At 66.4% G+C, this 55,207-nt stretch carries 55 protein-coding genes and 2 pseudogenes (1 of these 57 cut by a window edge); 28 read left to right on the top strand and 29 right to left on the bottom strand.

The genetic code is table 11. From position 1 onward, the window contains the following. Both ndhM and KQ310_RS05855 read left to right on the top strand, forming a co-directional pair. Positions 1-271 carry the 3' portion of an NAD(P)H-quinone oxidoreductase subunit M gene (ndhM, locus tag KQ310_RS05860; protein WP_259720829.1) on the top strand. Its footprint begins 77 nt before the window's first position, so the window shows 271 of its 348 coding nt (coding positions 78-348); its start codon lies off the left edge, out of view; it ends in the stop codon at positions 269-271. 80 nt (positions 272-351) lie between these two features. Continuing rightward, on the top strand, positions 352-996 hold the full coding sequence (locus tag KQ310_RS05855; RefSeq protein ID WP_399237764.1) for a DUF3172 domain-containing protein: 645 nt from the start codon (positions 352-354) through the stop codon (positions 994-996). Here the strand turns inward: KQ310_RS05855 and KQ310_RS05850 are convergent. Then, positions 987-1,958, bottom strand: a complete 972-nt coding sequence (locus KQ310_RS05850) for a LysR family transcriptional regulator (protein ID WP_259720827.1) — start codon at positions 1,956-1,958, stop codon at positions 987-989. The two genes, KQ310_RS05855 and KQ310_RS05850, sit on opposite strands and share 10 nt — an antisense overlap. A gap of 193 nt (positions 1,959-2,151) precedes the next feature. On the opposite strand from KQ310_RS05850, the gene KQ310_RS05845 reads away from it, so the two are divergent. From KQ310_RS05845 to KQ310_RS05820, 6 genes are all read left to right on the top strand, one after another. Further along, complete coding sequence (locus KQ310_RS05845; protein ID WP_259720867.1) at positions 2,152-2,853, top strand: NnrU family protein; 702 nt, start codon at positions 2,152-2,154, stop codon at positions 2,851-2,853. A gap of 99 nt (positions 2,854-2,952) precedes the next feature. After that, a complete protein-coding gene (locus KQ310_RS05840; protein WP_259720826.1) occupies positions 2,953-4,965 on the top strand; it encodes an NAD(P)H-quinone oxidoreductase subunit 5 in 2,013 nt (670 codons plus the stop codon). Between the two features lie 100 nt (positions 4,966-5,065). Beyond that, positions 5,066-6,676, top strand: coding sequence for an NAD(P)H-quinone oxidoreductase subunit 4 (locus tag KQ310_RS05835; protein ID WP_259720825.1), 1,611 nt, complete (start codon positions 5,066-5,068; stop codon positions 6,674-6,676). Between the two features lie 138 nt (positions 6,677-6,814). Then, positions 6,815-7,174: a LapA family protein gene (locus KQ310_RS05830; RefSeq protein ID WP_259720824.1), complete on the top strand. Its 360-nt coding sequence runs from the start codon at positions 6,815-6,817 to the stop codon at positions 7,172-7,174. 82 nt (positions 7,175-7,256) lie between these two features. Next, complete coding sequence (locus KQ310_RS05825) at positions 7,257-8,120, top strand: segregation/condensation protein A (protein ID WP_259720866.1); 864 nt, start codon at positions 7,257-7,259, stop codon at positions 8,118-8,120. A 46-nt stretch (positions 8,121-8,166) separates the two neighbouring features. Beyond that, positions 8,167-9,348 (top strand): NDP-sugar synthase, encoded by a 1,182-nt coding sequence (locus KQ310_RS05820; protein WP_259720823.1) that lies wholly within the window; start codon positions 8,167-8,169, stop codon positions 9,346-9,348. On the opposite strand, the gene KQ310_RS05815 is transcribed toward KQ310_RS05820, so the two are convergent. Beyond that, positions 9,283-10,218: a methylenetetrahydrofolate reductase gene (locus KQ310_RS05815; protein ID WP_259720822.1), complete on the bottom strand. Its 936-nt coding sequence runs from the start codon at positions 10,216-10,218 to the stop codon at positions 9,283-9,285. The genes KQ310_RS05820 and KQ310_RS05815 overlap by 66 nt on opposite strands. A gap of 115 nt (positions 10,219-10,333) precedes the next feature. Here KQ310_RS05815 and KQ310_RS05810 point away from each other — a divergent pair, with 115 nt between their 5' ends. Then, positions 10,334-10,600: a response regulator transcription factor gene (locus KQ310_RS05810; RefSeq protein ID WP_259720821.1), complete on the top strand. Its 267-nt coding sequence runs from the start codon at positions 10,334-10,336 to the stop codon at positions 10,598-10,600. Between the two features lie 245 nt (positions 10,601-10,845). Here the strand turns inward: KQ310_RS05810 and KQ310_RS05805 are convergent, their stop codons facing one another. The 9 genes from KQ310_RS05805 to KQ310_RS05765 form a co-directional block, all read right to left on the bottom strand. Next, positions 10,846-11,469, bottom strand: coding sequence for a CYTH domain-containing protein (locus tag KQ310_RS05805; protein WP_259720820.1), 624 nt, complete (start codon positions 11,467-11,469; stop codon positions 10,846-10,848). A gap of 53 nt (positions 11,470-11,522) precedes the next feature. Then, positions 11,523-12,473 (bottom strand): NAD(+) kinase, encoded by a 951-nt coding sequence (locus KQ310_RS05800; RefSeq protein WP_259720819.1) that lies wholly within the window; start codon positions 12,471-12,473, stop codon positions 11,523-11,525. A 15-nt stretch (positions 12,474-12,488) separates the two neighbouring features. Then, positions 12,489-12,818 (bottom strand): NADH-quinone oxidoreductase subunit NuoK, encoded by a 330-nt coding sequence (gene nuoK, locus KQ310_RS05795; protein ID WP_259720818.1) that lies wholly within the window; start codon positions 12,816-12,818, stop codon positions 12,489-12,491. Then, complete coding sequence (locus tag KQ310_RS05790) at positions 12,815-13,444, bottom strand: NADH-quinone oxidoreductase subunit J (protein ID WP_259720817.1); 630 nt, start codon at positions 13,442-13,444, stop codon at positions 12,815-12,817. Before KQ310_RS05790 ends, nuoK begins: the two co-directional genes overlap by 4 nt. Beyond that, the gene (gene ndhI / locus KQ310_RS05785; RefSeq protein WP_259720816.1) at positions 13,444-14,073 is read right to left on the bottom strand and encodes an NAD(P)H-quinone oxidoreductase subunit I; all 630 of its coding nucleotides are present in this window, start codon (positions 14,071-14,073) and stop codon (positions 13,444-13,446) included. Before ndhI ends, KQ310_RS05790 begins: the two co-directional genes overlap by 1 nt. Before the next feature lie 95 nt (positions 14,074-14,168). Then, positions 14,169-15,338 carry an NADH-quinone oxidoreductase subunit NuoH gene (gene nuoH, locus KQ310_RS05780; RefSeq protein ID WP_259720815.1) on the bottom strand — a complete coding sequence of 390 codons (1,170 nt, stop codon included), beginning with the start codon at positions 15,336-15,338 and terminating at the stop codon, positions 14,169-14,171. Between the two features lie 85 nt (positions 15,339-15,423). Then, positions 15,424-16,590 carry a citrate synthase gene (locus KQ310_RS05775; protein WP_259720814.1) on the bottom strand — a complete coding sequence of 389 codons (1,167 nt, stop codon included), beginning with the start codon at positions 16,588-16,590 and terminating at the stop codon, positions 15,424-15,426. A 60-nt stretch (positions 16,591-16,650) separates the two neighbouring features. Beyond that, complete coding sequence (locus KQ310_RS05770) at positions 16,651-17,163, bottom strand: histidine phosphatase family protein (RefSeq protein ID WP_259720813.1); 513 nt, start codon at positions 17,161-17,163, stop codon at positions 16,651-16,653. Continuing rightward, the gene (locus tag KQ310_RS05765; RefSeq protein WP_259720812.1) at positions 17,160-18,734 is read right to left on the bottom strand and encodes a DUF3352 domain-containing protein; all 1,575 of its coding nucleotides are present in this window, start codon (positions 18,732-18,734) and stop codon (positions 17,160-17,162) included. The genes KQ310_RS05770 and KQ310_RS05765 overlap by 4 nt, the downstream gene beginning before the upstream one ends. Positions 18,735-18,762: 28 nt before the next feature. Here KQ310_RS05765 and KQ310_RS05760 point away from each other — a divergent pair, with 28 nt between their 5' ends. The 3 genes from KQ310_RS05760 (at position 18,763) to KQ310_RS05750 (ending at position 21,342) form a co-directional block, all read left to right on the top strand. After that, entirely contained in the window at positions 18,763-19,164 is a 402-nt protein-coding gene (locus tag KQ310_RS05760) for a rhodanese-like domain-containing protein (protein ID WP_399237741.1), read from the top strand. A 75-nt stretch (positions 19,165-19,239) separates the two neighbouring features. Further along, on the top strand, positions 19,240-20,229 hold the full coding sequence (locus tag KQ310_RS05755; RefSeq protein WP_259720811.1) for a heat-inducible transcriptional repressor HrcA: 990 nt from the start codon (positions 19,240-19,242) through the stop codon (positions 20,227-20,229). Positions 20,230-20,283: 54 nt separating this feature from the next. After that, the gene (locus KQ310_RS05750) at positions 20,284-21,342 is read left to right on the top strand and encodes a hypothetical protein (RefSeq protein WP_259720810.1); all 1,059 of its coding nucleotides are present in this window, start codon (positions 20,284-20,286) and stop codon (positions 21,340-21,342) included. A gap of 1 nt (position 21,343) precedes the next feature. On the opposite strand, the gene trpB is transcribed toward KQ310_RS05750, so the two are convergent. Both trpB and KQ310_RS05740 read right to left on the bottom strand, forming a co-directional pair. Next, positions 21,344-22,621, bottom strand: coding sequence for a tryptophan synthase subunit beta (gene trpB, locus KQ310_RS05745; protein WP_399237738.1), 1,278 nt, complete (start codon positions 22,619-22,621; stop codon positions 21,344-21,346). Positions 22,622-22,661: 40 nt separating this feature from the next. After that, a complete protein-coding gene (locus tag KQ310_RS05740; protein ID WP_259720809.1) occupies positions 22,662-22,931 on the bottom strand; it encodes a hypothetical protein in 270 nt (89 codons plus the stop codon). Between KQ310_RS05740 and KQ310_RS05735 the strand changes: the two genes are divergently transcribed. From KQ310_RS05735 to KQ310_RS05725, 3 genes are all read left to right on the top strand, one after another. Next, a complete protein-coding gene (locus tag KQ310_RS05735; protein WP_259720808.1) occupies positions 22,930-23,268 on the top strand; it encodes a translation initiation factor in 339 nt (112 codons plus the stop codon). The two genes, KQ310_RS05740 and KQ310_RS05735, sit on opposite strands and share 2 nt — an antisense overlap. A gap of 55 nt (positions 23,269-23,323) precedes the next feature. Beyond that, on the top strand, positions 23,324-23,833 hold the full coding sequence (locus KQ310_RS05730; RefSeq protein WP_259720807.1) for a DUF1993 family protein: 510 nt from the start codon (positions 23,324-23,326) through the stop codon (positions 23,831-23,833). Between the two features lie 82 nt (positions 23,834-23,915). Beyond that, positions 23,916-25,472 carry a class I adenylate-forming enzyme family protein gene (locus KQ310_RS05725; protein WP_259720806.1) on the top strand — a complete coding sequence of 519 codons (1,557 nt, stop codon included), beginning with the start codon at positions 23,916-23,918 and terminating at the stop codon, positions 25,470-25,472. Between the two features lie 16 nt (positions 25,473-25,488). Here KQ310_RS05725 and KQ310_RS15990 read toward each other — a convergent pair whose 3' ends face one another. Together KQ310_RS15990 and KQ310_RS15985 are read right to left on the bottom strand one after the other, a co-directional pair. Then, positions 25,489-25,806, bottom strand: a complete 318-nt coding sequence (locus KQ310_RS15990; RefSeq protein ID WP_399237761.1) for a DAK2 domain-containing protein — start codon at positions 25,804-25,806, stop codon at positions 25,489-25,491. A 359-nt stretch (positions 25,807-26,165) separates the two neighbouring features. After that, positions 26,166-26,723, bottom strand: a pseudogene (locus KQ310_RS15985) (dihydroxyacetone kinase subunit DhaK); the annotation flags it as partial. A 612-nt stretch (positions 26,724-27,335) separates the two neighbouring features. Between KQ310_RS15985 and cynS the strand changes: the two are divergent. Next, the gene (cynS, locus tag KQ310_RS05715; RefSeq protein ID WP_259720804.1) at positions 27,336-27,785 is read left to right on the top strand and encodes a cyanase; all 450 of its coding nucleotides are present in this window, start codon (positions 27,336-27,338) and stop codon (positions 27,783-27,785) included. A 467-nt stretch (positions 27,786-28,252) separates the two neighbouring features. On the opposite strand, the gene KQ310_RS05710 is transcribed toward cynS, so the two are convergent. The 3 genes from KQ310_RS05710 to KQ310_RS05700 all read right to left on the bottom strand — a co-directional run bounded on the left by KQ310_RS05710 (position 28,253) and on the right by KQ310_RS05700 (position 34,284). Beyond that, positions 28,253-30,793 (bottom strand): Mur ligase family protein, encoded by a 2,541-nt coding sequence (locus tag KQ310_RS05710; RefSeq protein ID WP_259720803.1) that lies wholly within the window; start codon positions 30,791-30,793, stop codon positions 28,253-28,255. A gap of 196 nt (positions 30,794-30,989) precedes the next feature. Continuing rightward, entirely contained in the window at positions 30,990-32,723 is a 1,734-nt protein-coding gene (locus KQ310_RS05705) for a DUF2079 domain-containing protein (RefSeq protein WP_259720802.1), read from the bottom strand. 4 nt (positions 32,724-32,727) lie between these two features. Continuing rightward, the gene (locus tag KQ310_RS05700; protein WP_259720801.1) at positions 32,728-34,284 is read right to left on the bottom strand and encodes a glycosyltransferase family 39 protein; all 1,557 of its coding nucleotides are present in this window, start codon (positions 34,282-34,284) and stop codon (positions 32,728-32,730) included. A gap of 146 nt (positions 34,285-34,430) precedes the next feature. On the opposite strand from KQ310_RS05700, the gene KQ310_RS05695 reads away from it, so the two are divergent. The 3 genes from KQ310_RS05695 to KQ310_RS05685 all read left to right on the top strand — a co-directional run bounded on the left by KQ310_RS05695 (position 34,431) and on the right by KQ310_RS05685 (position 38,907). Continuing rightward, positions 34,431-36,017, top strand: a complete 1,587-nt coding sequence (locus tag KQ310_RS05695) for an iron uptake porin (protein WP_259720800.1) — start codon at positions 34,431-34,433, stop codon at positions 36,015-36,017. 382 nt (positions 36,018-36,399) lie between these two features. Next, on the top strand, positions 36,400-38,028 hold the full coding sequence (locus KQ310_RS05690; RefSeq protein ID WP_259720799.1) for an iron uptake porin: 1,629 nt from the start codon (positions 36,400-36,402) through the stop codon (positions 38,026-38,028). Positions 38,029-38,163: 135 nt separating this feature from the next. Next, the gene (locus tag KQ310_RS05685) at positions 38,164-38,907 is read left to right on the top strand and encodes a J domain-containing protein (protein WP_259720798.1); all 744 of its coding nucleotides are present in this window, start codon (positions 38,164-38,166) and stop codon (positions 38,905-38,907) included. A gap of 39 nt (positions 38,908-38,946) precedes the next feature. Here the strand turns inward: KQ310_RS05685 and ndhO are convergent, their stop codons facing one another. After that, on the bottom strand, positions 38,947-39,186 hold the full coding sequence (gene ndhO / locus KQ310_RS05680; protein ID WP_259720797.1) for an NAD(P)H-quinone oxidoreductase subunit O: 240 nt from the start codon (positions 39,184-39,186) through the stop codon (positions 38,947-38,949). 65 nt (positions 39,187-39,251) lie between these two features. Here ndhO and KQ310_RS05675 point away from each other — a divergent pair, with 65 nt between their 5' ends. Beyond that, on the top strand, positions 39,252-40,505 hold the full coding sequence (locus KQ310_RS05675; RefSeq protein ID WP_259720796.1) for a cation:proton antiporter: 1,254 nt from the start codon (positions 39,252-39,254) through the stop codon (positions 40,503-40,505). A 33-nt stretch (positions 40,506-40,538) separates the two neighbouring features. Further along, positions 40,539-41,474 (top strand): TIGR01777 family oxidoreductase, encoded by a 936-nt coding sequence (locus tag KQ310_RS05670; RefSeq protein WP_259720795.1) that lies wholly within the window; start codon positions 40,539-40,541, stop codon positions 41,472-41,474. Here the strand turns inward: KQ310_RS05670 and KQ310_RS05665 are convergent. Genes KQ310_RS05665 through KQ310_RS05650 form a run of 4 tightly spaced genes read right to left on the bottom strand, consistent with a single transcriptional unit; the run spans position 41,431 to position 43,876 of the window. Further along, positions 41,431-41,688 carry a hypothetical protein gene (locus KQ310_RS05665; protein ID WP_259720794.1) on the bottom strand — a complete coding sequence of 86 codons (258 nt, stop codon included), beginning with the start codon at positions 41,686-41,688 and terminating at the stop codon, positions 41,431-41,433. The two genes, KQ310_RS05670 and KQ310_RS05665, sit on opposite strands and share 44 nt — an antisense overlap. Further along, positions 41,681-42,985 carry a lipid-A-disaccharide synthase-related protein gene (locus tag KQ310_RS05660; RefSeq protein ID WP_259720793.1) on the bottom strand — a complete coding sequence of 435 codons (1,305 nt, stop codon included), beginning with the start codon at positions 42,983-42,985 and terminating at the stop codon, positions 41,681-41,683. Before KQ310_RS05660 ends, KQ310_RS05665 begins: the two co-directional genes overlap by 8 nt. Next, positions 42,982-43,401 carry a tetratricopeptide repeat protein gene (locus KQ310_RS05655; RefSeq protein ID WP_259720792.1) on the bottom strand — a complete coding sequence of 140 codons (420 nt, stop codon included), beginning with the start codon at positions 43,399-43,401 and terminating at the stop codon, positions 42,982-42,984. Before KQ310_RS05655 ends, KQ310_RS05660 begins: the two co-directional genes overlap by 4 nt. A gap of 58 nt (positions 43,402-43,459) precedes the next feature. Further along, positions 43,460-43,876, bottom strand: a complete 417-nt coding sequence (locus KQ310_RS05650) for an iron-sulfur cluster assembly accessory protein (protein ID WP_259720863.1) — start codon at positions 43,874-43,876, stop codon at positions 43,460-43,462. 311 nt (positions 43,877-44,187) lie between these two features. Between KQ310_RS05650 and zds the strand changes: the two genes are divergently transcribed. The 3 genes from zds to KQ310_RS05635 are packed head-to-tail and all read left to right on the top strand — an operon-like array spanning position 44,188 to position 46,681. Continuing rightward, positions 44,188-45,690: a 9,9'-di-cis-zeta-carotene desaturase gene (gene zds, locus KQ310_RS05645; RefSeq protein ID WP_259720791.1), complete on the top strand. Its 1,503-nt coding sequence runs from the start codon at positions 44,188-44,190 to the stop codon at positions 45,688-45,690. A gap of 18 nt (positions 45,691-45,708) precedes the next feature. Then, complete coding sequence (locus tag KQ310_RS05640) at positions 45,709-46,188, top strand: SRPBCC family protein (protein WP_259720790.1); 480 nt, start codon at positions 45,709-45,711, stop codon at positions 46,186-46,188. After that, positions 46,160-46,681, top strand: coding sequence for a hypothetical protein (locus tag KQ310_RS05635; RefSeq protein WP_259720789.1), 522 nt, complete (start codon positions 46,160-46,162; stop codon positions 46,679-46,681). Before KQ310_RS05640 ends, KQ310_RS05635 begins: the two co-directional genes overlap by 29 nt. A 9-nt stretch (positions 46,682-46,690) precedes the next feature. Here the strand turns inward: KQ310_RS05635 and KQ310_RS05630 are convergent, their stop codons facing one another. The 5 genes and pseudogenes from KQ310_RS05630 to KQ310_RS05610 all read right to left on the bottom strand — a co-directional run bounded on the left by KQ310_RS05630 (position 46,691) and on the right by KQ310_RS05610 (position 51,267). After that, positions 46,691-47,461 carry a uroporphyrinogen-III synthase gene (locus KQ310_RS05630; RefSeq protein WP_399237760.1) on the bottom strand — a complete coding sequence of 257 codons (771 nt, stop codon included), beginning with the start codon at positions 47,459-47,461 and terminating at the stop codon, positions 46,691-46,693. An 807-nt stretch (positions 47,462-48,268) separates the two neighbouring features. After that, positions 48,269-48,691 (bottom strand): annotated as a pseudogene (locus tag KQ310_RS15840) (glycosyltransferase family 2 protein); the annotation flags it as partial. 274 nt (positions 48,692-48,965) lie between these two features. Beyond that, positions 48,966-50,642 (bottom strand): glycoside hydrolase family 3 N-terminal domain-containing protein, encoded by a 1,677-nt coding sequence (locus KQ310_RS05620; RefSeq protein ID WP_259720788.1) that lies wholly within the window; start codon positions 50,640-50,642, stop codon positions 48,966-48,968. Beyond that, positions 50,639-51,058, bottom strand: coding sequence for a 30S ribosome-binding factor RbfA (gene rbfA / locus KQ310_RS05615; RefSeq protein ID WP_259720787.1), 420 nt, complete (start codon positions 51,056-51,058; stop codon positions 50,639-50,641). Before rbfA ends, KQ310_RS05620 begins: the two co-directional genes overlap by 4 nt. Positions 51,059-51,060: 2 nt before the next feature. Beyond that, positions 51,061-51,267, bottom strand: a complete 207-nt coding sequence (locus tag KQ310_RS05610) for a DUF751 family protein (protein ID WP_197158619.1) — start codon at positions 51,265-51,267, stop codon at positions 51,061-51,063. Positions 51,268-51,393: 126 nt separating this feature from the next. Between KQ310_RS05610 and KQ310_RS05605 the strand changes: the two genes are divergently transcribed. Both KQ310_RS05605 and KQ310_RS05600 read left to right on the top strand, forming a co-directional pair. Continuing rightward, positions 51,394-52,113, top strand: a complete 720-nt coding sequence (locus KQ310_RS05605; RefSeq protein ID WP_259720861.1) for a glutathione S-transferase family protein — start codon at positions 51,394-51,396, stop codon at positions 52,111-52,113. Between the two features lie 62 nt (positions 52,114-52,175). Then, positions 52,176-52,442 carry a chlororespiratory reduction protein 7 gene (locus KQ310_RS05600; protein ID WP_259720786.1) on the top strand — a complete coding sequence of 89 codons (267 nt, stop codon included), beginning with the start codon at positions 52,176-52,178 and terminating at the stop codon, positions 52,440-52,442. A gap of 37 nt (positions 52,443-52,479) precedes the next feature. Here KQ310_RS05600 and KQ310_RS05595 read toward each other — a convergent pair whose 3' ends face one another. Next, complete coding sequence (locus KQ310_RS05595) at positions 52,480-53,238, bottom strand: shikimate kinase (protein WP_399237728.1); 759 nt, start codon at positions 53,236-53,238, stop codon at positions 52,480-52,482. A 212-nt stretch (positions 53,239-53,450) separates the two neighbouring features. On the opposite strand from KQ310_RS05595, the gene KQ310_RS05590 reads away from it, so the two are divergent. Beyond that, a complete protein-coding gene (locus KQ310_RS05590) occupies positions 53,451-54,323 on the top strand; it encodes a 6-carboxytetrahydropterin synthase (RefSeq protein WP_259720785.1) in 873 nt (290 codons plus the stop codon). A gap of 11 nt (positions 54,324-54,334) precedes the next feature. Continuing rightward, a complete protein-coding gene (locus KQ310_RS05585; RefSeq protein WP_259720784.1) occupies positions 54,335-55,069 on the top strand; it encodes a dihydrofolate reductase family protein in 735 nt (244 codons plus the stop codon). Positions 55,070-55,207: the final 138 nt, after the last annotated feature.

Genomic DNA, 55,207 nt, shown 5'->3' with positions numbered 1-55,207 from the left:
GTCCGACTCCGGGCATCTGACGCTGGATGTGGACCCCGATAACGAGTTTCTCTGGGACGACGCCAGCCTCACCCGGGTGCAGGACCAGTTCCGTGCCCTGGTGGAGCGTCATGCCGGTGACGACCTGACCGACTACACCCTGCGCCGCATCGGATCCGAGCTGGAAGGGTTGATCCAGCAGATGCTGCAGGCCGGAGCCATCCGCTACAACCCCCAGGCCCGCGTGCTCAATTACTCCATGGGCCTGCCCCGCAGTCCCGAAGCCCTGTGACCCGCTCCCGCGGCCGAGCTGCCTCCGACGATGGCTACAGCCGCCACGACGGCCGGCCCAGCGGCCGCGGCGACAGGGAGATGGCCTACGAAACCGGTCGCTATGACCGAGGCAGCAGCCGTTATGAGCGGGACGCCGGCAGACGGCCGACAACCGCTGGCTCCGGGGGGGGTGGTGGCAATCCGGGCGGGCGAGGCCCCGGCGGCGGTGGTTCGGGAGGGACTCCTGCCATCTCCCTGAACGTGCGCACGGTCGCCATCCTGGCGGGCGTGCTGGTGGTGGGCATCGGCATTGGCAGCGCCGTGACCAGCACCACCCAGGGCAACCAGGGGAACATCGCCAGCAGCCAGCAGCTCGACATGGCCGTACCCGACCCGGAATTCTGCAAGCAGTGGGGTGCCAGCGCCTTCGTGATGGACATCGAGCTGTACACCACGATGAACCCGAGCAGCAGCTTCGTGACCCAGCCGACGCTGCAGCCCGGTTGCGTGATCCGGCGGGAGAACTGGGCCGTTCTGCAGAAGGAGGGCGCCGTGACCGCCGAGCAGATGCGCCAGTGCAAGCAGCGCATGAACACCTTCGCCTACATCGGCTCCGTGCGTGACAAGCCAGTCGTGCGCTGCGTCTACCAGACCGACATCAGCGGCAACAAATTCCAGACCCGTGGGATTGCCGGTGCCGCAGACGATGCCGTCGGCGTGACCCCGGAAGCTGATCAGTTCTGAACCGGCTGCGTCTGGGCCAGGGGCTGGCGCAGGGGGCTGTCGGGGCTGGCGAACACCGGCAGCACTTCCTTGCGGAAGGCATCCGAAGCCCTTGAGCAATACCGGGCCGGGTGAGTGATCAGCTTCAGCTGGCGTCGCACCAGCAGATCGACCACCTGGGGCCGGTGCAGGCTGCCGGCCGCGAGTTCCCTCTCGATCGACACCACCGGCAGGAACGCGGCCCCCAGGCCGCTCTGCACGGCGTTCTTGATCGCCTCGAAGGAGTTGAGCTCCATCTCGATCTTGAGCCGGCCCACATCCAGGCCGGAACGGGCCAGCAGCTGGTCCACCATCTTGCGGGTGGTGGACTGGGCATCGAGGCAGACGAAACCGAGTCGGTAGAGGTCGTCCTTGGTGAGTTCCGGCAGGCGCGACAGCGGATGCTTCACCGGTAGCACCAGCGCCAGTTCATCGCTGGCGTAGGGAAGAACCTGCAGTAACTCGTTCAGTTCAGGCGGCAGCTCGCCGCCGATGATCGCCAGATCCACCTGGCCGTTGGCCACACTCCAACCGGTGCGGCGGGTGCTGTGCACCTGCAGCTGCACGGCCACGTCCGGGTATTTCTGCCGGAACAGGCCGATCATGCGCGGCATCAGGTAGGTGCCGGTCGTCTGGCTGGCGCCGACGATCAGGGATCCGCCCCGCAGGTTGTGGAGATCGTCGAGGGCGCGACAGGCCTCCTGGCACTGGCTGAGGATGCGGTCGCAGTAGCTCAGCAGCAGATGGCCCGCCTCGGTGAGCTGGGCCTTGCGTCCGCCCCGATCGAACAGCGACACATCCAGCTGCTTCTCCAGATTCTGGATCTGCAGGCTCACGGCAGGCTGGGTCACATAGAGGCTGTCGGCCGCTTTCTTGAAACTTCCCTCGCTGGCGATGGCCCGCAGGATGCGCAGCTGATCGAGGGTGAAGGGCAGATCAGCCATGGACGCGGCAGGCGTTTGGAGACAAGGCGGGAGCGCAATGAAAACGTTGGCGGGAGCGGCTTGCTGGGCGATTCAGCCTCGGTTGATCAAACTCTAGGTGGGCCGGCGGATGGCCAGAATCGTGCCCTTCGCAGTCGTCCTGCCCTTGCCTTCCCTGCTTGCCCCAGCCAGCCCCCACCACAGCAGCGTGGTGATGCTGGCCCTGCTCGTGGTGTTCGCCGTGCTGCACAGCGGTGGTGCCTCCCTGCGGGTGTGGGGGGTGGAGCGGATCGGCGAGCGGGCCTGGCGCCTGCTGTTCGCCGGCGTCAGTATCCCGGCGGCGGTGGTGGTGATCGGCTACTTCCTGGCCCACCGCTATGACGGCCTCCGCCTCTGGAATCTGCAGGAGCAGCCCTGGATCGTGCCGCTGGTCTGGGGCGGCACCGCCATCAGCTTCCTGTTCCTCTACCCGGCCACCTACAACCTGCTGGAGATCCCGGCGGTGCTGAAGCCCCAGGTGCGGCTTTACGCCACCGGCATCATCCGGGTCAGCCGCCATCCCCAGGCGGTGGGGCAGGTGCTCTGGTGTGCCACCCACCTGCTCTGGATCGGCAGCAGCTTCATGGTGGTGACCTGTACCGGCCTTATCGCCCATCACCTGTTCGCGATCTGGAATGGCGATCGGCGGCTGGCCCGCCGCTTCGGCGCCGCCTTTGAAGAGCTGCGGGACAGCACGTCGGTGTTGCCGTTCCGGGCGGTGCTGGACGGCCGCCAGCAGCTCGTCTGGGCCGAATTCCTTCGCCCGGCCCAACTGGGCATCGCCATTGCCATCGGCCTGTTCTGGTGGGCCCACCGCTTCATCGGCCTGGGCGCCATCACCTTCTCGCGCTCCGCCCTGGCCCATTGGCTGGGATGAGGCAAAGCGCCGGTGCGGCCACGATGGTGGGCGCTCAGGCACATGAGCCGGTGGGAGCCAGGCAGGCTGCCTACACTCGCGAGCACCAGCCCGAGCAGGATGCCGTCAGCCGCTGAACTCGCCTGGTTGATTCCGGTGCTTCCCCTGTTGGGGGCCTGCGTCACCGGCCTCGGCCTGATCAGTTTCAATCGCACGGTTAACCGATTGCGAAAACCGGTGGCGGTGCTGCTGATCAGTTGCGTCGGCGCCGCTGCGGTGCTCAGCTACGCCGTGCTGGCCGAGCAGCTCGCCGGCGCCGGCCCGATCGAAGTGTTGTTCAACTGGGCCAGCGCCGGCACCTTCAATCTGCAGATGGGCTTCCGCGTCGATGCCCTCGGGGCGGTGATGCTGGCCTTGGTCACCACCATCGCCCTGCTGGTGATGGTCTACTCCGATGGCTACATGGCCCACGACAAGGGCTATGTGCGCTTCTTCACCTATCTGGCCCTGTTCAGCAGCTCGATGCTGGGCCTGGTGATCAGCCCGAACCTGCTTGAGATCTACGTGTTCTGGGAGCTGGTGGGGATGTGTTCCTACCTGCTGGTGGGCTTCTGGTACGACCGCGACGCCGCCGCCAACGCCGCCCAGAAGGCCTTCGTGGTCAACCGGGTCGGCGACTTCGGCCTGCTGCTTGGGATCCTGGGCCTGTTCTGGGCCACCGGCAGCTTCGGGTTTGAGGAGATCGGAGCCCGGCTCAGCGAGGCCGTGGCTGGCGGCAGCCTCAGCACCGGTGTGGCCGTGATCCTCTGCCTGCTGGTGTTCATGGGGCCGATGGCCAAGTCGGCCCAGTTCCCTCTGCATGTCTGGCTGCCCGATGCCATGGAGGGCCCCACGCCGATTTCGGCCCTGATTCATGCCGCCACCATGGTGGCGGCGGGCGTGTTCCTCGTGGCCCGGCTTCAGCCGGTGTACGAGCCCTTCGCGGCGGTGCAGCTCACGATCGCGGTGATCGGCACGATCACCCTCGTGCTGGGGGCCTCGATTGCCCTCACCCAGATGGACCTGAAGAAGGGTCTGGCCTACAGCACCGTCAGTCAGCTGGGCTACATGATGCTGGCGATGGGCTGCGGCGCTCCCGTGGCTGGCATGTTCCACCTGGTGACCCACGCCTTCTTCAAGGCGATGCTGTTCCTTGGCTCCGGATCGGTGATCCATGCCATGGAAGAGGTGGTGGGCCATGAGCCGGTGCTGGCCCAGGACATGCGTCTGATGGGCGGCCTGCGCAAGTTCATGCCGATCACCAGCGCCACCTTCCTGATCGGCTGCGTGGCGATCAGCGGCATTCCGCCTCTGGCCGGCTTCTGGAGCAAGGACGAGATCCTCGGCCAGGCGTTCGGCAGCTTCCCGGTGCTCTGGGTGGCCGGCTTCGTGACCGCCGGCATGACCGCCTTCTACATGTTCCGGCTCTACTTCCTCACCTTCGAGGGCGACTTCCGCGGCACCGACCAGGCGATCCAGGCCCAGCTGCTCGCCGCCGCCGGTAAGGCCAGCGCAGCGGATGACAGCCACGACCACGGCCACCACGCCAGCCACCCGCATGAATCCGGCTGGCAGATGGCCATGCCGCTGGCGGTCCTCGCCGTTCCCTCGGTGTTGATCGGCCTGCTCGGCACCCCCTGGAACAGCCGCTTCGCCGGCCTGCTCGATCCCCATGAAGCCGCTGAGATGGCGGAGCACTTCTCCTGGGCCGAGTTCCTGCCCCTGGCGGGAGCATCGGTGGCGATCTCGGTGGCAGGCATCTCCGTGGCGGTGCTCGCCTATGCGCTCCACAGGATCGATCTGGGCACGGCGGTGGCCGCACGCTTCCCCGCCCTCAATGCCTTCCTGGCCAACAAGTGGTATCTCGACGACCTCAACGACAAGCTGTTCGTGCAGGGCAGCCGCAAACTGGCCCGCCAGGTGCTCGAGGTGGACGCCAAGGTGGTGGACGGTGTGGTGAACCTCACCGGCTTGCTGACCCTGGGCTCGGGAGAGGGTCTCAAATACTTCGAGACCGGTCGTGCCCAGTTCTATGCGCTGATTGTGTTCGGCGGTGTGATCGCCCTTGTGGTGCTGTTCGGCGCCCTGGGCTGATCCTGCTGACGGGCTCACGCTCTGTGTGACATCCCCCACCGCAGCTCTGGCGGGCGGTGGGCATTTCTACACTCCGGCCTGACCTGACCTGCCCAGGACCGTGGCCTTTCCCTGGCTGAGCGCGTCGATCCTTTTCCCGATCGGCGCTGCACTGCTTATCCCGTTCGTTCCCGATGAGGGCGATGGCCGCAAGGTGCGTTGGTACGCCCTGGGCATCGCTCTGATCACCTTCCTGCTCACGGTCGGTGGGTACCTGAATGGCTACGACCCCTCCGTGGCTGGCCTGCAGCTGGTGGAGCGGGTGGAGTGGCTGCCCGATCTCGGTCTGGCCTGGTCGGTGGGGGCCGATGGTCTGTCGATGCCCCTGATCCTGCTCACCAGCTTCATAACCGCCCTGGCGGTGCTGGCGGCCTGGCCCGTGACCTTCAAACCGCGGCTGTTCTTCTTCCTGCTGCTGGCCATGGATGGCGGCCAGATCGCCGTGTTCGCGGTGCAGGACATGCTGCTCTTCTTCCTCGCCTGGGAGCTGGAGCTGCTGCCGGTGTACCTGCTGCTGGCCATCTGGGGCGGCAAGAAGCGCCAGTACGCCGCCACCAAGTTCATCCTTTACACCGCCGGCAGCTCCCTGTTCATCCTCCTGGCGGGCCTGGGCATGGCCTTCTACGGCGGCGGCATCCCCACCTTCGAATACACGAGCCTGGCGGCGAAGGAATTCAGCACCGGCTTCCAGGTGCTTTGTTACGCCGGCCTGCTGATCGCGTTCGGCGTCAAGCTACCGATCGTGCCGCTGCACACCTGGCTGCCGGACGCCCACGGTGAGGCCACTGCGCCGGTCCACATGCTGCTGGCCGGGATTCTGCTGAAGATGGGTGGCTACGCCCTGCTGCGCTTCAACTGCCAGCTCCTGCCCGACGCCCACGTCCGCTTCGCCCCATTGCTTGTGGTGCTGGGGGTGGTGAACATCATCTATGCCGCGCTCACCTCGTTCGCCCAGCGCAACCTCAAGCGCAAGATCGCCTACAGCTCGATCAGCCACATGGGCTTCGTGCTGATCGGCATCGGCAGCGTCAGTGCCCTGGGCACGAGCGGGGCCATGCTGCAGATGGTCAGCCATGGCCTGATCGGCGCCAGTCTCTTCTTCCTGGTGGGAGCCACCTACGACCGCACCCACACCCTCCAGCTCGACGACATGGGTGGGGTGGGCCAGAAGATGCGCAAGATGTTCGCCCTCTGGACCGTCTGCTCGCTGGCCTCGCTGGCCCTGCCCGGCATGAGTGGCTTCGTGGCCGAACTGATGGTGTTCGTTGGCTTCGCCACCAGCGAGGTCTACTCCCTCAGCTTCCGCATCGTGATGGCGGTGCTGGCCGCCGTGGGGGTGATCCTCACGCCGATCTACCTGCTCTCGATGCTGCGGGAGATCTTCTTCGGCAAGGAGAACGCCGAGCTGGCCTCCCACTCCAACCTGGTGGATGCCGAGCCTCGGGAGATCTATGTGATCAGCTGCCTGCTGGTGCCGATCATCGGCATCGGTCTCTACCCGCGCCTGATGACCGACACCTACCGCGCCTCGATGGAGCGGCTCGTGGGCCAGGAGGACAAGGCGATGGCGCACCTGCGAGAGGCCACCGGCCTGCCGGGAGGCACTCCCCTGGCTCCGTTCCTGGCGAGTGGAGGAGCGCAAGCCCTGCTGCGCGCACCTGCTGTGGGCTGATTCAGTCCGCTCCGCCCAGGCGTTCTTCCCAGGACCGCCTGAGTAAACAAACCCTGCGCTGGCCCAGTCTCTTCAGCCCGCCCGGCGAGCTTTTCTTACGCTCCATCCATTCTTGGTCCCACTCCCCGGCTTGATCCGATGCGACAGCTGAACTTCCTGCTGATCTTCAGCTTCGGCCTGGCCACGGTGATGTTCACCCTCGAGAACACGGCCCCCACGACCGTGCACTTCCTCCCCGGCATCACCACCACCCTGCCCCTGGCCGCCATGCTCCTGGTGGTCGGTGGCATCGGCGCCACCGCGGCCTGGGTGTTTGCCGTCTGGACCGGCGTGGTCAAACAGGTGGAGCGCCTGCAGGAGCAGACTGAACGGGAGGCCCAGCAGGTGCGAATCCAGGAACTCGAAGATGATCTGCAGCGCTACCGCGCCGCCGTGGACGCCCAGCTCGGCCTGCTGCCGGCCGCCGGCGAGAGCTCCGCGACGTCCAGCGACAACTGACTTGAGCTGGGAACACACCCCTGGTGCACTGGCTTCGCGACCGTTAGCGTGCGCTTGATTCCGCTTGGGGACCCGAGAGCGCGTGGCTGAAGCAGGCGCCAGGTTGGCCATCCGACTGCTCCAGGATGCAGCGATCCGCGGTGATCTCGACCCGTGGGATGTCGATGTGATTGCCGTGGTAGATGGTTTTCTCGACCAGCTGCGCCAGCGCATCGGTGCTCCTCGTCTGGTGGTGGCCCGGTCGGATGGGCGCCAGGGGGGCAGTTACGAGCGCGATCTGGCCGAAACCAGCGAGGCGTTTCTGGCGGCCTCCGTGCTGGTGAGCCTCAAGGCTGAAGTGCTGGAAGCCCGCACCTTCCCGCCTGAACCGATCGACGAGCTGCTCGAAGCCCCGTGCGATGAGAACGAGGATTCCGGCTGGGGCGCCATGATCGCCCTGCCGCGGCGGCCTGAGCGCCACCTGCGCCGCCGACCCGTGGCACCGCCTCCGTTGCAGAGACCCGTGACCCTTGGCGAACTGATTCGCCAGCTCGAGACGATCGCGGAACGGCTCGAACAGGAGGGGGAGGGGCGTCAGCGCCAGCGAACGCGGAACCGCCGGTTCAGCGATCGCGCCGCAATCGAACAGGTGGCCAACCTCGCCCACCGCGAGAAACTGCCGGAGACCACCACCGGGCTGCAGCGGTTCCTCAGCCACTGGCAGGCGGCGGCGGACTGGCTCGATTTTGAGGTGCTGGTGGGCGCCTGGGCACGGGCGGTTCAGCAGGATCCGGCCGGCGAGGATCTCGATTTTGATCGTGTGGGCGTGTTCTGGGCCCTGCTCTTCCTCTCCGCCCAGGGATCGGTGGAGCTGGAGCAGCAGGGCGGACTGTTCGGCCCGCTGCAGCTGCGCCGCCTCGAACAGGTGCCAGCTCCCCTGCCGACCCGGGACATGCTGGCCGCCTGACGCCTTTGACTATGGTGTGCCTATCAATGGATGGGGACAGGCGCCAATGAAGGCGATGATCCTGGCGGCAGGAAAGGGGACGCGTATTCGGCCGATCACCCACATCCTGCCGAAGCCGATGATCCCGATCCTGCAGAAGCCGGTGATGGAATTTCTGCTGGAGCTGTTGCGCGAGCATGGTTTCAACGAAATCATGGTGAACGTCTCCCACCTGGCAGAGGAGATCGAGAACTACTTTCGTGATGGACAGCGTTTCGGGGTTCAGATTGCCTACAGCTTCGAAGGCAAGATTGAAGATGGAGAGCTGATCGGTGATGCCCTCGGCTCGGCCGGAGGTCTCAAGAAGATCCAGAACTTCCAGCCCTTCTTTGATGACACCTTCGTTGTGCTCTGCGGCGATGCCTTGATCGACCTCGATCTCACCGAGGCGGTGCGTCGCCACCGTGAGAAGGGTGCCATGGCCAGCCTTGTCACCAAACGGGTGCCCAAGGATCAGGTGAGCAGTTATGGCGTGGTGGTGACCGATCCTGAGGGTCGTGTGCTGTCCTTCCAGGAGAAGCCGAGTCTGGAGGAAGCCGCCAGTGACATGATCAACACCGGTATCTATATCTTTGAACCAGAAGTTTTTGACTTCATTCCCGATACGACCCCTTTCGATATCGGCTCCGATCTCTTTCCAAGATTGGTTCAGGCCGGGGCTCCGTTTTACGCCCTGCCAATGGACTTTGAATGGGTGGATATCGGCAAGGTTCCTGATTACTGGCAGGCGATCCGCAGCGTCCTTGAAGGTGAGGTCAGGCAGGTGCAGATCCCTGGCAAGGAAGTGCGGCCCGGCATCTATGCAGGTCTGAACGTGGCGGCCAACTGGGACAAGATCAATGTGAAGGGGCCGATCTATGTGGGTGGCATGAGCCGGATTGAGGATGGTGTCACCATCATTGGCCCCGCGATGATCGGTCCCAGTTGCCACATCTGTGCCGGTGCCACGATCGACAACTCCATCATCTTCGATTACTCACGCATCGGTGCTGGTGTTCGCCTGGTCGACAAGCTCGTGTTCGGCCGCTACTGCGTCGATCGCAATGGTGACCACTTCGATCTGCAGGAAGCTGCCCTTGACTGGCTGATCACCGATGTCAGGCGTCAGGACCACAGCTCCCCTTCACCCCAGCAGAAGGCCATGGCCGATCTTCTCGGCACCGACCTGACCCTGTCCCAGAGGTCCTAAACCTGCCTGGCGGATGATCGCCGGAATGCGTTCCTCCGCCTTCACCGCCATCAGATGGACGCCCTGGGCGATCGTGCTGTAGGCCCGCACCTGCTCCGCCGCGATGGCAATGCCTTCGGCTGCAGGATCGGCCGAATCGGCCAGGCGGTCGATCAGCTGCTGGGGAATCCGAGCCCCCGGCACGACCCGATTCACGAAGGCGGCGTTGCGCGCCGACTTGAGCAGGAACACACCCGCCAGCACCGGCAACCCCAAGGGGGCGGCCAGTTCATCCACGAACCGCTGCAAGGTTTCCGCCTCCATCACCATCTGGGTCTGCACGAAGCGGGCCCCGGCCTCCTGCTTGCGCTGCAGCCGGTTGTGCAGGCCGCTCCAGCTGGGTGACTGGGGGTCAGCGGCGGCGCCTGCAAACAGCTGGATCGGACCATCGGGCAGGCTGCCCTTGACAGGATCCTCGCCACGGTTGAGACGACTGACCAACTGCAGCAGCCGCACCGATTCGAGTTCATTCACCGGCCTGGCCCCAGGCTGATCGCCGGCTCGCACCGGATCCCCGGTGAGGCAGAGCACGTTGCGGATTCCAAGGGCATGCGCACCGAGCAGATCCGCCTGCAGGGCGATGCGATTGCGATCGCGGCAGGCCACCTGCCAGACGGGCTCAATCCCGGCATCCAGAAGTAGCCGACACACCGCCAGGCTGCACATGCGCATCACGGCGCGGCTGCCATCGGTGACGTTGACCGCATGCACCAGTCCCCGCAGGGAACACGCCGCCTCCAGGGTGCGCGTGCAATCACCTCCCCGTGGTGGTGTCACCTCGGCGGTGACAGCGAACTGGCCCTGGGTCAGTGCCTGGTGGAGCTGCTGCAAGCCTTCGGAGGATCTCAGGCTCCCATCATGCGGCAAAGACCTGCTTACAGTGAGGTCTGAGCCTGGCAAGCACCGGAGCGGTCGGATGGAGTGGAGTCACAGCCCGGGTCCGCCGATGGCCGCGCTTTCAGAGCGCGAACTGGAGATTATTGAGCTGGTGGCGCAAGGTCTGACCAACCAGGAAATCGCCGATCGGCTGATGATCAGCAAGCGCACCGTTGATAATCATGTCAGCAACATCTTCACCAAGACCGGTGTGAAGAACCGGGTGGCCCTGCTGAACTGGGCCATGGACAACGGCAAGATCTGCCGCGATGGCTTCAATTGCTGTTCCCTGGATGGGAACGGCCTTGCACCTCGCCCACCAGGGGAACGAGGCTGAAGCTCTCCTGATCAAAGCCGAACAGCTCGGCGTATGCCAGGCAATCCTCCAGGTCGCCAGAGACCCGCAACACACCTTGGTGGTCGTAGAGGCCGGTCACCGGCAGTCCCCCTGAATGTGCTGAATTTCTTTCGACTTGGAGATTACGGCGCCGCTGGCCCTGATTGGGCCGTTTGCGCCGCCGCGACTGATTGGGAAACCGTATCTATTGCTGCTGTTCGGACAACGACGGCTTGAGCCTGGGGCTAATCCAGGCATCCCAGCAGCGCGGCACGCTCCGCGGTGGGCCAGGAGGCGAGGGGATGCCTGGCCAGGGCGGCGTTGCTGAGGTCGTGGCGGCCGCTGATTTCGGTTCCGCACCAGGGGGGCACCACCACCGCTGCCGTTGCGTCGGGCAGCTCCACTTCGGCCACCATCAGTGGAGCATTGGCCCCCTCAAACACATCCAGCACCCAGTCGCCCCCGGGCAGATCCAGGCCATAGCGCCGCTTGATCAGCTGGTTTGGCGCCTGGGCCAGCAGGGCCTCGCCATCCGCCCTCGGAATCGTGTATTCGAATTCCTGGCGGATCAAGGGAACGGTGGCAGCGTCTTCCGATGGAGTCCGCACGGCCTCCGATAACGCTGCCTCAGATAACGCTGCCTCCGACAACGGTGCCTCAGATGACATGGCACCGGATGACACCGCGCCAGATGGCACCGCTGCCTTGAGGGTGAGCCAGGCGCGATCCTGATCGGCGAGGCGCACGCGCAGGGTGAAGCCATCCTCCCGGCTCACCAGGTACCCCTGGGCCAGCTGTTCACTCCAGCGCACCCGCGACCGCCACTGATTGCCCCGCACGAGAAAGCGGCGCTCGATTTCCAGGGCCATGGCTGCAGGGCGCTGGCGTGGCGCCGGATCGCTGCCGCCATTGTGGGCCGGCCTCAGTTGGGCCCGGCTTCGGCTCCATTGAGGCTGCCGGCCCAGTGGAGTTTGCGGGTGAGGGTGCGGTAATAGGAGGGGCTCTGCTCGAGGATCACGAACAGGGCCGGGTGCGGACTGCGCTGCACGATGCAGCGATCGCCCGGCTCCAGTTCGGTGGCGTGGGCGCCATCTTTCCAGAGCTTGACGCGGCGGCTGCTCTCCCCCAGGGGCCAGACGATCAGTCGCGCTCGCGGTGGCACAACCACCGCCCGGCTGGAGAGGCTCATGGGGCAGATCGGCGTGATCACGATCGCCTCGATGCCCGGATGGAGGATCGGTCCACCCGCCGCCATGGCGTATCCCGTGGAGCCGGTGGGGGTGGCGATGATCAGGCCATCGCCGCGGTACTGGTCCACCACCTCGCCGTCGATTTCCATTTCGAGCACACAGGTGGGCGACAGCTCATCGAGGCAGGGTCGCAGGTAGAAATCGTTCAGGGCGCAGTGGGCGCCATCGCTGTCGTCGCCGAGAAGCACCCCATCGCCGCGATCGACCTGGGCCTCCAGCATCAGGCGACGCTCCAGGGCGAAACGGTCGTCGTGCAGGCGCTGCCACAGGCTGTCCGCCGGATCGGATGGCTGGGCGCCACTGGCGCTGAGCCGCATCAGCCGCGGATCATGGGTGAGGAAGCCCAGGTGCCCGCCCACGTTGAAACTGAGGATCGGCACGTTGTGACGGGCCAGATGGCGGGCTGCACCGAGCACGGTGCCATCACCGCCAAGCACCAGGGCGAGATCCGGCAGGCGTGGTTCCGTCGCCAGCAGGCCGGGGAAGGGATTGGAGCTGAGGCCGCTCACGGCGACGATCACGTCCACCCCGAGCGCCTTGAGATCGGCGACGCAGCGGCGAGCCTGCCGCTGGGACGCCTGGCTGCCGGAGCGCACGATCAGCCAGACCCGTTCGATCAGCATGGCCGGGGGACCGACCTACCAGCGCAGCAGGTTGAAACGCTCCATGTCCACGGTTTCGCGGTTGCGATAGAGGGACAGGAGGATGGCCAGACCCACGGCAGCCTCGGCGGCGGCCACGGTGATCACGAAAATGGTGAACACCTGGCCTCGGATCAACTGGCCATCCAGGTAGGTCGAGAAGGCCATCAGATTGATGTTCACGGCATTGAGCATCAGCTCGATGCTCATCAGCACGCGCACAGCGTTGCGGCTGTTGATCAACCCCCACACCCCGGTGCAGAACAGGATGGCTGCCAGCACCAGATAGGCCTGCAGGGGGATGGGGCTGGGCAGATCAGGGCTCATGGTGTGTTCTCCAGCATGGGACGCTTCTGGTCATTGGTGTCCAGCAGCAGGGGGGTGCGGGACTTTTCGATCAGGCCCTGATCGACGGGCTCGCCGGTGATCACATCACTGCTGAACACGTCGCGGCGGGCCAGCACAATCGCTCCGATCATGGCCATCAGCAGCAGCACCGAGGCCAGCTCAAAGGGGAGCAGATAATCGCTGAACAGGTGCTCACCAATCCGGATGGTGGCCTCATCGCCGATCGGGGTGGGGCCTGGCAGGGCCCAGTCGGTGGTGAAGGCCACCCGCACCAGGAGCAGGAACAGTCCAGCGCAGACGGCACCGGAGAGGATGCGACGGAGCAGCAGACCGGGAATGGCGGCGAGGGTCTCCTGCTTGTTGACCAGCATGATCGCGAACAGGATCAGCACATTGACGGCACCCACGTAGACCAGCACCTGGGCAGCGGCCACGAAGCTGGCATTGAGCATGAGATACAGCCCAGCCACCGACAGGAACACGCCGCCGAGCAGAAAGGCCGAATAGACAATGTTGGGCAGCAGCACCACGCCGAGCGAGCCGAACACCAGGGTGGCCGACAGCACCAGGAAGCAGATCTGCTGGGTGGTGGAAGCGATCGTCATCAGGAAGCGGCTCCGGGATCGGCCTGGGTCTCGCCTGCAGGGGCGGCCTTGGGCAGGGTCTGCAGCACCTGCTCGGGAAGTTTGCCTGCCCGAGGGGCAGTCGCGGGCACATCGTGGGGATCCATCACCCCCTGAGGCAAGTAGGCCAGTTCGCGCAGGGCGAACACGGCCGGATCACTGGTGACGCTGGTGGGCAGCCGTCCGAGGGCAATGTTGTCGTAGTTGAGACTGTGACGATCGAAGGTGGACAGCTCGTACTCCTCGGTCATCGACAGGCAATTGGTGGGGCAATACTCGACGCAGTTGCCGCAGAAAATGCACACCCCGAAATCGATCGAATAGTTGCGCAGTTCCTTCTTCTTGGTGGCTTTGTTCATCACCCAGTCCACCACCGGCAGGTTGATCGGGCAGACGCGCACGCACACCTCGCATGAGATGCACTTGTCGAACTCGTAGTGGATACGGCCCCGGTAGCGCTCCGACGGGATCAGCTTCTCGTAGGGGTACTGAACCGTGATCGGGCGCCGGCGCAGGTGGTCAAAGGTGACCGCCAGGCCCTGGGTCATGTACTGGGCGGCGCCCACTGCATCGCGCGTGTAGTCAGTGACCTTCTTGAGGAAGCCGAACATGAACCGGAGAGCGAGGGAGCTGGAAAGGGAAACAGGCTGCGCACCATGATGGCCGCCTCAGCAAAAAACCGTCGACCAAGTCGAACCCGGCAGGTTCAGCCGCCGAAGGCCATCGGGAAGGCCAGCTTCAGGGCAGCGGTGACCAGCAGGTTCACCAGGGCGATCGGCAGCAGGAACTTCCAGCCGAGATCCAGCAGCTGGTCGATCCGCACCCGCGGGGTGGTCCAGCGCAACAGGATCGCCAGGAAGACCAGAAGGTAGGCCTTGAGCACGGTCATCACGATGCCGGTGGCGCCGGTGATCACCTGCACCACCGGGGCATCGACAGACTGGCCGATGGCGCCGGCCAACCACTCGACCGGGACTGGAAAGCCCCATCCACCCAGATACAGCACCGAGACCAGCAGGGCCGAGAGCACGAGGTTGATGTAGCTGCCCAGATAGAAGAGGGCGAACTTCATGCCGGAGTATTCGGTCTGGTAGCCGGCCACCAGCTCCTCTTCGGCCTCCGGCAGGTCAAAGGGCAAGCGCTCGCATTCGGCCAGGGCACAGATCCAGAAGATCAGAAAACCCACCGGCTGGCGCCAGATGTTCCAGCTGAGAATGCCGGCGCCGGTCTGCTGGTCGACGATGTCGACGGTGCTGAGCGAGTTGCTCATCATCACCACCGCCAGCACCGCCAGGGCCAGGGGAATCTCGTAGCTGATCGACTGGGCCGCCGCTCGCAGGCCGCCGAGCAGGGAATACTTGTTGTTGCTGGCATAGCCGCTCATCAGCAGGCCGATCGGCTGGATGCTGCTGAGGGAGATCCACAGGAAGATGCCGATCCCGACGTTGCTGATCACCAGGTGCTGGCCGAAGGGCACCACCAGCCAGCTGAGGATCACGGGAATCACCACCAGCACAGGCCCGATGGTGAAGAGCAGGCCATCGGCCCGGGCCGGAATGATGTCCTCCTTGAACACGAGCTTGAGGCCGTCGGCGATCGGCTGCAGCACCCCGAGGGCGCCGGCATATTCCGGGCCGATGCGCTGCTGCACGGCGGCGGAGATCTTGCGCTCGAGCCAGACGCTCACCAGTACTCCCACCACGGCGGCCACCAGCACCAGCAGCATCGGCAGGGGCAGCCAGAGCAGACGGGCCGCACCAGCACTGAGGCCGAGGCCCTGCATCACGTCGGTGAAGCTGGCCTCCAGATCGAGGCCGGGACTGACGGTCGCCGCCGTGGCGACCGCTGCGAAGGAGGAGATGGTGGAGGTCACCATGCGGAGGGCGGCAAGGGGCGCGGCGGCAGTGGGGGCAACTTAGGCGGACGATCAGGCAGACGGTGCAATCGCTGCAAAAGCGCGATCAGCGGCCCTCCAGGGGCGCCCAGCTGCGACCGCTGGTGCCTGTGTAGATCTGGGTGGGACGGTAAATGCGATTGGCACCCAGTTGTTCCTTCCAGTGGGCCAGCCAGCCGGCGGTGCGGGCGATCGCGAAGATCGGGGTGAACAGATCGCGGGGGATGCCGAGCTTGCGGTACACCAGGCCGGAATAGAAGTCCACATTCGGATAGATGCCCTTCGGACCCAGCCGCACGGCGGCGGCGTCCTCCAGCTGGCGGGCCAGGTCGTAGAGGGGGTCGTGGCCGAACCGATCGAACAGATCTTCGGCCAGTCTCTGCAGGATCACCGCACGCGGGTCCTTCACCTTGTATTCGCGGTGGCCGAAGCCCATGATCTTCTGCTTCTCGGCAATTGCCCGATCCAGCCAGGGCTCCACCTGGTCGGCGCTGCCGATCGCCTCCAGCATGGCCAGCACGTCCTCGTTGGCACCGCCATGCAGGGGGCCGGCCAGGGTGCCAACGGCCGAGGCCACCACGGCGTAGGGATCAGTGAGGGTGCTGGCGGTGACGCGGGCACTGAAGGTGCTGGCGTTGAGGCTGTGCTCGGCGTGCAGGATCAGGCAGGCATCGAAGATGCGGGCCGCCAGGGGATCGGGCTCCCGCTCGGTGAGCATGTAGAGGAAGTTGGCGGCGTAGGAGAGATCGTCGCGGGGCTGGATCGGATCCTGCCCTTTGCGGATCAGCTGGAACGCCGCCACCATCGTGGGGATCTTGGCGATCAGCCGGACCACCGCCTCGAAGATGTACTCGGGGTTGTCGAGGGCACGGCGGGAATAGAAGAGCCCCAGCGAGGCTGCGCTCGACTGCAGCGCGTCCATCGGATGGCCGGTGGCCGGGAAGCACTTCATCATGTCCCGGATGCGGAAGCTCACCCGGCGGTGCATCTGCACCTCATGCTCAAACGAGTTGAGCTGGGAGGCCGTGGGCAGGTCTCCCCAGATCAGCAGGTAGGCCGTCTCGAGGAAACTGCTGCGATCCGCCAGCTCATCCACGTCGTAGCCGCGGTAGGTGAGCAGGCCCCGCTGTCCGTCGATATCGCAGATCGCCGACTGGGTGGCCGGTACGCCCTCCAGACCCGGACGGAAGGGAGGAGAAGAGGAAGACGGATCCACCGTGCCAAGGCATTCCATTGCTGCAGACCCTACGGCCAGCGGCTGGGGTGCGCCGTAGTGCATCCCACCAGGGGAAGCTCAGGACGCCAGCAGGCAGCGGGGCGAGAGCAGCAGCCTCAGACCGCTGCGGCCCCAGGGCAGTCCCCGGGACGGCAGGGCCAGCAGGATCACGCCGGCCTTGCGCAGCTCCAGTGCTTCCAGGGGTGCGCCGATCAGCCGGGACACCAGGGCGCTGAGGTCGGGCTCATGGCCCACCAGACCCAGCCGGCGCCAGGCGGGCAGTTTGCCATCGCCAGCCAGGCAGCGCTCCAGCAGGGGTGCGGCATCGGCCTCCGGGGCCAGTTCGGGCGCCTCCAGCGGCTGCGGCGCCAGGCCCAGACCGGCGGCGATGGCGGCGGTCTGACGGGCGCGCAGCAGCGGGCTGGTGATCAGCAGCTCGCAGCCCAGATCCAGGGCGCAGAGGCGCTCCACCACGGCGCGGGTGCGGCGATCGCCCCGGGGGGTGAGGCCGCGCCCCGCGTCTGGTCGGTCCGGCGCACGGTCCTCGGCGATGCCGTGGCGAAGCAGCAGCAGTTCTCGCCCTTTACTCATCCGGCCAGCTCCAGGCGGGCGCGCAGGTGCAGCGCTTCACCGTCGGGCTGGGCCGCGAACGAGGCCCCCTGCACCGGTTCGCTCAGGCGGCTGCCGGCCAGACCGGAGAGGAGTCGCCAGGGCTGCCAGCCCTCGATCCAGTCGCGGGCCGGAGCGGCGGCCATGGCCCGCTGCAATGGGGCCGAGGGCATCGCCAGGGCAGCCAACTGCTCGAGGCGAGCATGGGGCAGCCCCCGAGCCGACTGCTGCCGGTCGAGCACTGCCAGGTTCTGCCCCCACCAGGCCCACGCACCGGACTGGCTGCGGGCGCCGGCCAGGGAGGCCTGCAGCTGCCGATCGCCACGACCGTCCGCCAGGCTCAGCCGCGTCCACACCTGCACCGGGTCGGCACCACGGGAGGCGAGTGTCAGAGGCGCCATCACCAGACCCTGCCGCTCCAGATCGGCCGCCAGGTCGGCGGGAGCGGGTCGGTCGGCCGCTGTGCCCAGCACCCAGCCATCGGCGGTCTCGTTCCAGAGCAGGGGGCCGGCATCACGGGCCGCCACCAGGGCCGGCAACGACTCCACTCCCGGCGACCCTGCCAGGGGTGCCAGCGCCGGTGCCAGCGGTGAGGCCAGCAGGCTGGCTGGGTTCTGCAGAAGCATCAGCTGGCGCGAGGAGCCCCGCAGCTGGCTCAGGGGCCCCTCCGGTTCGGCCGGATCGAGCTGCAGGCCAGGCTCCTTCCAGCCCAACAGGGCATCCACCACCAGATCGGTGCCCTCGGGCCGCAGGGCGGCCACCAGATCCGTCACCTGGCTGTCATCGGCGAGGGAGGCCGGCAGGCCCAGCCAGCGCTGCAGAGCGTCGGGTCGGGCCTGCACCACAACCACGCCCCGTTCAAGCTGTTGCAGCTGCTGCTGAAAGCGGGAACTGGCGGCCTGGTTGAGTTCGTCGATCTGGGAGACGTCGAGCGCCTGCTCCAGCACGCCGCGGCCCGATCCGATCAGCACCAGGTCATCGTCGATCAGGGCCGTGGCCAGGGGGGCGGGCTCCTGACCCAGCAGGGCTCCTCGGCCGCTGATCAGGCCCATGCCGCGGTAGCGGCTGATCTGCAGGTCGGTGCCCGCCAGGCTGCGGGTCTGCCAGAAGCGCTGCAGGAAACGGCGGGCGCCCTGGTCATCACGGCTGCGCAGGGCCAGCAGCCAGCCGGTGTCGCCGCGATCGGCGCCGGTCTCCAGCAGGGCGAGGCTGATCTCGGGGCCGATCCACTCGGCCAGTTCCCCGCTGTAGTCGATTCCGGCAGCCGCGAAGGCGCCATCCCGCAGGCGCGCCACAGCTTCGACTGATGGTCGGCGCTGGCGGGTGGGGGCGACGGCGCGGGCGTAGTCCACCGGTTGGTTGCCATCCGCCAGCAGGTAAAGGGCCAGGGGGGCGGTGCGGGGCACAAAGCGGGCCGAGAGCGGCACCACCAGGGGCTGACGCTGGAGCTGGAGGGGGCTGCGCTGCCAGACGAGCCACCAGCCCGCCAGGCCGAGGCTCAGCAGCAACACCGCCACCAACAGCACGACCGCCAGGAAGGGGCGGGCCTTCATGCGCCCTACGCAAGGTGGCCCCATCTTGATGCCCAGCCCTTACCTTGACCGCCCACTCCCCAGCGCCACCCCCCACGCCATGGCCTCCGCCAGCCCGAGCTCCCTCAGCGCCAGTGAGCTGCAGCAATGGCTGCAGGCGGAACGCCCCCTGCAGCTGGTGGACGTGCGGGAGGAGCAGGAACTGGCGCTGGCCCAGTTGTCCCATCCCACGCTGCATCTGCCGCTCAGCCGCTCCCAGGAGTGGCTGGCCGAGCTGCCGCAGCGGCTCGATCCGGGGGCTGACATCGTTGTGCTCTGTCATGCCGGCGTGCGGAGCTGGCAGTTCGGCTGTTGGTTGATGGAAACCCAGGGCTATGAGCGGGTCTGGAATCTGCGGGGCGGCATCGACGCCTGGAGCGTGCTGGTGGATCCCGGCGTGCCCCGCTACTGACCTCCGCCTGGCGCAGAACCTGGAGGCTCTCTAAGCTCAATGCCAGTCTGACCGGGTCCGTGCCGGCCCCTTCCCGTGGACAGCCTGCCCCGCCGCCAACAGCAGGTGCTTCAAGCCACGGTGAGGCACTACGTCGACACGATGGAGCCGGTGGGAAGCAGCACCCTGGTGCGTCGCTTCGGCCTGCCCGCCAGCCCGGCCACGGTGCGATCGGCAATGGGCGCCCTGGAACAGCGGGGCTTGCTCACCCAGCCCCACACCTCCGCCGGCCGGATCCCCAGCGAGCGGGGCTACCGCACCTATGTGGATCAGCTGCTGCCCGCCCCCGGTGCGGCTGCCCTGCAACTGGAGCGTGAACTCACCGGCCTCAGCCTTCAGTGGGCCAGCCTGGACGATCTGCTACGCCATCTCGGCCGGCGGCTGGCCGATCTCACCGGGCTGCTCAGCCTGATCACCCGGCCGCAACGGGCCGAGCCGCAGCTTCAGGCGATCCGCCTGATGGGCAGCCGCGATCGCCTGCTGGTGTTTCTGGTGCAGGCCCCTGCGGTGGCCACCAGCCTCAACGTGCGCCTGCCGGGCGAAACGGAGCTGGAGTTGCCGGTGCTGGAGCGCTGGGCCAACCAGCAACTGCGCCGGCCGGGGGAGCCGGGCATCTCCTGGGAACAGTTGCCGCGCGAGCTGCAGCGCAGCGGCCGGGTGCTGCGCCAGGCCCTGGCCAGCCGTGCCAGCAGCGATGCCGATGATTCCGATAACGCCCTGGCGATCGGGCTGGGGGGCCTGCTTGGACAGCCGGAATTCAGCCGTACCGCCAGCCTGCGGCCACTTGTGCAACTGGTTGAAGAGCGGCCGCGGCAGGTGCTGGGCCCCGAAGGCGACGCGATCTGGATCGGCCGCGAACATCCCCACGTCGCTCTGCATGACTGCGCCGTGGTGCAGGCCAGTTATCGCAGCGGCGATGGTGGCCTGGGCCATGTTGCCCTGATCGGACCGATGCGGATGGCGTACGCCACGGCTCGGGCGACGGTCCGATCGGTAGCCTCAATCCTGCAACGCCTGCTCAGCTGAGGGCTGCGGCTTCCGGATTGCCCCTGCCCGCCCCTCTTCCCTCCCGACCCCGGAATGACCTATTGCGTCGGCTTTCTTCTCGATTCGGGGCTGGTCTTCGCATCTGATTCCCGGACCAACGCCGGGGTGGATTACATCTCCACCTACAGCAAGATGCACGTGTTTCAGCCGTCCGAAGACCGGCTGTTCGTGCTTCTGGCCGCCGGCAACCTCGCCACCACCCAGGCGGTGCTGAACCGGATCCATCGTGACCTGCTGGCCAAGGGTGTGAGCAGTCCCCCTGGCGTGGGCAGTGGCCCTGCGGTGGGCACTGGCATCAGCCTGATGCAACAGCCCAGCGAACCACCACAGGAAACCAAGGTGTTCGCCGATTCCTGCATCATCAGTCCTGAAGCCATGGCAGGCTCCTCGGCACCGGCTGCCGGGCCGCTCGCCGCCCGGGCCGCTGATTTCGCTGCGGTGACCAGCTCCGTCAAAGCCGGGAGCTCTTCCGCCCGGGCGGCAGCGGACCGGGAGGCACTGGACCGGGAGGCACTGGATCGTGAGGGAGTGGACCGGCAGGCCGTGGGTCTGCGGGACCAGTCCCTGCCGGACCTGCTCAGCGCCCGCTTTTTGTTTGAAGCGGCCGACTACGTGGGCCGCGTCAGCGTCGCGGTCCAGCAGGAGTACGGCCATACCCTGCGGCAGTCGGGAGCCAGTGCTGAAGCCAGCTTCATCCTGGGCGGCCAGATCCGCGGTGATCGCCATGGCCTGTATCTGATCTACCCCCAGGGCAACGCGGTGATGGCCACCCGCGAAACCCCCTTCCTGCAGATCGGTGAAAGCAAGTACGGCAAGCCTCCGCTTGATTTCGTGGGGCATTGCGGCCTGTCCCTGGAGGATGCGGCGCGCCTGTGCCTGATTTCCCAGATCATCACGCGACGCTCCAACCTCACGGTGGGCCCACCGTTTGAGGTGGCCCTGATGCCCCGCGATCAGCTGCGGATCTCGCGCCGGATCAAGCTGTCCAAGGGGGCCCCGGAGATCGGCCGCTCGATGGAGATCTGGGCCCGCAGCATGCAGGACGGCCTGCGCCGCCTGCCGCGTTTCGCCTGGGAAGAAGATCCCCTCTGACTCAGCCCTCCAGCCGGCCGCCCAGTTTCTCGGCCACGGTGTTGACGTCCTTGTCGCCGCGGCCGGAGAGGTTGAGCACCACCTCGGTGCCCGGGGCGAGGGTGGGGCAGAGGGTCTCGAGCCAGGCGAAGGCATGGGCGGTTTCGAGGGCTGGAATGATCCCCTCGAGTTCGCAGACCAACTGCAGCGCCTGCAGGGCCTCGGTGTCCGTCACGGCACCGTATTCGGCCCGGCCGATCTCCTTGAGGTAGCTGTGTTCGGGGCCCACGCCGGGGTAGTCGAGGCCGGCGCTGATCGAATGGGCTTCCTGCACCTGGCCTTCGCTGTCCTGCAGCAGCAGGCTCATGGCGCCATGCAGCACCCCGACGCGCCCCTCGGTGATCGTGGCCGCGTGGCGGCCCGTGGCCACACCGTCGCCGGCGGCCTCCACCCCGATCAGGCGCACGGACGTGTCCTCCACGAAGGGGTGGAACAGGCCCATGGCATTGGAGCCGCCGCCCACGCAGGCGATCAGCACATCCGGCAGGCGACCGAAGGCCTCCTGGCACTGCGCCTTCGCCTCCCGGCCGATGCAGGCATGGAAGTCGCGCACCAGCATCGGGTAGGGATGCGGGCCCGCCACCGAGCCCAGGATGTAGTGGGTGGTCTCCACGTTGGTGACCCAGTCGCGGATGGCCTCGCTGGTGGCGTCCTTGAGGGTGGCGGTGCCCGCGGTGACGGGCTGCACCGTGGCCCCCAGCAACCGCATGCGGAAGACGTTCAAAGCCTGGCGGCGCATGTCCTCGGCGCCCATGTAGATCACACACTCCAGGCCGAAGCGGGCACAGACGGTGGCGGTGGCCACGCCGTGCTGGCCGGCGCCGGTCTCGGCGATGATCCGTTGCTTGCCCATGCGCAGGGCCAGCAGCGCCTGACCGAGGGCGTTGTTGATCTTGTGGGCGCCGGTGTGGTTGAGGTCTTCCCGCTTTAGCCAGAGGCGCGGACCGCCTTCGGGGCGGGCGTAGTGGGCCGTGAGTCGCTCAGCCTCGTAGAGGGGCGTGGGCCGGCCCACGTAGGTGCGCAGCAGGTGATGGAGTCGATCGGTGAAGGCTGGATCAGCCCAGGCTTCCGCTGCAGCCTGCTCCAGTTCCGCCAGGGCGGGCATCAGGGTTTCGGGCACGTACTGGCCGCCGTAGCGACCGAAACGACCGGCCGGGGTGGGCCGCGCCGCCACATCGAGGAGAGCCGTGGCATCGGGTTGCCCCGGGGCGGGGGTCTGAGCAGACAGGGTGCTGGTCACCGGCGGCTGGACGGGGTGGAACCAGCGTAGGAAGCCGTGCTCAGGGCGGCGGCGGCGGCGCCACCGGCCAGCCGGCAGGGTTATCGATACGAAGCCAGCCCGGCTCGAGGGTGCAATCGGTCGATCCGGACACGGAGCTGCGCAAGCTGTCGGGCCGCAGCGGCGCGTTGCGGCAGAGGGCCGCGGCAGGTTCGCCCTGCAGGCCGATCCGCACCATTTCCAGCTGCAGGGGGGGAAGATCCACGGTGGGGGCGTTGGCGCAGTGGAACGGCGGTGCGCTGGAGTGGGTGGTAGCGAACAGCGGAGCCATGGCCAAGGGGGGCTGGACCGAATTCAGCAGTGGCGTCAGCCGGCCGGAAAGCCTGCAGCGCGCTGGTGCCGGGGACGCCGCCGCCCTGCCGCGCGCCCAGCAGCGGGTGCGGGTGCAACGCACCAAGGCGGGCAAGGGCGGCAAGCTGGTGACCGCCATCACCGGGCTGGAGATCGGCGAGGCTGCAACCCGGTCCCTGCTGAAGCAGCTCAAGGCCGCCGCCGGCACCGGCGGCACCCTCAAAGATGGCGTGATCGAACTGCAGGGCGATCAGGTGGCTGCAGCCCTGAGCGCCCTGGAGCAGGCTGGCTTTCGGCCGAAGCAGGCGGGGGGATGATTCGGTCAGGCCCCCTAGGGTTGTGGGCCCTCAAAGCCGCCAGCGCGTCCTCCCGATGCAACTCACGATGGTCGACGCGTCGATCCTGCCGCTGACGCGGACGCTGACCAATCTCGCCGCCGTGCTTGCCAAGGGCCAGGCCCATGCGGAAGCCCACCGGATCGATCCGGCGGTGCTGCTGCAGAGCCGCCTCTATCCCGACATGTTCCCGCTGGTGCGCCAGGTGCAGATCGCCTCGGACATCGCCCGGCGTGGGGTCGCCCGGCTGGCCGGATCCGAAGCGCCGGCGGTGGAGGACAACGAAACCAGCTTCGCCGAACTGATCGGGCGGCTGCAGCACACGATCGCCTTTCTGGAAAGCGCGCCGGTGGAGCAGTTGAACGGCTCGGAAGAACGGGAGATCACGGTGCCGATCGGCCGCGATCAGACGATCACGATGCTGGGGTGGCCCTTTCTGAGCAGCTTTGTGTTGCCGAATGTTTATTTCCACGTCACCACGACTTACAACATCCTGCGCCACAACGGCGTCGTTCTCGGCAAGCGCGACTTTCTGGGCGAACCCTGACCCCTTCTCCTGAACACAACCCCTGAACACAGCCGGGCGGATCGGGCAGGCTGCAGGGAGCCCTTCGAGCCAGGCCCTGCCGATGCCGTTCCATGGCCCCGCCCTGCTCCAGCCGATCGCCATCGATACGCTCCTGGCCCTGGGGCTGGAGCACAATCCTGAAGCGCCGGCGCTTCAGGATCTGGAGCGGTCGCTGAGCTGGGCGCAACTGGAGCGCGACTGCGAGGCCCTGGCGCGGGCCTACCGGCAGCTGGGGCTGAAGCGGGGCGATCGGCTGGCTTCGCTGATCCCGAACCGGGTGGATCTGATCGTGCATTACCTGGCCGGTCTGCGCAGTGGGCTGGTGCTGACCCCGCTCAATTACCGCTACATGCCACCGGAGATGGACCATGCCCTGGCGGTCAGCGGGGCGGCCGCGCTGGTGTATCACGACGAACGCCAGGCCGACGTGGCGGCCAGTCGTGTGGCGGCCCAACTGCCCCTGGGCCTGATCCGGATCGATGACCACACCGGCTTCGCTGATCTGCTGCAGGCCACGCCAGGCACCAACCCGTGCACCCCAGAGCCCTGGCCTGCGCTGGAAGCCACTGACCCGTGCGTGATCTATTTCACCTCCGGCAGCACCGGCAAACCGAAGGGCGTGACCCACAGCCGCGCCAGCTTCGGCGCCCTGCTGGCCTCGCTGGTGCAGGCCCTGGAGCTGAAGGCCACCGAGGAGGTGCTGGCCGGCAGTTCCCTGGCCCACATTGCCTCCTCCGGCCTGGTCCTGGCGGCGCTGAGCGCGGGTGCGTTGGCGGTGGTCGCCAGCACCATCGACAGCCCCTCTTTGGAGTTGTTGCTGCGGCGTCACCGGCCGGCGGTGCTGCTGATTCTGCCGGCGGTGCTGTTCGGCCTGGTGCGGGATGAGCGGCTGCGATCGACAGACCTGCAATCGATCCGGCTGTGCATCAGCGGCGGCGACAAGGTGCCCCATCAGTTGCAGCAGGAATTTCGCGCTGCTGCCGGCTTCAGCATCGATGAGTGCTACGGCATGAGTGAAATCGGCTTCGCCACCCTGGCGCCGCCGAACGGCGAGATCCGGATCGGCTCAGTGGGCAGCTTGTGTCCAGGCTTCAGCGGGTCACTGCGGGACGAGAGCGGCCGCGAGGTTGCCGACGGAGAAGAGGGTCGGCTCTGGATCCAGGCCCCCTCCATCATGGTGGAGTACTGGGAGAACCCGGACGCCACCGCCGAAACGATCCAGGCCGGCTGGGTCGACACCGGCGATGAGATGCGGCTCGATGGCGATGGCTATCTCTGGTTCTGCGGCCGCCGCAAGCAGATCATCCTGCACGACAGCTCGAACATCTGCCCCCAGGATGTGGAGGAGGCCCTGGAGGAGCATCCGGCGGTGGACCTGGCGGGAGTGATCGGCATCCAGGATCCGGTGCATGGCGAAAACGTGCGCGCCTATGTGACGCTGAGGCCGGGAGTCGCGGCGCCACCGGACGAGGAGCTGATCGCCTTTGCCCGGGCGCGGGTGGGCTATAAGGCTCCCGAGGAGATCCGCCGCCTTGAGGCGATGCCCCTCAATGTGGTGGGCAAGACCGACCGGCTGGCCTTGCGGCAGCTGGCGGCCGCCAGCCTGCACACCCCCTGAGGAGCCCAGTCGAGCCTCAGCCCTGAACGGCGACCAACACCTGCGCCAGGGAGACGGCGCCCGGATCCGGGTGGCCGACGCTCCTGCTGCCATGGGATCGGGCCCGGCCGAGTCGGGGCAGCAGGGCGGCTGTGGCCTGGGCTGCCGGCTCCCCTTGCGCGATTCCGCTGCCCAACCGTTCCGAGAAGGGGATCAGGGCATCGACCAGGGTCTTGTCGCCGGCCTGGGCCTTGCCGAGAGTCTGGATGGCGCCAAGGGCGGTGGCGACGGCCCCAGCCAGGGCTTCCGAATCCAATGGATCTGCTGCGGCGAGCGCATTGCCGGCTGCCGCCAGACCAAGGCCCCAGAGGGCACCGGAGCTGCCGCCGCGCTGCCCTGGTCGTCCACCACCCGCTGGGCAGCGGCCACCGCACCACCGACACCCCGCACCTTGCCCAGGCCATGGTCGCCATCGCCGGCGACGGCATCGAGCTGACCCAGCTCCAGCTGGCTGGCCACCAGCGCTGCCTGGGCCTGGTGGAGGCCCTCCAGCACCCGGCGGGCCCAGATCAGCTGATCGCCCCGGGCCGGTGGCATGGCCCCACGGTGAGGTGCTGGCGCCAGCGGGGTCTGCGCGGCAGCGCCGGTCTCCGGTTCTGGAGTGTTCGTGGGGTTGGGAGTCGGCTCGCCGCGATGGAAGGCGGCGCTATCAGCTGGGGCTTGCCAGAACGGCTCGAGCTCATCGTCGAGCCAGAACAGGCTGAGGGACACCCCGGCCATCTCCAGGCTGGTAACCAGTTCGCCGCATTCCGCATCGACGATCCGGACGCCCCTGGCCTGAAGATTGGTCGCCACCGCATCCAGGCCCAAGCCGGCTTCGGCCGCCGCACCGGCCACCTTGTACACCGCCAGCCCGCCGGCGATGCCACGGCGCTGATCGATGGCGGCTAAGGGCGCGCTGGCGATGTCATCACTCACCGCCCCGATGCGCACGTCGTGGCCCTCGGCCCGCAGGCGTTCCGCCGCCAGGCCGAACTGGAGCATGTCGCCGGTGTAGTTGCCGAAGGCGAGCAGGACGCCGGCGCCCCGCTCCACCTCCCGGCTCACACTGACAACCTGACCCGACGACGGCGACGCGAAGATGTTGCCGCAGGCGGCAGCGGCGGTCATGCCCATCCCGACCAGACCCATGAATGCGGGGTAGTGGCCGGATCCGACGGTGGTTCGCCGCCACGAAACCGGCCTTGGCCTAGGCCGCAAAGCGGCTGGCATCGGTGATCAGGTGCGTCATGTTCTGAGATCCTGAATGGGGCCGTCCAGATCGTCAGCCTCAGCATGGTCCGTGCTGCTGTGGCACCCCAGGAGTTGCATGGCAGCTTCACGCTGTGCCATCCATTTCTCTCCCCATCCATTTCTCTCGCCAGCCGCGAAGGACTCGTGACGCGAGCATCGGTCAGTCGCAGGCCTTGATGCCTTCGTCGTGGCGGTGGCAAGGGTGAGCGAGTGATTTCGGCTGTCGGCGGCGTCGAGCTGCCGGAAGATCAGGGAGGAGGCTGGTTGAAATGCAAATGGCCGGCGAAGGTAGGAGATGCAATGTAGGGGGTGAGGGTATGAACCAGTGGCGGCCCACACAGGTCGATCGCATGCCATTCACACCACCGGGAGATGTCTGGATGAAACGTCTCGGGAGATGTCTGGATGAAACACATCCAACTGGCCTGGTGAGACCCTGGTCTGTAGTGATTGATGCCAGCAATGTGCGCCGATCAATCGATAGTCTGATCTTCGCAACTGACGCCAGGTCCTGATCCGATCGCACGACCTGATGCGACGGGCTGATCCAGTGGCCTGATGCGGTGGCGGACATCACGACAACCCCTGTTCATGACTGCAAACCAAGACACCATGATCCCTGCATTGCTGGCTGCCAAAAAAGCCAAGGACATGAGCTTTGCCGACCTGGGCGCAAAACTCGGTCGCGACGAAGTCTGGGTGGCGTCCCTGTTCTATCGCCAGGCCACCGCTTCGGCGGACGAGGCGATCCAACTGGGGGAGCTGCTGGATCTGGATGCAGCAACCATCGCTGCCTTGCAGGAGTTCCCCACCAAGGGATCGCTGGATCCGGTCATTCCCACGGATCCCTTGATCTATCGTTTTTACGAGATCATGCAGGTGTACGGCATGCCGCTCAAGGATGTGATCCAGGAGAAGTTTGGCGATGGCATCATGAGCGCAATCGACTTCACTCTGCAGGTGGACAAAGAAGAAAATCCCGCTGGCGATCGGGTGAAGATCACCATGTGTGGCAAGTTCCTGGCCTATAAAAAGTGGTGATCAGTCGCTGCTGGTAGGCCCAGCGGCCAGAGTCGCCCCTGGTCATGGGTGTTGAACTGAGGCGGCATCGGCAGGATTCTCCGTGCTCCAATGGATTGATGTAGGCTAGTTTCGCGCTCCTGCTAGGGATGCTCTGGAAACCCCCTGTTGAGAAACTGCCGTCAAGACAGGGGCACGAGCCTCAGGCCTTGGTTCGAGCATTTTCGTGGGTTGTCCAGATTCTCCCTAGCGGTATTGAGCAGTTTTATATTGGTCTTCAACCTTTTGGCGCACTCGGTTGAAAGCGACTGGTCTGCAATGCTGAGAGGCTGCAATGCTGAGAGGCAGTATGGCTGGTTGGCTCTGCCGCCGGCTTTGGTTCAGCTGTTCATGATTTAGTGGTCCCTCTACTCTGCTGGGCGTAGTTGTGGGTAAGGATTGCGATGGCATGGCCAGAGCGATTGGTGCGACTTCTGGTATGGCAGCATTCAGTACAGACATTCATAGCCGTCGCTCTGCTGAAGTAGTTGACTGCTCACTTTGTCCAGCTCTGCCATCCAAACCCCCTGCATGAAGAGGAAGTCGCCATCTTGCAGGATCTGGTTGAGGGTATCCGTAAGCTGCTCCAAGCTCTCGATGTGCTGATGGAGTGCCGTGCCAGGCAGGGTCTGGGAGTGGCAGGGAAAGCGATGGGTTGTGATGATCATGTCGAATTCGGCGGCCTTCAGCAGTTTTCCGGCCGTGGCAATGTCGTAGCGATAATCTTTATTGTCCTCCAGGTTGTAGAATTCAGTGATCACGGCAATTTTCCGACGAGCTCTGTCTTCGTGGTCATTGATCCTTGCGGCAAGGCGAAACATCGAAAGAAAGCCTTCAAAGTAGCCTCGCCTGGTTTGGTCGTAGAGATACGTGGAGCCTTGTTTTCGGCTTAGTCTGTAAAGTTTGCCACTGGTTTCATAATTTCTGGCCGACCCGTATCGATCGGCGCACTCCATGAGAGGCTGGCCCAAGATCTTTGCGGCTAACAAGACTCCTGCGGACATTGATGGTGCATAGTCTTCTAGCATTGGGATTGCGTACTCAATCATTTCTCCCATGACGTCGACCTTGACCTTCTGATGAGTTCTTGTGACGTCGATCTGAAGCACGCGGGCATCGGCAGCGTCGTTGCTTCCAAAGGTCAGGATCCTTCCCCTTGTTCGTCTTGCCACCTCTTCTTTCAGCCTTGAACCATGGGGGCCATCTGAGCAGAGGATCGCGGTTCCGTGGCTGCGCATGTGGCTCACGGCAGCGGCTTTGTTCCGAATCAGGTTGCGTAGGCTTTGATGGCGCCGCATATGCTCAGCGCTGATTCCCGTGATCACGACCATGTCTGGCCTGAGAAGCTGGGATCTCAGCTCGGCGTATCCTGGGCCAGGAATAGCAACTTCGACAAGGTTGATTTGTGTCTGGCCAGTGGTGGAACACAGCGCTCGCAGCACTGATCGTTCTTGATTCAGGCTGTTTTCCAGGCAGAAACGTCCTGATTCTGCTCCGAGGATGTGATGAAGCTGAAGCTTGTAGCCTGTTTTGCCGTGTGATCCTGTGATCAGAACGGTCCATCCTTCGTAGGCAAGTCTGCTGTGTATGGCAAGATCTTGTAGCGCCTTCTCGGCGTGATTGACTTCCAGTACAGGTCCCAGGTCAGGATCTGTTGCTGATAGCCTTGTCAGGATGGCTGAGGCACCGCGTTGGTGTGCATCGGCGAGAAAATCATCCTGTCGATGGTCTGTGCTGCTGCGATCGTTGACAAGGTCAATGAAAAGGTCGCCGGCCACGATATGAGGGCGATAAAAGCTGACGCTGCGCAGGTTTGGGGTATTGATCAGGCAGTGGCGCCACTGGCCGCCTGTGGCACGGCTGAGTTCCGGTCCACTGAGCAGGATTCTTTGTTTCTGATCCAGGCTTTGTCTGCGCAGCGTTGTGAGTCGTTCCTTGATCGTTTTGCGCTGTGATGGCTTGCCGATCACAAGGATGTCCAGCTGCTCGCTCATCATTTTCCCCCATCCGAGCAGAATGACTCCATAATCACGCTCTGGTCTGAGTTCGAGTTCGTGCAAGTGTTCCAACTGGAAGGATGCGCCCCGCCAGTCTTGAATGCTGATGCTCCACTGGGAGCTCCCAACCCGTTGAGCGATACTGGCGGCATAGGCTGATCGGGAATAGCCTGCAATGCAATCCAGAACCACGCAGGCAAGGTTCTCGCCGTCTTCCATGATCGCCAGATCAATCCCGATCATGCCCTGGTAGCCGAGTTCGCCCGCTACTTGCAGGAGCGGTGTAAGCGTCGATGTGAGGTCATAGCCTGATTTCGAAACTGATCTTGCGGTGTTCTTATTCTTCTTGTCGATCGCGATGACGCTGTGCAGCTCCACGGAGCCTCTGGCGTCCATGTGATAATGAGCCCGGAGTAATTGCTGCGCCTTGATCTCTTCTTGGAGTTGAAAACCGTTTGCTTGCCCCAGGCGCTGCCTGAGCCTGAACACCTCATCAGGAGAGACGCAGGGGCGCGCTGCTGTGTCCTCTGTCGATCCTGCGGATCTGAACAGGCAAGGCATCGCGAATGCTCGGATGCTGTGCTCTGGTATCTCTTCTCCTTGATCGACGCAGAGTGTCTTCGGCACCGGCAGGCCGAGCTCACGTGCGATCTGAAGAAAAGTGTTTCGATTGCCTAGTCTCTTCGTTGCCTCATGGCGGCGTTGGTCTGGAAAGTAGCGGTGTTCTTCCTTGCCGAAGTGATGGCAGGATAGTTCGCTGATCTCTTCTGTGATGCCTGTCTTGAGCTGCATGTCCCAGACGACGTCATCGCTCACGCAGAGGCCAGCGCGCCTGAGATGTCGATAGGCCAGCGGAAAGATCTCCTGTAATGCCGATGGCAGTTGAATCCGATCCGTTGGGGCTGTCAGCGCCAAGGCGTGAGCGGCCACATCCAGCCTCCGTTGGGCTGAGACCGGTCCGAGACTCAGCGCATCATGGTTGAACAGACGCATGATCAACCTCCCTGAAGAGTCTGTGCCGGCTTGGTTTTCCCCCCAGCTGCATCGGGAGGATTATCGGGAGGATTCCCCGCCGTTGCCTCCTGCTGGGGTTGCTTGCGTCGTGCCTGCATGCTCAGGATTGCCAGGGGCGTGTCGCCAGGGGGGCAAGGAGAACAGCGGTCTGGTTTGTTGTTGTTTGTCGACTGATTCATCTCACCTTGTCTGACTTGCTCTCGGCCTGAGTGTCATCCTGGCCTTGGCTGAGCAGCTGTTTGAGCTGTCGTTGGTCGCTGCTTCGGGAGGGTGCTCCCCGCTCCAGCACCACCACACCATCCTCAAGCTGTCGGATCCCATAGCGTTGCTCGTTCACCAGTTGGCGCAACCGTTTGCGAACCTTGCGATATTGCTGCTCGTCACCAGGAAAGGCCACGGCATAGCGCTGCAGCCAGTCCACGTCCACGGCGATCCAGTCCACCGGCCGTTCCTGACCCTGTCGATCCTGGTAGGCCTCGGCATAGGGAAAGCGCACCACCACCGGCCGGCTGGCCAGCAGAGGCACCAGGGGGGTGTTCGCAGCGACCGATGCCTCTGCCGGAATCGTGGAGAGGGCCCGACGCGCTGCCTGGCCATGCTGCCATTGCCGCCAGGGAGCCTGATACACCCAGGGGTGAATGCTGTCCGGGATGAGGAAGGACAGGCTCCGATTCGGATTGGCGCTCAGGGCGAACAGCAGGGAGAGCAGCAGGGCACCGCTCCAGACAGCCTTCAGATGGCGGCGATGGAAGACGGCGCCGTGACGCCCCCACCAGAACACCGCTCCACTGAACAGACCGGGCACCACCAGAAACGTGTAGCGGATGTTGATCGACAGGGGGTTGTTGGTGCCCTGGGCCAGCAGCAACCCCAGGAGTGGCAGGCCCATCAGCAGCCAGCTGTCGAGGGCGATCAGCGGCACAAAGATCAGCGGCAGGCCCTGGGCCAGGAGGTAGCGCAGGGTCTGCCCGGGTGGACTCACCAGTTCCCGCAGCAGGATCAGGGGTTGACGCAACACCAGCAGCAGCACCTCGAGGCTGCTGGCCTGATTCCGCTCGCCCAGGTATTGGCCGAAGTTCTCCACCATGAAGCGGCGCGAATTGTCCTCGCTGAACAGGGGCATCAGCCCGTTGGTCACCAGCACCACCCAGCCGCCGCCGTAGGCGGCCAGTGCCAGGGCCAGGGGCCAGCGCTGCCGTTGGCGTACCACGAGCCACAGGGCCACCCCCACCAGCAAGACCCCTGTGTCTTCCCGGATCAGCGGCATGACCAGGGCCCCCAGGACGATCTGCCAGAGGCAGCGACGCTCCAGGCCCAGGATCAGCAGGAAGAAGACCAGCGGCAGCTGGCAGAGGTCGGTGAAGTTGCCCCAGGTGGGGCCGACCACGGCGTTGGCGGCGAAGAAGCTGAAGGCGATCCAGGCGGCGAGCCCTGGCTCCAGGCGCCTGCGAGCCAGCTGGTGCAGCACCAGGCCGGCGGCGGTGACCAGCCCCACCTGAATCAGGGGAAGGGCCCAGAGGCCCAGCAGCCGCACCAGCGGAATCCACAGGACCAGGATCGGCGTGAAGTGCTGGCCCAGGCGGTGGTACCCAAGGGCGGGAAGTTCGCCGCCATGCACCACGTTGGTCGACAACTGTGAGGAGAGGGTGCTTTCGAAGGGATGGCCGCGCCAGCCATTGGCGAGCACCTGAAGAAAGATGCCTTGGTCATAAGAGGCCGTGAGCACGCTCAGGCGCCACCACTGCAGCAGCAGGCCCACGGCCGCGAAGACCGCCGCGGCGATCCACACCCGTCGTGTGGCCTGGATCTGCCGCTGGCTTCGGCTGGGTGCGTGCCGCTCTGCCTGCTCCTTTGGCGTGGCGGCAGGCCTCGATGGTTGACCGAGGGCGGCGGCCTCCTGTGGGTCCATGAATTCAGTTCAGTGGCACGACATACCAGCTCTGCCGAGGCCAGGGGCAGGCGGTCGTCAAGGGGGAGACGGAGCTGGCACCGATTTTGGAGTCTGATCCGGCGGCGTTCTGGTGGAGCTGGCAGAGGGTCTGAACCAGTGCCGTCTTGTCAGGCCCGCTTTCAAAGGGGCGGAAGCTCTCGATCGTGTCCAGGCTGCCTGCCAGCGCCACGGCCCCCTGGCGCCGCCAGCGCCGGATTGCCTTGGCACTCACCTTGGCGGGGCTCACCAGCCAACCCTGCCGCTGGGCCAGGTTCAGCAGGGTGGGATCCGGACCGGTGACAGACACGATGCGATCGCCCGGCGCTGTGGTGGCCCGGATTGCTGCCGCCAGCGGGCCGAGCTGCCGCCATTGCTGGCGCTCCACCCGCCAGTAGTCGAGCGAGAGGATCGTGAGGCTGCTGGCCAGCAGCAGGGCCAGCCCGCCGAAGGCGATCCACTGGCGTGGCGCCGCTGCCCAGCCCTGCCGCAGTTGCTCCCAGCCCAGGCCCATCAACGGGCAGGCAAACAGCATCAGGGGGAGTTGGTAGTACTCGTGCACGGCGCTTGAGCGCGCTGCGAGCGCTCCGGCTGCCAGTACGGCGGCCAGGCCCACGATCAGGGAGGCGCCCCCCCGGGCCGGCGCTGCCGCCAGGCCCAGCACCAGCAGCGGCACGCCGAGCACAGCCAGGTTCCGCACCGCAATGCGTAGCAACAGCTCCAGCCAGTACTTCCAACCGAGAAGTTCCAGCGGGTTGGCGCGATCGACATCGTCGCCCCAGAAGCCGAAGCTCAGCCCGCTGGCCTGTCCGAGCCGGTAGGCATGCCAATACCAAATGGCCGTGACGGCCACGGTGGCCAGGCTGAAGACCAGAGGACCAGCCCAGCCACCAAGCCAGCCACCAGTCCGGCCCAGCGGTGCAGCCCGACGGGGGCGCTGCCTCAGCCAGATCCAGAGCATCGGCAGCCCGAGCCAGAGCAGCGGGAACACCTTGAGCAGGCAGGCTCCCGTGAAACCGAGCCAGCTCAGCACCAGGTCGCGGCGCCGCCGCTGCTCGCGCCAGGCCAGCAGCCGCTCGAAGGCCAGCGCCGCCAGCAGCATCAGCAGGGGCTCCGGCTGCACGCTGCGGCCGAAATAGACGCTGCTGGGCAAGACGGCGAAGAACAGGCCCCCCCACCAGCCGGCACTGGGGCCTAACAGCTGGCGGCCGATCCGGATCACCAGCCAGAGCGTCAGCAGGCTGAAGACCACCGCCAGGCCGCGGGCCAGCCACTCGTGCACCCCGAACAGGCGATAGAGCAGTGCGCTCAGGTAGGGAGACAGCGGGAACTCGCTCTCCACGGTGCCGGGAGAGGCCCCGGCCCAGTCGATCTGGGGAAGCCAGAACACGAGGCCGTTGCCGGCGAAGTGGCGTGCCATGGCCGCCGTGTCCGCCTGGCGCCAGCTGTGGACTCCGACGATCGGCATCCAGATCTGCACCAGCCGCAGCGCGGCTCCCAGCCCCAGGGGCAGCCAGGGACCCGGGTCTCTGGATCGGTGCATCCCCGGGCCCGGCAGCAGGCGTTCACCCTATGTCCAGAGATCCAGGCCGTTGGTCATTGGCGGGAGTGGCACAGCGGTGCTTGTCGGCTGCATCGCCTGCCGCCATCCTTCGGGTCGGCGCATTGCGCCTTTTGTGTGAGGACCCCATGAAACTCTTTAAGCAACTGCTGGTTGCTCCTGCGGCCCTTGGCTTGCTGGCCCCCTTGGCCGCCAACGCCAACGACCTCAACCTGGACGGCGTCAACCAGTACGCCTCCCAGGAGCAAGTCACCAGCATCAGCCAGTTCTCCGACGTTCGCCCCACCGACTGGGCGTATCAGGCACTCAGCAACCTGATCGAGCGCTACGGCTGCGTCGCCGGCTACCCGAACGGCACCTACAAAGGCGGCCAGGCCATGACCCGCTATGAAGCGGCTGCCCTGCTGAACGCCTGCCTCGACCGGATCACCGAAGTGACCGACGAGCTCAAGCGCCTGATGAAGGAGTTCGAGAAGGAACTCGCCGTGCTCCGCGGCCGCGTTGACGGTCTCGAGGCCAAAGTGGGTGAGCTGGAAGCGAACCAGTTCTCCACCACCACCAAGCTGAATGGTAAGGCGACCTTCGTTCTGGGCGCCAACAGCTTCAACGGCGACGCCACCGCCATCCGCGATCAGTACCGCTCTGAGTTGGGCGCCACGACGTTCAACTACGACGTTCAGCTGAACTTCGACACCAGCTTCACCGGTAAGGATCTGCTGCGCACCCGTCTGCGCGCCGGCAACTTCCGTGACACCACCTACCTGGGTGGTAACGAGTTCGCTCCCAACCCCCTGAGCGCCTTGGAAGTCGCCTTCCAGGAAGACGATTCTGACAACCAGGTCAACATCAACCGCCTGTTCTATCAGTTCCCGGTTGGTAGCGATTTCACCGTCACCATCGGTGGTCGCGTCCGTCAGGACGACATGCTGGCCATGTGGCCCAGCGTGTATCCCGCTGACACCGTTCTCGACTTCTTCACCTACGCCGGTGCTCCTGCCGCCTACAGCCTGAACCTGGGCTCTGGTGCAGGTATCTGGTGGCAGAAGGATGGTTGGAGCGTCAGCCTCAACTACGTCGCCGCCAACGGTAACGAAGGCAATCCCAACATCGGTGGTATCGGCACCGATGGTTCGGCCCAGACCGGAACCGCTCAGATCGGCTATGCCGCTGAGAACTGGGGCTTGGCCGTGGCTTACACCTATGCCAACGGCATCGGGTTTGCTGCTGGTACTCCCTTCGCCGTGGGTGTGAGTGAGTTCGGTGGCTTCGACAGCAGCAACTCCATCGGCGTGAGCGGCTATTGGCAGCCTTCCGAGGCTGGCTGGGTTCCCTCGATCAGCGCTGGCTGGGGCATCACCGGTTACAACACCGCTGATGACCTCGCCGGTTTCGACGGCATTCAGAGCCAGTCCTGGTACGTCGGCCTGCAGTGGGAAGACGTGTTCATCAAGGGTAACGCCGCCGGTATGGCGGTTGGTCAGGGCACCTTCATCACCAGCTTCGGTGATGACAGCGACATCAAGGACGCCCTGGGTGACAGCCCCAACGACGGCAACTACGTCTGGGAGTGGTGGTACAAGTTCCAGGTGACCGACAACATCTCCGTCACCCCGGCCATCTACTACCTCAGCGCTCCTCTGGGTCAGATCCAGAAGTTCAACGGCGACACCTTCAATCAGTTCGGCGGTCTGGTCAAGACCACCTTCAAGTTCTGATTCAGGTCTGAAGTTGGCCTGGAGAGTGCCTCATCCGTGCTCTCCTGCTTGCTTCCTTCCTCTTGACGTTGACTGCTGATTCCGTTGGCGCTAGCACTCGGCTCCTCTCACACATCGCCTAGCTGCATTTAAAGCGCCTGGAATCCTTCAGCCCTCGCAATCGGTAAGCACCCCAGCATTACTTCGCCTCGTTTGTTCTGTCCCGGTGGGCCTGTCTCGCCGGGATTTTTTATGCTGCGAATCTGTTCTTGCTCGGGGCTGGATTAGGTATCCCAGGGCACTTCGGTCTGTGCTCGCAGCGAAGGCACTCCGCTGTTGTGTCTGTAAGGATGTCGCGGCTGATCCATTGGATTGGCCCCCTCAATTTGGTGTGAGGATCTCGATGAAACCTTTCCAGCAATTTTTTCTGGCGCCAGCGGCCCTGGGCCTGCTGTCCCCACTGGCTGTGCAAGCCGCCGATCTCAATCTGGCCGGCGTGAATCGCTACGCCGAGGCTGAGGTGGTGGATGGCCAGGAGCAGGTCACCAGCATCAACCAGTTCTCCGATGTGCGCCCCACCGACTGGGCCTATCAGGCGCTCAGCAACCTGATCGAGCGCTACGGCTGCGTCGCCGGCTACCCGAACGGCACCTACAAAGGCGGCCAGGCCATGACCCGCTATGAAGCGGCGGCCCTGCTGAACGCCTGTCTCGATCGGATCACCGAGGTGACCGACGAGCTCAAGCGCCTGATGAAGGAGTTCGAGAAGGAACTCGCCGTGCTCCGGGGCCGCGTCGACGGTCTTGAGGCCAAGGTGGGTGAGCTCGAGGCTACCCAGTTCTCCACCACCACCAAGCTGTCCGGTGACACGGTCTTCGTGCTGGGTGCCAACAGCTTCGGTGGCAGCGAGAACCTCGGGGACCGCAGCCCGGATGAAAACAGCAAGAACTTCGGCGCCACCGTCTTCAACTACGACGTGCGTCTGAATCTCTCCACCAGCTTCACCGGCAAGGATCTGCTGTACACCCGCCTGCGCAGCGGCGACTTCAATAACAGCCCCTTCAGCGGCAAGCCCTTCAGCCTGATGGCTCTGGACCGGGCCTTCAGCCCCTCGGCTGGCCCTGGTGCTGTGGAAATTGATCGTCTCTACTACCGCTTCCCGATCGGCAGCTCCTTCACCGCTCTGATCGGCGGCCGGGCCCGTAATACGGAATTTCTGGCGATTCGTCCGTCGTTCTATGGCGGCCGCGGCACTAACATTCTGGACGTCTTTACCCTGCACGGTGCTCCTGGCACCTACAACAAGGCCACTGGCGCTGCCTTCGGCCTGATGTGGAAGCAGAACGTGAAGAAGGGAAATCCTTACTTCGCCGCTTCCACCAGCTACATCGGTCCCAGCGGTAACGAAGGCAATCCTGAGAAGGGTGGCCTGTTCACCGACGGCAGCAAGGGCAGCTTCACCACCCAGATCGGTGTGGCGGCTCCCCAGTGGGCGCTTGCATTCGCCTGGCGTTACGGCCAGTGCGGCCAGAACTTCCGCCGCGGCAGCCAGTTCGCCAACCAGAACCAGCCCTGCCCGGCCAGCGGCTCGGATGATTCCGCCTATTCCAACAACTTCGCCGTGACCGCGGCCTGGCAGCCGATCGATTCCGGTTGGGTGCCTTCGATCAGCGCGGGCTGGGGCTACAACTCCCTCACCCAGGCCGGATCCTCCGAAGGCTTTGATGCCGCCAACAACATCGATGCCAGCCAGTCCTGGTCCGTGGGGCTGGAGTGGGCTGATGTCTTCGCCAAGGGCAATGCACTCGGCATGGCCGTGGGTCAGCCGGTCTTCGCCACCAGCCTGCGGGACGGCAACACCCCGCAGGACGGCAACTATGTGTGGGAGTGGTGGTACAAGTTCCAGGTGACGGACAACATCAGCGTCACCCCGGCGATCTTCTACCTCAGCCGCCCCGACGGTCAGTTCACCACCTCAGGTGAGACCAACCACGTCTTTGGTGGACTGGTCCAGACCCAGTTCAAGTTCTGAGTCCAGAGCCCTCTCCCGGATCCCTCACACCTGCGCCACCCGAGCGCCTGGCCCCCAGTTGGGGGCCTTTTTCATGGCCGCCTCGTGGGTGGGCAGGCCCGCTGGCGATGATGGCAGCCTGCTGTTTGCCGAGCCTTGCCCCAGTCCGCCGCTGGATCCCGGGATCTCTATGCCGTGCTGGGGGTGTCGACTCGCGCGACCTCCGCCGAGATCAAGGCGGCTTACCGCGCCCTGGTGAAGCAACACCATCCCGACGCCGGGGGCGGCGACGACACGATCCTGGCCCTCAACGCCGCCTGGGAAGTGCTGGGCGATGGTGAACGGCGCCGGCGCTACGACGGCCATCGCGCTCTGGTGGCGGCGACATCCGTCGCAACGGCTTCTGCAACGGCTGCCGCTGCCACAGCTGCTGCCACAGCCGCTGCCACCGAGGCCGCTCGCGCCGCTCGACGGCCAGCGCCACGCAGCGGCGGCGACGACGATGGCCTGCTGCTGACCTGGTTGCAGCAGGTGTACGCACCGATTGATCGGTTGCTCGGCCAGGTGATCAATCCCTTTCCTGCCCAACTGAGGGAGCTGGCAGCCGATCCTTACGACGATCAGCTGATGGAGGCGTTCTGCGCCTTTCTGGCCCAGAGCCAGGCGAAGATCGAGAAGGTGGAGGCACTGTTTGGCTCACGGCCCTGTCCCGCCTCGGCCAAGGGCTTTGGCCTCAGCCTCTATCACTGCCTCAGTCAGGTGAAGGACGCCCTGCAGGAACTGGAGCGTTACACCATGGGGTATGTGGACGGCTATCTACACGACGGCCGCGAAATGCTGCGGGACGCCAAGCAGCGCCGCAGCCGCTTGAAGCAGGAACGGCGCGGCCTGGAACTCTGAGGTGGCCTGGAACTCTGAGAAGGATGAACCGTATCGGGCTCAGGCGGGGTAGGCCTCCAGTTGATCCAGGCGCAGCCAGACGTCAGGCACGGGGCGGCACCAGCGCAGCTGGGCGTAGTCGCCCTTGATCAGCAGGATCTCACCGGGCCCCTCGAACAGATAGGCGGGAGGCGCCGGATCACTGGCCGCAGCCTCAAGGCTGCCGCAGTAGGCGGCCCGGTCGACCCGCACCAGGCTTCCCTTCTTCAACGGAGGTGGGCTGGTGATGGTGTCGGTCATGGGTTCAGCCTTCGGTGGCTGCTGGTCTGGAGCCAGGCTAGGACCCCTGCAGCTCAACCACGCCCATGTCCCCCACCCTGGCCTTGCTGCTGGCCGTGTTTGGCGCCCTGATGCTGGTCGCGGTGCTGCTCGACGACATGGCGTCCCGCCTGCGGGTTCCTGGCGTGTTGCTGGTTCTGGTGCTTGGCCTGCTCACCGATAACGACCTTGATGCCCTGTCCGGCCTCGATGCCCAGCCGCTGCTCACTCTGGCCGGCGCTGATCAGATCGCCCAGGTCTCGCTGGTGCTGGTGCTGTTCTTCGGTGGGCTCACCACCAACTGGGGCGAGCTGCGGGCCGTGCTTCAGCCGGCTGCCAGGCTTGCCAGCCTTGGGTCGTTGGTCACGGCCCTGTTGATTACGGGTGTGGTGATGGCCATTGGCTCCCTTCCGGAGGTCGATGTGCCGGTGAGTTTTCCCCTGGCCCTGTTCATCGGTGCCATGGTCTGCAGCACCGACGCCTCCGCCGTGCTGGCCCTGCTGCGGCCCCTGTCGGGGCGGCTGCCGAAGCGCCTGGTCGATCTGATCGAGTGTGAGTCCGCTTTCAACGACCCCGTGGCGGTGGTGCTGGCCGGTGTGGCGATGGCGATGGCTGGGGCGGGAGGGGAGTCGGGGCTGGCGACGCCCTCCTCCCTGGTCACCGAGGTGATGCGTCAGTTTCTGCTGGGGATCCTGCTGGGCTTTTTAGGCGGCAGCCTGGCCGGGCAGTTGCTGGGGGCGCGGCGGTCGCTGACGAGCCCGGCGTTGCTGGCCGTGGTGAGCCTGGCGGTGCTGATGCTGCTGGTGGGCGGCACCCAGTTGCTGGGCGGCAGTGGCCTGCTGGCGGCCTATATCGCCGGTCTGGTGCTGGGGAACAGCGCCGATTCCGAGCGCCTGGTGCTGGAGGAGGCTCACGCCGGCTTCGCCAAGATGGCGGAGCTGCTGCTGTTCCTCTGCATGGGACTGGTGGTGAGCGCCGATGCGGTGGTGGAGTCGTCCCTGCAGGTGCTGGTGCTGTTCGGCTCCATGCTGCTGGCCCGCTGGCTGATGGTGGAGCTGCTGCTGGCGCGCTCCGGTTTCCGCCGCAATGCCCGACTGTTCATTTCCTGCTCCGGTCTGCGCGGCGCGGTGCCGATCGCCCTGGCGATCCAGGCCGCTGCAAGCTCCGTCCCCTGGGGGGAGGCGATGCCTCCCTTGGCCCTGGGGGTGGTGCTGCTGGGCCTGCTGGGCCAGGGCTTTCTGCTGGTGCCGCTGGCTCAGCGGCTCGGACTGGCCACCACCACGGAGCCGCCGCAGGCCTAGCCTCGCGGCACTCCATCGCTTCGATCGACGGACGTGCGTCTGCTGTTGCTGGGTTGTTCGGGTTTCGTGGGCCGCGAGCTGGTTCCGTTCCTGCTGGAATTGGGCCATTCGATCGTGCTCCTGAGCCGCCGGGCCCAGCCGTTCCCCCATCTGCTCGGGGAGCGCTTCGCGGCCATGCAGCTCGACCCAACGGATGCGGCCACCTGGCAGCGATCTGAGCTGCTGCAGGCCCTGGCTGAGGCCGATGGGGTGGTGAACCTCGCCGGTGAGCCGATTGCCGAGAAGCGCTGGAGTGTCTCCCAGCGGCAGCTGTTGCTCGACAGCCGCCTGAGCACCACCAACTGGTTGGTGCAGGCGATGGCCGGCCTGAGGCGGCCTCCGGCCGTGCTGGTCAACGCCTCGGCGGTGGGCTACTACGGCACCAGCCTGGAGAAGCGGTTTGCTGAATCGAGCCCCACGGGGGCTGATTTCCTCGCCGATGTCTGCCGGCAGTGGGAGGCGGCGGCCGATCGGGCGCCAGCGGGCTGCCGGGTGGTGAAGCTGCGCATTGGCATTGTGCTGGGGCCCGATGGTGGTGCCCTGGCCAAGATGTTGCCGGTGTTCCGGGCCGGTTTCGGCGGTCCGATCGGCTCAGGCCGGCAGTGGATGAGCTGGATCCATCGGCATGACCTCTGCCGCCTGATCGGTGCGGCCCTCGAGGATGGTGGCTTTCGCGGGGTCTACAACGCGGTGGCACCGGAGCCCGCCACGATGGCGTCGTTCGCGGCGGCCCTGGGAAAGGTTCTGGGCCGCCCCAGTCTTCTGCCCGTTCCCGGTCCGATCCTGCAGCTGTTGCTCGGCGATGGCGCCCAGGTGGTGCTCCAGGGCCAGCGGGTCGTGTCGGAACGGCTGCAGCTGCAGGGATTCAGTTTCCATTACCCGGAGCTCAACGCTGCGCTCGTCGCTGCCACCAGCCCAGCGCCCCACTGATCAGGGCCGCCGCCATAAGCAGGCCGATCGCCGGGGTGAACAGGGGCTCCCACAGCCGTTGAAAGACCTGCAGCGGTGCCTCGATCTCCTGGCTGTGCAGGGCCACGGCCAGGGCGAACCAGCCGGCGCCGGCCAGCACCACGAACACATCGATCACCAGCACGGTGTCGAGGGCCCCCTTGAGCCGTTGCAGGGGGGTGGCGGTGTCAGCCATGAGCGGCAGTGGAGTCCTGGGGCAACAGGGCCATGATCGCCGCGGCCATGCGCTGGGTGCCAGCGGCCTCTCCGATCCGCTCCAGGCCCAGCTGACGCAGCTGCCGGCGCCATTGGGGTCCGCGTTCTGCATCGGCCAGATCTTCCAGCAATCGCGCCGCCAGAGCCGCACTGGCCCGCAGGGTGTCGAGCGTGCCGGCCTCGCCAGGAGCACACACCACCCCGGGGCCGAGCAGGCGCCTCTGGGCTTCGGCGAAGCCCTCCGTGAACTGGGGGCCCTGACCGGCCAGCTGCAGCACCGGTTTTCCCAGCCCAACGGCCTGCTCCGTGGCGGTACCGGCCATGGCCAGCACCAGATCGCTCTGCCGCAGGAGCGAGGCGAACTGACCCCAAGCCAGCTCCAGCCGCAGCTCCTCACGCTCCAGCCAGAGGCCCTGGGGGAGATCGGCGGAACCCTGCAGTTGCCAGCCCAGCCGCTGGGCCAGGGCCGCCAGGCGCTCGCTGTCGAGGTGCCGCACCAGAGCCGCCCGCAGGCGCAGCCGTGACGGCTGCCTCAGCTCCTGCGGCAGCAGGCTGAGCAGGCGCAGCATCAGCTCCAGGTTCTGCTCGGCTTCCGGAAGTCGACTGCCGGGCAGCAGGGCCAGGCTCTGTGGTGACGCACTGGTGTCCATGGCTTCGTCCGTGGCCGTGGCGTCGTCGATGGCTTCGGCCTCTCCAGGCGCTGACGGCAGCCCGTTGCTGGAGCCATCCGCCACCAGATCCAAGAAGGGGTTGCCCAGGAACAGCACCGGCCGCCCCAGCTGCTGGCTCAGGTCGGTGGCGGTGAGGGCGTCGCGGCTCCACACCTGCAGCAGGCGCCGTCGCTGCAGGATCCAGCCGCAGGGCCAGGGCAGCCGCAGGCGGCCTTCGTAATGGCTGGAGTAGGCCACCAGATACACGACGCCTCTGCACCCGGTGAGCCACCAGGCCAGCAACGGCACCACGTCGCCCACGATCACCACCAGATCGGTCTGCTTTCGCTGCCGCCACAGCCGCAGCAGCTGGCGGAACAGATACACCACCTGCCCCTGGGCGAGTTCGGTCAGACGCCCGCGCAGGCTGGTGTAGCCCAGCCCACCGGTGCTGAAGGAGCGGGTGCGGCCCAGTACAGGGATGCCAGCCTGGCGGTAGGGCTCGCCATGGCCCACCAGGGGCAGGGCGTTCACCTGGATCCCCGGCTGCTGGAGCAGGGCGCGGCCGAGCAGGGCGCCACTGAGGTCTTCCCCGTGGCCGTTGCTCAGCAACAGCAGGCGTGTCAACCCTGCAGCCACCGCTGCACCTTCTGCATGGCCGGCCAACCGGGCTTGCGCTGCAGGCCATCGGCCATCGAGTCGTTCAGTTCCGCGGCCAGTTCCGGAGCCATCTGCATCACCCGCTGCACCATCTCGATCTGTTCGCGCACCCCCTTCGAATCGGTCTCGAGCAGGGCCAGGCAGAGGTTGATGCGGGCCTGGGGATCCTGGGGATTGAGCTTCACGGCCGTGCGGGCCGAGCGCAGGGCGTCGTCGGCCTGGCCTTCCAGCAACTGCAGCCAGGCCAGGCAGGTCCAGCCCGCCGACTGGCGGGGTGCCTGCTCGGTGATCGCCTGGAATTCCCCGATCAACTCGGCGGACGGCCCACCCTGCTGATAGCGGGTGATGGCCGCATCGAAGCGGGATTCAAAGGTGGCCGTCATCGGCGGGAGCGAAGCCTCGGGATCTCAGAGTCCCATGCCGGCAGTCGCTGCCCAGGGGTCAGACGGCAAAGGAACTGCCGCAGCCGCAGGTCTGGGTGGCGTTGGGGTTGGTGAAGTTGAAGCCGCCCCCGATCAGGGCGCTGGAGAAGTCGAGCTGCATGCCGTAGATGTACAGCAGGCTCTTGGGGTCGCAGACCACCTGGAAGGCAGCCGATCCGTCCGGTTCGTAGGTGTACTGCTCGTCATCGGAGCGGATCTGGTCGGCATCGACGAAGTCCATCGTGTAGCTCATGCCGCTGCAACCGCCGGAGCGCACGCCCACCCGCAGCACTTTGGCCTCCCCCTGCTGGCTGGTCAGGGCGGCCAGCTGCTTCATCGCCGGCTCGGTGATCAGGATGCCCCGGCCGTCCTTGCCGGCGGAAGCCTGGGGGGGAGCGAAGCCGGGTTCGGGTTGGCTCACGGTTGCGGCAGCCATGGTTTCGGTGCTCACGGTTTCGATGCCTCTGGTTGCGGTTGCAGTGGTTGCGGTTGAAGTGGTTGCGGTGCCCCTGGTCTGAAGGGTCGCGGCTTCTGTAGGCGCGATCTCGGGGCTCATCGCTGGGGCCGCTGATGGGGTCATGCGGCAACTCTATGGAGCCCGGGGTGAGGCTGTCGCCTTCAACCCATCCGCGGCCTTCATCGCGGCGGCGGCGTTCGCACCCTGCTGGTCGATCCATCCGGCGTTGGCTGCGGCCCTCGCTGACGCAGCCGTCTCCATAGAGTCGGCCCAGTTCGGGAGTTCAAAGGGTGCGGGTCGCCATCGTGGGAGCAGGGCTGGCGGGACTCTCCGCGGCAGTGGATCTGGTCGATGCCGGTCACCAGGTGGATCTCTACGAGGCCCGGCCCTTCATGGGTGGCAAAGTGGGTAGCTGGGAAGATCCCGAGGGCAACCACATCGAGATGGGGTTGCATGTGTTCTTCTTCAACTACGCCAACCTCTTTGCCCTGATGCGCAAGGTGGGGGCGTTCGAGAACCTCCTGCCCAAGGACCACACCCATCTGTTCGTGAATGCGGGCGGGGATCTGCGCGAACTCGATTTCCGCTTCCCGATCGGTGCCCCCTTCAACGGGCTCAAGGCCTTCTTCACCACCCCCCAGCTCGACTGGATCGACAAGTTGCGCAATGCCCTGGCCCTGGGCACCAGCCCGATCGTGCGCGGACTGGTGGATTACGAAGGGGCGATGCAGGTGATCCGCGATCTCGATCGGATCAGCTTCCAGGAATGGTTCCTCGGCCATGGCGGCAGTCTGCGCAGCATCGAGCGCATGTGGAATCCGGTGGCCTACGCGCTGGGTTTCATCGATTGCGCCACGATCTCGGCCCGCTGCATGCTCACCATCTTCATGATGTTCGCGGCCAAGACCGAGGCCTCCAAGCTCAACCTGCTCAAGGGCTCGCCCCATCGCTGGCTGACCGGACCGATCCTGGCCTACATCGAAGCCCGTGGCGGCCGCCTGCACTTGCGCCACCGCGTCAAGGAGGTGCACTTCGAGGAGGCACCAGCAGAGCTCGGTGATCCGGCCGCCGCTCCGCTCACCCGGGTCACGGGGCTCACGATGGGAACGCCGGCGGGGGATCTGAACGTGCAGGCCGAGGCTTATCTCGCCGCCTGTGATGTGCCCGGCATCCAGCGCCTGCTGCCCAAGGCCTGGCGGCGCCACGAGATTTTTGATGCGATCTACCGGCTGGAAGCCGTGCCGGTTGCCACCGTGCAGCTCCGCTACGACGGCTGGGTCACCGAACTGGGGGATTCCGCCGAGGCGACCGGCCGTCGGGCCGACCTCGCCCATCCGGCCGGCCTGGACAATCTGCTTTACACGGCAGACGCCGATTTCAGTTGCTTTGCCGACCTGGCCCTGGCCAGCCCGGTGGATTACCGCAGGCCTGGCCTGGGCTCGCTGTTGCAATGCGTGCTCACCCCGGGCGATCCCTGGATCCCCAAAAAGATCGAGGAGATCGTGGCCGCCACCGACGCCCAGGTCCGCAGCCTCTTCCCCTCATCCCGCAACCTGACGCTGGTCTGGAGCAACGTGGTCAAGCTGGCCCAGTCGCTCTACCGCGAGGCGCCGGGAATGGAGCCCTTTCGTCCGGATCAGCGCACCCCGGTATCCAATTTCTTTCTGGCGGGCAGCTACACCCGCCAGGACTACATCGATTCGATGGAAGGCGCCACCATGAGCGGGCGTCTGGCTGCGGCCGCGATTCTGGACCGCCCGGTCCAGCTCGCCAGCACTGCGGCCGTGGCCTGACCCCTCGCACCTTTCCCCATGGGCCGTTGGCTTGAGCACAGCGTCACCACCGAGATCCAGGCCCCCGCGGATCGGGTCTGGGTGGTGTGGAGCGATCTGGAGGCGATGCCGCGCTGGATGCGCTGGATCGAGTCAGTCAAGACCCTCGATGATCCCGATCTCACCGATTGGACCCTGGCAGCCCAGGGGTTTCGTTTCCATTGGAAGGCGCGCATCACCCAGCGGGTCGAGGCCCAGCAGCTTCACTGGGAATCGGTGGGGGGATTGCCGACCCGGGGGGCAGTGCGCTTCTATCCGCAGGGTCCCGGATGCACCACGGTCAGGCTCAGCGTCAGCTATGAGCTGCCGGGGGTGCTTGCGCCCCTGATGGAACCCAGCATCCTGGGGGGCATCGTCACCAAGGAACTGCAGGCCAACCTTGACCGTTTTCGCGACCTGGTCGAAATCTCCAGCAGCCCTGGCGCTGACGTTGCTGCTGACGGGCTGTCAGGGGATTGAGCTGCCCTTCTCGATTCCCGGCTTTGGCGGCGGCCCTGCCGCTCAGGCACCTGCTCCGGATGGCAAGCCACCAGCCCGGGAGAAACCTGCCTCAGAGCCTCCGATCGATTCCTCAGGCCTGACACCTCTGCCCAAGCCCCAGGAGGTGGTGGCGTCGATGGCGGTGGGTCGCCTGGATCCCTTCAGTTCGCCGCTGCTCAGTGCCAGTGGCAAGCTCCCCTCCGGTCTGCCCGGGGCTCCAGGAACCCAGGTACAGGTCCGCCCTCCCCTCAGCCTCCCCGAGGCCTTCCGCTTCAACGGTGTGGTGGCCTCCAGCGGTCGGCCCCAGGCCCTTGTCCAGTTCGGGGCAGTGAGCGGCAGCCTCGCGCAGGGCGATCAGGGTGGTCGCTCCACAGACCTGTTGCCGCCTGGCTGGTCGGTGCAGGCGGTGGACGTTCAGCAGGGGCGCCTGGTGCTGCGCCAGGCCGATCGCACGATCACCGCCGAGCTCTGAGGGCATGACTCAGGGCTGTTCACTGAGGGCCCGGCAGCAGGCCGCCACCAGCCCGTTGAGGTCGTGGGGATCGGCTTCGGCGTCCACCCGGCCCAGCTCCTGGAGGCAGCGGGCCGTGGTCTGGGGGCCGATCGAGATCACAGCCACGCCGTCCAGCCGCTGGAGCCAGTCGCTCCCGAAGTGGCGCTGCAGCAGCTGGCAGGTGTGGCTCACCGTCTTGCCGCTGCTGAAGGTGATCGCATCCAGGTCGCCGCGCTCCAGGGCCAGCAGGGCCTCCGAGGGCAGGCCCTCAGGGCAGCGCGTTTCGTAGGCGGCCACCTCCACCACCCGGGCACCGGCGTCGCCGAAGGCCTCCGCCAGCACGGTGCGGCCGCCGCTCTGCACCCGTGGCAGCAGCAACCGCAGGCCCCAGGCTGAGACGGGAAAGTGCTCGATCAGGCTGTCGGCCACATAGGCGGGAGGTACGAAGTCGGCCGGGGCGCCGAGATCCTCCAGCTGCCGGGCCGTCTTGCGGCCCACCGCGGCGATGTTGAGGCTGCTGGGGAGGTGCGCCAGATCGCCGCCGCGGCGCCGCAGCCGCTGTTGCACCGCCTCCACCCCGTTGGCGCTGGACAGGATCAGCCAGTGAAAGTGCTCCAGTTCCGCCAGGGCGTCGTCGAGCGGCCCCCATTCATCGGGAGGACCGATCACGAGGGCCGGCAGATCGACGACGCGCGCTCCCATCGCCTCAAACAGAGCGCGGGCTTCCCCCAGCTGTTGCTCGGCCCGGGTCACGGCCACGCTGCGGCCCGTCAACGGTCTGGCGGGCTCCAGCTTCACCAGCGAGGACGCCTGCTGGCGCAGGGCTTCCGCTGCAGAGGTCTGGCCCTGGCGGGAGAGCAGCGCGATTGCGTGGCGGAATCCCTCGCGGGCGGCGGGGATGTCGCCCATCAGCAGGGAGACCACCGCCAGGTTCTGGTGGGCCCCTGCCTGGCTGGCATCGCAGGTGATCGCTCGGCGGTAGGCGGCGGCGGCGGCCTCCAGGTGGCCGCAGCGCCGTTCGATCAGGCCGAGCTGGATCCAGCCCGGTGCCAGTTCGGGAGCGGCGCTGGTGGCGGCACGGGCCAGCTCGAGGGCTTCGCTCAGGTCCGATGGCGTGGCGGCGGGCCCAGCGCCCTCGGCCTGTTGCAACAGCAGCGCCGCCAGATTGTGAAAGGCCGCCAGCCGGATCCGTGCTGGCAGGGGCAGGGTGAGGGCTTCGCGGTACAGCCTGGTGGCCCGCTGCGGCTCGGAGCTCGCCGTGGCGATGGCGAGATGGAGTAGCAGTTCATAGCGCTCCGCCACCGCTTCAGCGGGGCACTGGGCCAATCCCTGCTCCAGCAGGGACAGCCCCCGTGCCGTGTGGCCGTCACTCACCTCGAGGGCGCCCATCTTGGCGCAGGCGTAGGGGTCGCCGGGCTTGCGGCGCAGTTCCTGCTCCATCGCCTGGCGCAGGCGCTGGGCCTTGCGTCCATCGGCCAGCAGTTCCGGTCGGTAGCCGTCGTGCAGCAGGGCCGGTTCCGGGCAGTCGGCAATGCGCCAGTGGGGCTCCTGCGCCATCAGCGCCATCACGCTGTCGTCCACCAGGGAGTGGTAGGCCTGGCTCCAGTGGATCGCCGGATGGCGGCGGAACAGGCGGCTGACGCTGGAATAGGGCGACTGGCTGGCGCCCTGCTCCCGCCGCAGCAGGTTGATCAGCAGCAGGTCGGGCTGCTCCATCAGTTGCTGCAGAGCGGGAACGGCCTCGGGGCGCAGCACCTCGTCCGCATCTAGAACCAGCACCCACTCCCCCCGGACCCACTCCAGGGCCTGGTTGCGCGCCGGTGCGAAATCGCCGGGCCAGGTGATCTGGTGCACCACGGCGCCGCACCGCTCGGCGATCGCCACCGTGTCATCGCCTGAGCCGGTGTCCACCACCACCATCTCGTCGACGAAGTCCCGCACCGAGGCCAGGCACCGCTCCAGGCAGGCGGCCTCGTCCCGCACGATCATCGAAAGGCTGAGCTGCGGCTCGGTGCCCATGGTGGTGGGTTGGAGAGGGGTCACGGTTGGTCTGGAGCGAGGCGGTGGGGTGAGCCTGGACAGGAGGTGCGCCCGGACTTCAGGTTGGTCAGGGGTTCAGACGTTCAACGGGGGGGAATGGGTTGCTCTGGGGGACGTTGTTCTGGGGGAAGACCGCGTCGTTGCCAGACCGTGTCATGACCAGACCACGACGCCATGGCGAGGCTGTGGCGGTGTACGGCCAAGGCATGGAGGCGCAAGGCGCTCAGTCGGTGAAGGATCCAGCCTGACGTCCTTCTCCCAGGCCGATGGCCTCCAGGGCGTAGCGCTGGGCCAACGGCGTCTGGGCGGGGCAGTAGGCGGCGGGAATCTGCGGGTCGAGCTCCGCCGCCAGGCTGTCCCAGCGATAGGGGCTGCCGTAGACCACCAGGGCAGCCAGCCGGCCGATCTCCTGCAGTTGCCGGATCGCCTGCTCCCAGGGCTCCTGACCGCCGGCGCCGCCGCTGAAGGGATTGCCGCGCAGGAACAGCTGCAGCAGTACTGCTCCGCTGCCGAGGCTCTCCAGGTTGAGGGGATGGCGGGGATCCTGGCTCCAGGGGGAGGGGCTGCGAGGTTCGAGCAAGCGGGTCTGGAAGCCTGCTGCTGCCGGCAGGCTCAGGGCTGGTGCCCCCAGCGGCAGAGCAGGGCATTGCAGGGCGTTGTCGATGCGAATCAGGTTGCAGCCTTCCGTGCTCGGCCTGTCCTGCGGGCGGACCGTCAGGCGGCCGCCGCGATGCTGCAGACCGCCCTGTACCAGCTCCCTGGCTAGTGCCCGGTGCTCAGCCAGGGGCCCCTCGCTCAGGCGGTGGAGTGGCAGGGCCGCGTCTGCAGCGGAAGTCTGCTCAGCTGCGGGTTCCGCGACCGAGGCCAGGGCGCGCCGCCGCCGTTGCTGGCTGGCTGCCAGCCGCTCTGCCGACAGGCGGCCTTGCCGCACGGCCTCCAGAATCGCCTCGATGGCGTCGTCGGCGTTCTCCGGCATCAGCACCAGATCCGCCCCGGCAACGAGGGCCAGCACGGCGGCCTCGGCCCCGCCGGTGCGGGCCGCGATCGCCTCCATCACCAGGGCGTCGGTCACGATCAGGCCAGCGAAGCCCAGCTCCTGGCGCAGCAGTCCGTCCAGGACGGCCGGTGACAGGGTGGCTGGCTGCTCCCTGTCCAGCTCGCTCAGCAGCAGGTGGGCAGTCATCACCGAGGCCACGCCAGCCGCGATCGCCGCCCGGAAGGGTGGTAACTCCACCTGCTCCAGCCGGGCGCGACTGTGATCGAGGCGGGGCAGCTCTAGGTGGGAATCCACGGCGGTGTCGCCGTGCCCCGGGAAGTGCTTGGCGCAACAGAGCACCCCCTCGGCCTGGGCGCCGCGCAGGAAGGCCGTGGCCAGGGCCGCTGCGGTGGCGGGATCCTCCCCCCAGGCGCGCAGGTTGATCACCGGGTTGGCGGGATTGTTGTTGACATCGCACACCGGCGCCAGCACCCAGTTGAGGCCCAGCTCCCGGGCTTCGGCGCCCGTGCAGTGGCCATAGCGCTCGGCCAGCTCCACAGCCCGCCCTGGCTCCTGCTGGTAGAGGCGACCCAGGCTGAGGGGTGGTGCCAGCCAGCTGGCCCCCTCGAAGCGCTGCCCCACCCCCTCTTCCACGTCGGCGCAGAGCAGCAGCGGCTGGGACGACCAGGCCTGAAGCTGGCGGCAGCGCAGACCCAGCTCGGCGGCGCTGCCCCCCAGCAGGATCACGCCCCCCACCCCCTCAGCCAGAAGGCGCCGGAGGGTGGCGTTGTCGAGCTCCCAGCGGGGATAGCGCCGCTGATCGTCGCTGAGGTGGCCGCTGCAGCGCACCACCAGCAGCTCAGCCACCAGCCGCCGCAAGTCCTGCTCAGTGGCCGTTTCAGCGCCAGCCCCGGCCGAGGTCATGGTGTGGCGCCGGCCTGGTCCTCGGGGTCGTCAGTCGCGGGGGGGTCACTGTCTTTGCTGAGCCGTTCTTCCCCAAGGCGGTTCAGCAGGCTCAGCACCGTGGTGCCGCGCTCGAGGCCGCGATCCAGCTGGAACACCACCTCGGGTGTTCGGCGCATCTTCAGCCGGCGGCCCAGTTCGCCTTTCACGTAGGCCGCGGCCGACTGCAGGCCGGCCATCGCCTGGCTGCGGTCGTCGTCGCTGCCGAACACGCTCACGAAGATCTTGCAGTGCTGCAGATCGCCGGCCACATCCACATGGGTGACGCTCACCATGCCCTGGCTGACCCTTTCGTCCTTGATGCCCGTGATCAGGAGCTCGCTGATTTCGCGGCGGATCAGGGCCGCCACCCGTTCCACCCGTCGGCCCTGTGCCATGGCTATGCCAGAGGTGCTGTGGTCACCATCGCACGCAGCACCAGGCCCAGACTGAGCAGGCCGCTGATCAGGGCCCCCACCAGGGCCACCGCCGTGACCGGATTGCTGCGCCGCCGTGCCAGCGGCTCCACCACCGAGTTGATCACCCCGAGGCTGAAGGCGATCAGATAACGCGGGTACCGCGTTACGTTCACGAAAAAGTCCTTCATTGCCGCCGTGCACGCGCTCGCAGGTGCTCGCTACTCTGCCGCCCGGAGGTTGGCTCTGTTGCATTCCGGCCGCGGATCCCTCCCGCCGCATCCCGCCAGTCCCCCTTGCCCCCGGAGTCACCGCCGATGGAACTGCATCAGTTCAGACATTCGGCCTTCTGCGAGAAGGTGCGCCTGATCCTTGCGGCCAAGGGTCTCGACTACACCGTCGTGGAGGTGACACCAGGCCTGGGCCAGCTGGAGGTGTTCCGTCTCTCGGGCCAGCGGCAGGTGCCGGTGCTGGTGGATGGCGGTGAGGTGATCACCGATTCCACCGCCATCGCCCTGCATCTGGAGGATCGCTACCCCACGCCGGCCCTCCAACCCGTCGATCCGGTGGAGCGGGCCCGCCTCTGGCTCCTGGAAGACTGGGCCGATACCGCCCTGTCCGCAGGCTGTCGCCTCGCCCTGGTGCAGGCCGCCGCCGCCGATCCGGTGTTGCGCACGGCCCTGCTGCCGGATCGGCTGCCCGGCCCCTTGCGCAGCCTGGTGGGGGCGCTGCCCTCCGAAGCCCTGTCCTCCCTGACCGGTGCGGTGGGCGAGGCGATCGCCGGGGAGGCGATGCAGCAATTGCGCCGCAACCTCGAGCAGCTCGCCCTGCTGGTGGAGTCCACCCCCTATCTGGTGGGCGATGCCCTGTCCATGGCGGATCTGGCCGTGGCGGCCCAGCTGTCGCTGCTGAAATTCCCCGCCAGCGCCGGAGCACCCCTGGCGGGCCGAGGCGTCACCGGTATCGCCGACAACCCACTGCTGGAGCCCCTGTTCAGCTGGCGGGACCGGATTGTGGCGGCAGCGGGACGAGCCTGAGCTCGTTGTGGCCCGGTAGGGCCAGCAGGATCGCCAGGATGGTGCCCAGCAGCGTTGCGGCCATGTCTGATCCCCTGATGCGGGAGCTTGATCATTACGTGGTGCTCGAGCCGGGGCAGCCCGAGCAGATCCTCGATGTGGGCGCTGCGCTGGTCTGGCTGGCGGCCCATCTCGAGCGTCTGCCTGCGGTTCCCGAGGATCTGGCCGGCCTTGCCGATGCCCAGGCTCAGGCTGAACGCCTGCTTGACACCGCCTGCGAGCTGGAGCTGGCACCGGGGCTGGCGATCCAGTGGTTCGCGGTGCGCCTGGAGCCCGGCGGTCACAGGTGAGTGGTGGTGAAGTGAGCCGTGGTTAGGTGCGCAGTGGTCAGTTGATCGAGGGGGTGATGGCTCCGTCCGCATTGATCAGCGTCAGCGGTTCGCTGGGGCCGGCCTGGCGTTCCTTGAGGATCGAGGGGAGCCCATCCAGCACCTGGAGCGCCACCTGCTCCGGAGTGCCGCTGTCCTGCACGATGTGCAGATCGGCCTGGGCATAGAGGGGGCGGCGCTGCTCCAGCAGCTCGCGCAGCCGTCCGTGCGGGTCGGGCCCGGCCATCAGCGGGCGTGGCGTGGGGTCGGCGCTGAGCCTCTGCAACAGCACCGCATCGGCGGCATCCAGCCACACCACCACCCCCTGGTGCAGGTGGCCCCAGTTCTCGGGCCGTGTCACGGCGCCGCCGCCGGTGGCCACCACCAGGGAGTGCCAGCTTGCGATCCGATCGAGCACTGCGGTTTCCAGGGCACGGAACCCGGCCTCCCCCTCCTGGTCGAAGATCGCAGGAATCGGCTGGCCGGCCACCTGTTCGATCGTGGTGTCGGCATCGAGGAAGCGGTAGCCCAGCGCCGCGGCCAGGGGCCTGCCCACCGCGCTCTTGCCCGCGCCCATCATCCCCACCAGATAGATGTTGATCCCCTCCAGGCGGCGGGCGAGGGAGCGGTGGGTGGTGCGATCGGCGGCTTCCCTGCCGATGTCTGCGGCAGTGCCACTGGATCCGGCAGGGTCACTGGTTTCGGCAAAGCCATTGGTTTCGGCAAAGCCACTGGATCCGTCGCGGCCATCGGATCCGGAGGAAGCGGCGGGGGGCATGGGCGGCGGGCGCGGCAGTGCTTGGGATGCGGTTTCTAGGATGCACGCCTTACCAGGCATGGGCGAAAATGGCTACCGGTTTGCGTGCGCCCTCCCTGGCCCCACCGGAGTCGGCTTCGCTGCGGCCGTCGCCTCCAGCATCCGTGCCTCCTTGCACGGCAGCATCTGTGCCTCCTGGCACGGCCTGCCCCCACGGCCAGGGCAGGCCGTGTGTGATCACACGGCGGGCCACCTTCAGTGCCAGCCACCGCTACTGGTTGCCGGAACTGGATGCGGCCACCAACCTGGAGCGCTTCGGACCTTGCAGCATCGCCCCCGGCCACGGCCACAATTACGAGTTGGTGGTGGCCATGGGTGGCGATCTCGACGCCGATGGCATGGTGCTCAACCTCTCGGATGTGAAGCACGCCATCCGCCGCGAGGTGACCGGACAGCTCGACTTCCGCTACCTCAACGAGGTCTGGCCGGAGTTTGATCTCTCCACCCCGGCCGGTTGTCTGCCCACCACCGAAGCCCTGGTGCGGGCGATCTGGACCCGCCTGGCCCCCCATCTGCCTCTGATGGGGCTGCGCCTCTACGAAACCGCCAACCTCTGGGCCGATGTGATCGGCGACACCATGGAAGCCTTCCTCTCGATCCGCACCCATTTCGCCGCCGCCCATCGCCTGGCCCGCCCCGAGCTCTCCCAGCCGGAGAACGAGGCGATCTACGGCAAGTGCGCCCGGCCCCATGGCCATGGCCACAACTACCTGCTGGATGTGACCGTGCGCGGCAGCATCGACCCCCGCACCGGCATGGTCTGTGATCTGGCCGAGCTCCAGGCCCTGGTCCAGGACCTGGTGGTGGAGCCCTTCGATCACACCTTCCTCAACAAGGACGTGGCCCACTTCGCCGCCTGCGTGCCCACTGCCGAGAACATCGCGCTGCACATCGCCGATTTGCTGGCGGCACCGATCGCCGCCACCGGCGCCCGCCTGCACAAGGTGCGCCTGCAGGAGAGCCCCAACAACGCCGCCGAGGTGTTTGCCGAAACCGCCCAGCTGGGCATGCTGCCCCGCGGACTTGAGGTGCTGGCGGCGGTCTGAGGCCTGGCGCCATGGTCTCCCTGTCGTCTGGCCGGAGCAGACCTCTGCTGCGGCTGGTTCTGGCCGTGAGCCTGGATGGACGGCTGGCGCCGGCGGCTGGAGGCGCGGCCCAGATCGGCGGCCGCGGCGATCGGCGGGTGTTGGAGGAGTCGCTGGTCTGGGCAGACGGCTGCCTGATTGGCGCCGAGACTTTGCGGCGCCACGGCACCACCTGCCTGATCCGCCAGGCTGATCTGCTGGCTCAGCGCGCTGCCGCCGGCCGTGAGCCCCAGCCCCTGGCGGTGGTGGTGAGCCGCAGTGGCGTTCTGGAGGCCGGCCTGCCCTTTTTTGCCCAGCCCCTGCGACGTTGGCGGCTGGATCCTGGTGGCGATCCGGCCTGCCTGGCAGATGGTCCTGGTGCCCCCGCCCGGGATCGAGCCTCCGCGCCCGCTGGTTTTGAGCGCCAGCTCTGTTGTGGCGGCTGGCAAGCGGCGTTGGAGCAGCTGGCGTTGGCCGGTCTGGAGCGGCTGGTGGTGCTGGGCGGCGCACGGCTGGTGGCCTCGCTCGTGGCCGAAGGCTGGCTCGATGAACTGCAGCTCACCCTGTGCCCCCAGCTCCTGGGGGGGGCTCACAGCTGGTTGCCGGTGACATCGCCGGTGGTGGATGAGCTGCGGCGCGGCTGGCAGCTGCAGGAGCAGCGCCTGCTCGAGGACAACGAGCTGCTGCTGCGCTACGGCCGCCCCGGCCTTTGTGGCGATCGCGCTTAGGAGTTTGCTGAAAAACCCCGCCACCTCTGCGAAAATGGGGCAACTGCCGCAGGTTTGATGCGAGGTCAGCAGGAGCGCAGCGGCTCCTTGTTCTCCTACGTCTCGATCGAGGAGCGGATCCCGGCCAGCCATCCGCTG

This window comes from Synechococcus sp. CS-1328, from assembly GCF_025128095.1.
In the GTDB taxonomy this organism is placed as follows: domain Bacteria; phylum Cyanobacteriota; class Cyanobacteriia; order PCC-6307; family Cyanobiaceae; genus CBW1002.
This window is presented reverse-complemented; position numbering and strand designations above follow the sequence as displayed.

Coding starts and splice junctions, on each gene's coding strand:
- KQ310_RS05810 (WP_259720821.1), top strand. CDS start 10,334: ATGGCCGCGCTTTCAGAGCGCGAACTGGAGATTATTGAGCTGGTGGCG.
- KQ310_RS05610 (WP_197158619.1), bottom strand. CDS start 51,267: ATGAAGGACTTTTTCGTGAACGTAACGCGGTACCCGCGTTATCTGATC.
- KQ310_RS05790 (WP_259720817.1), bottom strand. CDS start 13,444: ATGACGATCGCTTCCACCACCCAGCAGATCTGCTTCCTGGTGCTGTCG.
- KQ310_RS05600 (WP_259720786.1), top strand. CDS start 52,176: ATGTCTGATCCCCTGATGCGGGAGCTTGATCATTACGTGGTGCTCGAG.
- KQ310_RS05855 (WP_399237764.1), top strand. CDS start 352: ATGGCCTACGAAACCGGTCGCTATGACCGAGGCAGCAGCCGTTATGAG.
- nuoK (WP_259720818.1), bottom strand. CDS start 12,818: ATGAGCCCTGATCTGCCCAGCCCCATCCCCCTGCAGGCCTATCTGGTG.
- KQ310_RS05830 (WP_259720824.1), top strand. CDS start 6,815: ATGCGACAGCTGAACTTCCTGCTGATCTTCAGCTTCGGCCTGGCCACG.
- KQ310_RS05735 (WP_259720808.1), top strand. CDS start 22,930: ATGGCCAAGGGGGGCTGGACCGAATTCAGCAGTGGCGTCAGCCGGCCG.
- KQ310_RS05845 (WP_259720867.1), top strand. CDS start 2,152: ATGCTGGCCCTGCTCGTGGTGTTCGCCGTGCTGCACAGCGGTGGTGCC.
- KQ310_RS05760 (WP_399237741.1), top strand. CDS start 18,763: ATGCCCAGCCCTTACCTTGACCGCCCACTCCCCAGCGCCACCCCCCAC.
- KQ310_RS05800 (WP_259720819.1), bottom strand. CDS start 12,473: ATGCTGATCGAACGGGTCTGGCTGATCGTGCGCTCCGGCAGCCAGGCG.
- KQ310_RS05820 (WP_259720823.1), top strand. CDS start 8,167: ATGAAGGCGATGATCCTGGCGGCAGGAAAGGGGACGCGTATTCGGCCG.
- KQ310_RS05640 (WP_259720790.1), top strand. CDS start 45,709: ATGGGCCGTTGGCTTGAGCACAGCGTCACCACCGAGATCCAGGCCCCC.
- KQ310_RS05650 (WP_259720863.1), bottom strand. CDS start 43,876: ATGGCTGCCGCAACCGTGAGCCAACCCGAACCCGGCTTCGCTCCCCCC.
- KQ310_RS05620 (WP_259720788.1), bottom strand. CDS start 50,642: ATGACCTCGGCCGGGGCTGGCGCTGAAACGGCCACTGAGCAGGACTTG.
- ndhO (WP_259720797.1), bottom strand. CDS start 39,186: ATGACCGACACCATCACCAGCCCACCTCCGTTGAAGAAGGGAAGCCTG.
- KQ310_RS05655 (WP_259720792.1), bottom strand. CDS start 43,401: ATGACGGCCACCTTTGAATCCCGCTTCGATGCGGCCATCACCCGCTAT.
- KQ310_RS05690 (WP_259720799.1), top strand. CDS start 36,400: ATGAAACCTTTCCAGCAATTTTTTCTGGCGCCAGCGGCCCTGGGCCTG.
- KQ310_RS05840 (WP_259720826.1), top strand. CDS start 2,953: ATGCCGTCAGCCGCTGAACTCGCCTGGTTGATTCCGGTGCTTCCCCTG.
- KQ310_RS05850 (WP_259720827.1), bottom strand. CDS start 1,958: ATGGCTGATCTGCCCTTCACCCTCGATCAGCTGCGCATCCTGCGGGCC.
- ndhI (WP_259720816.1), bottom strand. CDS start 14,073: ATGTTCGGCTTCCTCAAGAAGGTCACTGACTACACGCGCGATGCAGTG.
- KQ310_RS05725 (WP_259720806.1), top strand. CDS start 23,916: ATGCCGTTCCATGGCCCCGCCCTGCTCCAGCCGATCGCCATCGATACG.
- cynS (WP_259720804.1), top strand. CDS start 27,336: ATGACTGCAAACCAAGACACCATGATCCCTGCATTGCTGGCTGCCAAA.
- KQ310_RS05595 (WP_399237728.1), bottom strand. CDS start 53,238: ATGCCCCCCGCCGCTTCCTCCGGATCCGATGGCCGCGACGGATCCAGT.
- nuoH (WP_259720815.1), bottom strand. CDS start 15,338: ATGGTGACCTCCACCATCTCCTCCTTCGCAGCGGTCGCCACGGCGGCG.
- KQ310_RS05705 (WP_259720802.1), bottom strand. CDS start 32,723: ATGGACCCACAGGAGGCCGCCGCCCTCGGTCAACCATCGAGGCCTGCC.
- rbfA (WP_259720787.1), bottom strand. CDS start 51,058: ATGGCACAGGGCCGACGGGTGGAACGGGTGGCGGCCCTGATCCGCCGC.
- KQ310_RS05805 (WP_259720820.1), bottom strand. CDS start 11,469: ATGGCCCTGGAAATCGAGCGCCGCTTTCTCGTGCGGGGCAATCAGTGG.
- KQ310_RS05775 (WP_259720814.1), bottom strand. CDS start 16,590: ATGGAATGCCTTGGCACGGTGGATCCGTCTTCCTCTTCTCCTCCCTTC.
- KQ310_RS05770 (WP_259720813.1), bottom strand. CDS start 17,163: ATGAGTAAAGGGCGAGAACTGCTGCTGCTTCGCCACGGCATCGCCGAG.
- KQ310_RS05605 (WP_259720861.1), top strand. CDS start 51,394: ATGGAACTGCATCAGTTCAGACATTCGGCCTTCTGCGAGAAGGTGCGC.
- KQ310_RS05665 (WP_259720794.1), bottom strand. CDS start 41,688: ATGGCTGACACCGCCACCCCCCTGCAACGGCTCAAGGGGGCCCTCGAC.
- KQ310_RS05675 (WP_259720796.1), top strand. CDS start 39,252: ATGTCCCCCACCCTGGCCTTGCTGCTGGCCGTGTTTGGCGCCCTGATG.
- KQ310_RS05740 (WP_259720809.1), bottom strand. CDS start 22,931: ATGGCTCCGCTGTTCGCTACCACCCACTCCAGCGCACCGCCGTTCCAC.
- KQ310_RS05710 (WP_259720803.1), bottom strand. CDS start 30,793: ATGCGTCTGTTCAACCATGATGCGCTGAGTCTCGGACCGGTCTCAGCC.
- KQ310_RS05730 (WP_259720807.1), top strand. CDS start 23,324: ATGCAACTCACGATGGTCGACGCGTCGATCCTGCCGCTGACGCGGACG.
- KQ310_RS05585 (WP_259720784.1), top strand. CDS start 54,335: ATGGTCTCCCTGTCGTCTGGCCGGAGCAGACCTCTGCTGCGGCTGGTT.
- KQ310_RS05695 (WP_259720800.1), top strand. CDS start 34,431: ATGAAACTCTTTAAGCAACTGCTGGTTGCTCCTGCGGCCCTTGGCTTG.
- KQ310_RS05700 (WP_259720801.1), bottom strand. CDS start 34,284: ATGCACCGATCCAGAGACCCGGGTCCCTGGCTGCCCCTGGGGCTGGGA.
- KQ310_RS05750 (WP_259720810.1), top strand. CDS start 20,284: ATGACCTATTGCGTCGGCTTTCTTCTCGATTCGGGGCTGGTCTTCGCA.
- KQ310_RS05765 (WP_259720812.1), bottom strand. CDS start 18,734: ATGAAGGCCCGCCCCTTCCTGGCGGTCGTGCTGTTGGTGGCGGTGTTG.